Source organism: Actinacidiphila rubida, from assembly GCF_900110255.1.
Classification (GTDB): domain Bacteria; phylum Actinomycetota; class Actinomycetes; order Streptomycetales; family Streptomycetaceae; genus Actinacidiphila; species Actinacidiphila rubida.
The window spans coordinates 170,094-227,764 of the sequence record NZ_FODD01000006.1; the positions used below are offsets into that span (position 1 = coordinate 170,094).

Here is a 57,671-nt window from a genome sequence, read left to right on the forward strand (position 1 = left end):
GTGCGGGTGACCGCGCCGGCCAGCAGCACCTGCGGCCGTTCCGGGTGCTTGCCCCCGGACTCCTCGTCGACGGCGTGGCCGAGCACATACGCGGGCAGCGGCTCGACACCGATCAGCGCGATGTCCGCGGGCTGGGCGGCCAGGCCCGCGGTGACCTCGTCGGTCGTCCAGTGCCAGCCGCGCTTCTCGGCGTGGATGTGCAGGTCGGTGGTGGGCATGACGGCCACCCCGAGGTCGCCGAGCCGGGTCCACTTCTTCGCGAACGACGGCAGCACCAGCTCGTCGGCCGGCAGCTCGGGCGCCACGAGCCCCGGGCGCAGTGTGAACTGCCCCAGCGCGAAGCGGGTGCGGGCCTCCGCGGTGACGAGGTACTGGCGGATCACCTCGTGGTCCGACCCGGTCTCGACGAAGTCGTTGTACCAGAAGGCGGTGGCGAAGCTGCGGTCCGCGCGGGCCGCCTGGAACGGGAGCGTGGCGCGGCCCGCGGCGGCGAGGATGGCCTCCTCGACCAGCTTCAGCGGGTCCGTCCCGGCCGCGTCCGCGTCCCCGTCCCCCGGCTCTTCCGCGTCGGCGCCGGTGTCCGCGCCGTCGACGGCGGACGCGTCGTCAGTGCCGTCCGTGCCGGACGGTTCGGCGCCGTCGGCGCTGCCGGCGGGGTCCGCGTCGGTGGGGCGGGGCGGCGTCTCAGGGGTCTCGGGCACGATCCGGACCCTACTACCCGCCGCTACTCGCGCGTGCGTCGCCCGTCCGCCGCGACGGGCGCCAGGTCGAGCGGCACGGACGCCCTCAGGGTGAAGCCGCCGTCGCCGGCCCGGCCGGTGTCCAGGGTGCCGCCGGCCAGGATCAGCCGCTCGGTCAGCCCGGTCAGGCCGTTGCCGGGCCGCTGGTCCTCCGCCGGGCCGCGGCCGTCGTCGGAGACGGTGAGGGTGACGATGCCGCCCTCGGTGGTCAGCGCGACGACGCACGTGCCGGCGCCGCTGTGCCGCACCACGTTGGTGACGGCCTCGCGCAGCGCCCACGCCAGCGCGCCCTCGGCGTCCGGCGCGAGGCCCGGCGGCGGGCCGTCCGCGTGGACGCGGGCGCCGATGCCCGCCGTGGCCAGGGCCGTGCGGGCGCCGGCCAGCTCCGCGGTCAGCGTCGGCCTGCGGTAGCCGCTGACGGCCTCGCGGACGTCGACCAGGGCCTGCCGGCTGACCTTCTCGATGTCGGCGACCTGCTCGGCCGCGTCGCCGGGCCGGTCCGGCAGCATCCGGCCGGCCAGTTCGCTCTTCAGTGTGATCAGCGAGAGCGAGTGGCCGAGCAGGTCGTGCAGGTCGCGGGCCAGGCGCAGCCGCTCCTCCGTCGCCGCCAGGTGCGCCACCGTCTCCCGCGCCTCCCGCAGCTCCCGCATCGTGCGCACCAGCTGCTTGACGCCGATCATCGCGAACCCGCCCAGCAGCGCCGGGATCAGCAGCGCCGGGTACAGGTCGCCGGGCGAGTCCACGGCCGCGCCGATCGCGGCCAGCACCGCGGTCACGGCGGGCACCGCCCAGCGCGACTCCCGGAACGGCAGCGCGGCCCCGCACGCCACCGCCACGTACACGAACAGGACCAGCCACGGCTTGCCGAGCGTCGCCGACAGCAGCGCGGACAGCGCCGTCTGCGCGATCAGCACGCCGTACATCCACGGCTCGGGCTTCTCGGGCGTGTTGGTGCGCAGGAAGACCAGGGCCAGGTAGGCGACCACGAAGGCGGCCAGTCCCAGCGTGGCGGCCGCCGTGACGAGGGTCCCGTGGCCCCCGTCCGCCAGGTCGCTGACCGGCGCGCCCAGGTAGACCAGCCAGACGCCGACCCACGCGAGCTTGACCAGCGCCTGCCGCCGGGTCTCCGGGACGCGGGCGAGGGCGCCCGAGTCGGCGGCCTCCACCTGCTCGCGCCACGGCGGCCACTTCTCGCCGCTCCGGTCCCGCTGGCTGCTCATGCGACCGATCATGCCTTCCGGGTGTCCTTGCGGTACAGCCACGCCGCGGCGCCGGCGAAGAGCAGGAGGTACACGGCGAGGACGGTGACGTCCTTCGCGTGCGGGGCGTTCCCCAGCTCGATCGAGCGGCCGAGAGCCGCGTACGGTGCCGCGGGCAGGTAGCCGGCCATGGTCTGCAGCCAGTGCGGGAACAGGTAGAGGGGCGTCCACAGGCCACCGAGGATCGCCAGGCCGAAGTAGAAGATCATGGAGATCGGCCGGGCCGCGTCGGCCGTGGCGAGGTAGCCGATGGCGACGCCGAGCGCGGCGAAGACCAGGCTGCCGGCCCAGGTGGCGACGCCGATGCCGGCCCACTGCCAGGCCTTGAGGTGGACGTCCTTCACGGTGGCGCCCAGGATCAGCACGATCAGGATCGACGGGAGGCTGACGGTCGCCGCCGAGGCGATCTTCGCGGTGACGTAGCCGCGGCCGGGCAGCGCGGTCAGCCGCAGCTGCCGCACCCAGCCCTTCTCCCGCTCGCGGGCGATGCGCTCGGCGTTGCCCATCAGGACGGCCGTCATGGCGCCGAACGCGGCCATCGAGGTCATCAGGTAGGCCAGCGCCGACAGTCCGGTGTCGCCCGCCGTGGCGCCGCTCTTGTAGGTCAGGCTGATGCCGAGGAACAGCATCGCCGGGTACAGCACCGAGAAGAACATGAACTTGCGGTTCCGCAGGGTGCGGGTGATCTCCAGCTTGACCAGGGTCTTCATCGGTTCCCCGCCTCCTCGGCGGTCGCTGCGTCGGTGATGGCGAGGAAGGCCTGCTCCAGGCCGAGGCCGGAGACCTCCAGGTTCCGCGGGTACAGGCCGAGGCCGTACACCGCGTGCATGGTGGCGTCCGCGTCGTCGGAGCGGATGCGCACCGTCGGCCCGGTGACGTCGAGGCCGACCAGGTGCGGCAGCGTGCCCAGCAGGTCGGTGTCGACGGCGCCCTCCAAGTCGAAGGTGATCCGCCGGGCGCCGGCCCTGGCCTTGATCTCGGCGGCGGTGCCGTCGGCGATCAGCCGGCCCTGGTGGAGGACGAGGACGCGGTCGGCGATCGCGTCGGCCTCCTCCAGGTAGTGCGTGGCGAACAGCACGGTCCTGCCCTGGTCGACCTGCGCGCGCATGGTCGCCCAGAACGCCTGCCGGGCCGAGACGTCCATGCCGGTGGTGGGCTCGTCGAGCACGATGAGGTCGTTGGCGCCGGCCGTGGCCAGCGCGAACCGCACCCGCTGCTCCTGGCCGCCGGAGAGCTTGTTGACCTTGCGGTCGCCGATCTCGGTGATGCCGGCGGCGGCCATCACGTCAGCGGGCGGGTGGCGCCGCGGGTGCAGGTCGCAGGCCAGTCCGACCAGCTCGCGGACGGTGACCTCCTCCATGAGGCCGCCGGACTGCAGCATCGCGCCGACCCGTCCGGCCGCGATGGCCTGGGTGGGGCTCCGGCCGAAGACCTCGATGCCGCCGCGGTCGGGGTTCTTCAGGCCGAGCAGCAGGTCGAGGGCGGTGGACTTGCCCGCGCCGTTCGGGCCGAGGAGCGCGACGGTCTCGCCCGGGTACAGGGTCAGGCTGAGGTCGGTGACGGCCCTCACGGGGCCGAAGCTCTTGTCGACGCCGGAGAAGGCGACGACGGGCGCCGCGGGAGCGGCGCCGTCTGCGGGGGCGGCGGGACGCGGTGCGGTCCCGGACTTCGCGGCAGGTGCGGTCATGGCATCAGCGTCCCGCAGCGGCCCGTCCGGCGGCAGTGCCGCGGGGCGCGACTTCCGCATGACAGATGTCATGCCCACCGGGTGACGCCGCCTCGGCGCGGGCCGGCACCCGGCAGGTGCGGGGGGTGCGGGCGGTTGCGGGTGCACACACGTCCGCGTCCGGCCCCCTGAGCCGGACGCGGACGTGGATCGGCCCGTACCCGGGGAAATCTGGGGTGTCCGGGTACGGGCCGTTTCCGAAGGAGGCTGGGACTGAGCCCGGGTCAATGGGTGGAGGACTCAGTCCTCCTCAGTCGCCGCCTCCTCGATCGCGACGAGCGCCGGGTCGAGGACGATGTCCTCGCCCCGGGACTCGGTCGTCGGCTCCTCGGGGAAGTGGCAGGCCGTCAGGTGCCCGTCCTTGTTCCCGCCGATCTGCAGCAGCGGCGGCTCCTCCGACGCGCACTTGTCCTGGGCCTTCCAGCACCGGGTGCGGAAGCGGCAGCCGGACGGCGGGTTGATCGGCGACGGGACGTCACCGGCCAGCCGGATCCGCTCGCGGCCGTCGTCGTCCGGGTCGGCCTCGGGCGCCGCGCTGAGCAGCGCGTGCGTGTACGGGTGCCGCGGCCGGTTGTAGATGGAGTCGCGGTCGCCGATCTCGACGATCTTGCCCAGGTACATGACCGCGATGCGCTGCGAGAAGTGCCGCACGATCGCCAGGTCGTGCGCGATGAAGAGGAACGCGATGCCGAGTTCCTTCTGCACCTTCTGCAGCAGGTTGACGACCTGCGCCTGGATCGACACGTCGAGCGCCGAGACGGGCTCGTCCGCGACGATCAGCTTCGGGTCCAGGGACAGGGCGCGGGCCACGCCGATGCGCTGCCGCTGGCCGCCGGAGAACTCGTGCGGGAAGCGGTTGTAGTGCTCGGGGTTGAGACCGACGATCTCCAGGAGCTCGCGCACCCGGCGCTCCCGGCCGCCCGCCGGGTTGACGTCGTTGATCTCCATCGGCGCGGAGATGATCGAGCCGACGGTCTGCCGCGGGTTCAGCGACGCGTACGGGTCCTGGAAGATCATCTGGATCTCGGACCGGATCGGCGCCAGCTGCTTGCGGTTCTGGTGCGTGATGTCCTGGCCGGCGTACTTCACGCTGCCGGCCGTCGGCTCCAGCAGCCGGGTCACCAGGCGGCCGGTGGTCGACTTGCCGCAGCCCGACTCGCCCACCATGCCGAGCGCCTCGCCCGAGTTGATGTGGAAGTCGATGCCGTCGACCGCGCGCACGTCCCCGATCCGGCGCTTGACGAGGAAGCCGCCGTGGATCGGGAAGTACTTCTGCAGGCCGGTGACCTCGAGCAGCCGCTCGCCCGTCTCGGGGCGCGGCGCCGGAACTTTGTCCAGGGTCGTCTGTTCAGTCATTGCTTGTTCCTCGACTCCTGGTCAGCGCAGCCGCGGCTGGATCTGCTCGATGAAGATGTCACGCTTCTGGTCCACCGTCAGGTGGCAGGCCGAACCGCGACCGTCCGGAAGCTGCGGCCGCTCGGTGCGGCAGCGGTCCCCGCCCACGGTCTCCGCGAAGGCGCACCGGGGGTGGAACGGGCAGCCGGGCGGCGGGTTCAGGAGGCTCGGCGGGGAGCCCGGGATCGGCGCCAGCGGCACGTTCACGTCCGCCGACAGCCGCGGGATGGAGCCCAGCAGGCCCCAGGCGTACGGGTGTTCCGGCGTCTTGAGGATGTCCCGTACGGTGCCCCGCTCGACCGCGCGGCCCGCGTACATCACCACCACGTCGTCCGCGGTGTTGGCGATGACGCCCAGGTCGTGGGTGATCAGGATGATCGACGTGCCGGTCTCCTGCTGGAGGTCCTTGAGCAGGTCCAGGATCTGGGCCTGCACGGTGACGTCCAGCGCGGTGGTCGGCTCGTCGGCGATCACCAGCTCGGGGTCGCAGACCAGCGCCATGGCGATCATCGCGCGCTGCCGCATACCGCCGGAGAACTGGTGCGGGTAGTCGTCCACCCGGCTCTGCGGGTGCGGGATGCCGACCCGTCCGAGCATCTCGACGGCGCGCGCCTTCGCCTCCTTCTTGGAGGCGCCGGTGTGCTTCATGTAGGGCTCGGCGATCTGCCGGCCGACCGTGTAGTACGGCGACAGGGCGGTCAGCGAGTCCTGGAAGACCATCGCCATCTTCTTGCCGCGGAGCTTCTCCAGCGTCCGCTCCGAGGCGCCGGTCAGCTCCTGGCCGTCGAGCATGATCTCGCCGGCGATCGTGGTGTTGCGCGGGTTGTGCAGGCCGAGGATCGCCAGGTTGGTGACCGACTTGCCGGAGCCGGACTCGCCCACGATGCCGAGGGTCTTGCCCCGGTCGAGGTCGAACGACAGGCCGTCGACGGCCTTCACGGTGCCGTCCTCGGTGGCGAACTGGACGTACAGGTCGCGCACCGAAAGGAAGTGCTCGGATCCCTGAGGCGTGGGCTGGGCCTCGGGCTTCGTCAGAGTGGTCACGGGCGGGTTCTCCTACCGGGTGGTGCGCTGGTCGCGGCGGGTCTGGGCTGCCGCGCTCATGCGAGCCGGATCCGCGGGTCGATGAGGGCGTAGGCGGCGTCGACGACGATGTTGAAGATGACGATGGCGCTGGCACTGAAGATCATCACGGCCATCTCGAGCGGCAGGTCGAGGCTGAACACCGCGTTGACCGCGAGGTTGCCGAGACCGTGCAGACCGAAGGTGGCCTCGGTGATGATCGCGCCGCCGAAGACGCTGCCGAGGTCGATGCCGAAGATGGTGATGATGGACGCGGCGGCGCCGCGCAGCGCGTACCGGTAGAACACGTACTTGGAGCCCATGCCCTTGGCCCGGGCGGTGCGGATGTGGTCCTCCGCCATCTGCTCGACCATCAGGGAGCGGGTCTGGCGGCTGTAGTTGGACCAGAAGATGACCGACATCACCAGGCAGGGCAGCACGAGCCCGTTGAGGGAGCCGATCGGGTCGGACGTCCACGTCGGATCGTGACCGTGGTCGAGCCAGCCGAGGTTGTCGGCGAACAGCGCGATGGCCAGCGGGCCGATGAAGTAGATCTGGACCGAGTTGCCGAGCAGCGAGATGGAGCTGGCGACGCGGTCGAAGGTCTTGCCCTGCTGCCAGGCCGACAGCATGCCCAGGCCGACGCCGATGACGAGGAACGCCGCGGAGCCGCCGACGGCCAGCGAGAACGTCGTCGGGTAGCGGTCGGAGATCAGCGGCCAGATGGGCTGGTCGTTGGCGAAGGAGAAGCCGAAGCAGGGGGCGGCGCAGTTCTGGCCGTCAGGCATGTTGCGGCCGAAGAAGATGCCGCGGATGTAGTCGAAGTACTGCTGGTAGACCGGCTGGTCCAGGCCCATGCGGTGATGGATCGCCGAGACGAGGTCCTTGTTCGAGCAGTTCTTGCCACAGGCGAGCTGGGCGGGATCTGACGGCAGCACGAAGAACAGGAAGTACGTGACAGCGGTGATCAAGAACAGGATGACTATCGCGCCGAGGACGCGTCGTGTCAGGAAACGGAACATCGGGAGGCTCTTCCGTGGAAGCGCGAGCTGCGGCCGCGCGGTCAGATCCGGGGTCAGCCGGCCCCGGCGGATGCCGGGGCCGGCTGACCATCAAGGACTACTGCTTGACGAAGACGGAGCTGGCGTTGATGGTGCCGATCACCGAGTTGAAGGTGACGCCACCGAGGCCCGAGCCGTACACGTTGAAGTACTTGTCGAACAGGAACGGCACCTGCGCGGTGTCGGTCTGCAGCGAGTACTCCGACAGCTTCTCCCACTCCGCCGCCTGCTGGTTCAGGTCGGTGATCGCCTTGATGCGGTCGATCTCGGAGTTGATGTGCGGGTCGTTGAGGAAGGCGTAGTTGTTCGTGCCGTCCTGCAGGTTACGGCCGTCCATGGTCGGCGGGACCACGGTCGAGGCGTTCGGCCAGTCGGCGCCCCAGCCGGTGCGGTAGATGTCGTACTGGTTGTTGACCTTGCCGACGACCGTGTAGAAGGAGGTCGGGTCGATCGGCTTGCGCACGACCTGGAAGCCCGCCTTCTCCAGCGCGTTCGCGACGGTCAGCGAGATGTTCTGCCACTTCGGCGTGTTGGCGTACGGGAAGACCAGCTTCGGGTGCGGCTGGCCGGCCTCGGCGAGCAGCGCCTTGGCCTTCTCGACGTCACCGGTCGGCTTGGCGAGCTTGCCGAACGGGTCGAACTGCTTCCAGCCGGCGACGGTCGGGCTGATCAGCGTGGTGCCGAGGTCGCCCTGGGCCGCGCCACCGAACGCCTGCTGCACCTGGGCCATCGGGAACGCGTAGGCGATCGCCTGGCGGACCTTCGGGTTGGTGATGCGCTTGGTGTTGATGTCGAGGGTCTCGACGTACGGCTGGTACTCGTTGACCGTCCGCGACTTGTACTGGCCGCCACCCACCAGGGTGCTCATCTGCGACGGGTCGGCCACGCCGGACAGGTCGATGGCGTTCTTGTCGTCGCCGGAGCCGGCCATGATGCGCTGCGTCAGACCCGGCTGCTGGATGCCCAGCTGGAAGTTCCACGAGTCCGGGTACGCGTTGCGGATCGGGTCCGTCTTCGGGTCCCAGTACGGGTTCCGCTTGAAGACCAGGGACTTGCCGGACTTGTACGAGGCGATCATGTACGGGCCGGAGGAGACCGGGTGGTTGTTGTACGCGCCCTTGTCGTCCTTGGACTTCTCGACCGGGGCGGTGACCGGCATGGCCATCGCGTACGGGGCGTCCGCGTGCGCGTCCTTGAAGTGGAAGACGATGGTCTTCTCGTCCGGGGTCGCGAGGATGGTGTCCGGGATCTCCTGGCCGGTGTACGGGCCCTTGTAGAGCTTCCGGTAGTCCGGGCCGTACAGCCAGGACTGGAGGTACTGCGGGCCCTGGGTCTCGAAGTCGGCGTACAGGCGCTCGATGCTGTACTTGATGTCCTTCGACGTGATCGGCGTGCCGTCGTCGAACTTCAGGCCGTCCTTGAGGGTGTACGTCCAGGTCTTGCCGCCGTCCGACATCTTGCCGGTGTCGGTGGCCATGTCGCCGACGAGGATCGTCTTCCCGGTCTTCGGGTCGATCTTGTAGCCGGTGAGCGTACGCGCGTAGAGGACCGAGACCGACAGCTGGTCGCTGACGTACTGCTGACCCGGGTCCAGGTAGTCGAAGCCGGCCTGGTCCATGTCCTGGACCGTGCCGCCCTTGACCGCACCGGCCACGGCCGGGGCCGGGCCGGTGGAGTCGGCCGCGGTGCCGAGGCCGTAGTTCGGGACAGTCGCCTTCGGGCCCCCCGTGTTGCCCTTGCTGCCGCCGCCGTTGCCACCGCCGCCGTTGCCGCTGCTGCACGCGGCGGTCAGCGACAGCGCGCCGGCCGCCACGAGGGCTGCCGCCAAGCGAACCTTGCTGTTTCTCATGAAATCCTGCCTGTCACTGGTGAACTGCCACCGATGCCGACGCCCGTGCCCGCAGGAGACGGGGCCGGTTCGACGACCTGGACAACTGGTGAGTGGTGCTGCTAGCGGACTAGCGAAGGGTCTTCGGGTCGAGAGCGTCCCGGACCGAGTCCCCGAGCAGGTTGAAGGCGACCACGAAGATCACCATCGCGATACCCGGGAAGAACATGAAGGTGATGTCGTTCGAGTAGAACGTCGCACCGGTCTGGAACATCAGGCCCCAGTCCGGGGTCGGCGGGAGCATGCCGACGCCGAGGAAGGACAGGCCCGCCTCCGCGGTGACGAACACCGGGAGCATCAGGGTCGACTGGACCAGGATGGTGCTCCACAGGTTCGGCAGCAGCTCCTTGCGGATGATGCGCCAGGAGGACGCGCCGCTGATCCGGGCCGCCTCCACGAACTCCCGCTCACGGAGGCTGAGGACCTGGGCGCGCACCAGGCGGCCGATGCTCATCCAGCCGAGCAGGAACTGCAGCGCGATCAGTACGAAGGGGCGCACCCACCAGGACTCCTGGTCGCCGACACCCACGAAGAGGGAGATCGCCACCGGGGAGAACGCGATGTAGAACAGCTGCGACGGGAACGACAGCATGAAGTCCGAGAACCGGCCCATGAAGTAGTCGGTCTTGCCGCCGAGGTAGCCCTGCACGAGACCGAACAGCACGCCGGTGACGATCGAGACGATCGTCACCACCGCCGCGATGCCGAGCGAGTTGCGGATGCCGTACAGCAGCAGCGCGAACACGTCGCGGCCCAGCTGGGGTTCGATGCCGAACCAGTGGGTGGAGCTGATGCCGCCGTTGGGCGCGATCGGCAGGCCGTAGCTGTTCAGCAGGCCGTCGTCCTGGCCGTACAGGTCGTAGGCGTTCTGCCCGTAGAGCTTGACGATCAGCGGCGCCAGGACGGCGACGATCAGGAAGCCCGCCACGACGATCGCACAGGCGATGCCGGTCTTGTCTCGCTTGAAGCGGAGCCAGGCCAGTTGGCGCGGCGTCCGACCGGCGAGATCCGGGGTGCCCTTTCCACCCGGTGTGCCGGGTATGCCCTCGGGCTCGAGGGTGAGGCTGCCGCCGTCAGCGGAAGCCTGGCTTGGACTCGTCATTCGTTACATCCCCCGGGACCGAGAGCGTGCGTTGCGACGCCTTGCGTGCGTCGCGGGTTGAGCGGACTTTCGCAATGGAATCAACTTCCAGTCAAGGGGTGACGGGGGGAAGAAAGCTTGTTGTTTGGCATCTTGAGCGAAGGTTTTGCAGATCGTCCTCCGTACGTGCTTGACATCGTTCGACAAGAACGGACACATCGGATATGTCGGCGCAGATCGCGTTTACATGCTGGCAACTTGACTGTCGCGACACCGATATACGGACCGAGCAGTCTGAACAACGTACGGCCGTGCGGGTGCCGTAGGCCGGCCGGGGTGTGTTCGAGGCCCCGGCCGGCCGCCCCCCGCGAAAGCCCGCAGACCCTGCTCAACCCCCTGTTTCCCGCTGCCGATCGGCTGTTCCTCCCCCGGAGGTGCGGGTATATCTGGGGCACGACAGCGGGCCCTGGGGGAAGAAGGCCGATGGGACAGACGATGCAGCCTGGCTGGGGATACGCCGGGCAGGGGGCCGCGGGCGGTGCCGCGGGGGGAACGGCAGGGGGAACGGCGGGCGGGCGGCTCTCACCGGGCGCGCGCGTCACCGGCGTCCTGATCTGCGCCGTTCTGCTGGGCGTGGAGCTCGCCTGGGTGGTCCGCGACGTGCGGGCGGCCGGCGTCCACGACACCGTGTGGATGTGGCTGGCGCTCAGGAACCCCGCGGAGCGCGGGCCGTTCCCGGCGACCGGCGGGCTGGACGTGGTGCTGGTCGCGGCGCTCGCCGGGGCCCTGATCGCCGGCCGCCGCCTCGCGTCCTGCTGGGCGTTCCTGGCCGCCGGACTGTTCGCCCTGGTCTTCCGGGTGCCGGGGCTGTGGGTCTTCACCGCCCGGTGGAGCAAGGGCACGCCGCTGCACGACCGGGCGCTGAGCACCGCGGTCGCCTTCACGGTCGGCGGCGCCGCCCTGGTGCTGGTGGCGCTGCTGGGCCGGCAGCCCGCGGACGCGGCCCCGGCGGGAGCCGCCCCGCGGGACGCGGAGCCGGCACCGCCCGGTGCCGCCGCGGGGATCGTCGCCGGGCTGGCGCTGGTCGCGGTCGCGCTGGAGACGGCGGGCTGGCAGGTCTTCTACCTCCACCAGTACGGCGGCCGGGACTACCCGCCGCACCTGTACAAGCACCTGGTCACCGGCGAGGGCACGCTGTCCTCGCTGCTCGCCCCGCCCTTCGCCTATGCCGCCTGGCTGACCGCCGTCCTGGCCGTCGTGTGCGCGGTCCTGGCGTTCCGGCGGGCGCCGGCCGCCCGGCCGCTGGGCCTGGCCCTGGGTCTGCTGGTGCTGTTCGACGGCGTGATCGACCTGTGCAGCTGGCACGCCGCGCACCTGCTGTTCAAGACCCGCGACGTACCGACGTCGCTGGTCGCCGAGCAGGTCTTCGCGGTCTTCGACATCGCGGCCGGGCTGCTCGTACTGGTGCTGCTGGCGCAGCGCGGCACGGTGCGCCCCGGCACTCCGGCCGGTCCGGCGTGGCCCCCGCGGCAGCCGCCCGCCTGGCAGGCCGCCGGCGGTCAGCGCCCGGCGTGGGGCTCCCCTTATCAGCAGCCCCCGCTGCCACCCGGGTATCAGGTGCCCCACCAGTCCCCGGGCGCGGGCGGGTTCGGCCCGCCGCCGGAATTGCCGCCCAATCTGCCGCCTGGGACACCGCCGCCGCCCGCCGGGCCTCCGGCGACCCCACCGCCGGGCCCGGGGGCGCCGCCGCGCGACTGGCCCTCGGACTCCCGGTAGGTCCTCGCGTGGACGGGTCCGGCCGGGCCGGCACCCGGCCGGACCCGGCACGCTCCCCGCGCGGACCCGGGGCGGAGGGCGGCGGGCGCGCGGCCCGGACTCAGTCCAGGCCGAGTGACCGCTGGAGGAAGTCCACCTGGAGCAGCAGCAGGTTCTCCGCGACCTGCTCCTGCGGGGTCATGTGCGTGACCCCGGACAGCGGCAGCACCTCATGGGGCCGGCCCGCGGCCAGCAGCTCCGTCGACAGCCGCAGTGAGTGGGCGACGAGCACGTTGTCGTCGGCCAGGCCGTGGATGACCATCATCGGCCGGGCGGGCTCCTTGGCGTCCTGGAGGCCCGCGGAGGTCACCACCGCGTTCGCGTCGTATACCTCGGGCCGCTCGTCGGGGTGACCGAGGTAGCGCTCCGTGTAATGCGTGTCGTACAGCCGCAGGTCCGTCACCGGAGCGCCGACCACCGCGGCGTGGAAGACGTCGGGGCGCCGCAGCGCGGCCAGCGCGGCGAGGTAACCGCCGTAGGACCAGCCGCGGATCGCGACCCGGTCCAGGTCCAGCGGAAAGTACCCGGAGAGCGCCTCCAGCGCCTCCACCTGGTCCGCGACGGACACGCCGGCGAAGTCCCCGGCGATCGACTTCTCCCACTCGGGTGAGCGGCCGGGGGTGCCGCGGCCGTCGGCGACGATCACCGCGAAGCCCTGGTCGGCGAACCACTGCGACACCAGGTGGGCGTTGTGCGAGGCGTACACCCGCTGGCCGTGCGGGCCGCCGTACGGGTCGAGCAGCACCGGCAGGAGGCCGTCGGACTCGCGGTAGCCGGTCGGCAGCAGAACGGCCGTCGGGATGCGCCGCTCGCCGGCCTCCAGCAGGCGCGGGCGGGCGGTCAGCGAGGGCGTGTCCGCGAGCGAGGCGATCTCGGCGACGGGCGTGCCGCCCCGCAGCACCCGCGTCAAAGCGCCGGGCCGGTCCAGCGCGACGGAGGTGAGGACGGTCAACTCCCCGGAGCGGACGGCCCCGTGCACGCCCGGTTCGGTGGAGACGCGCTCCGCGCCGGACGCGCCGACCCGGTAGACGTGCACCTCGCCGATCTCGGGTTCCCCGGCGGCCGCGCCGGCCGAGGCCGTCACCAGCACGCCCGGGTCGCCGGGGGCACCGGCGCCGCCGGCGTCCAGCACGGCGCGCACGTGGAGTTCGGGTCCGGTCAGCGTCCGGTCGCCGACCTTCAGCACCCGGACGCCGTCCTCGTCGGTGATCCTGACCAGCGCCCCTTCGGGCGTCCTGACCGGGACGCCGGGGAAAAGATCAAGCCAAATTCGATCTTCCTCGACCGCGAGGGTGCTGGTCGCCCCCGTCGCCGTGTCGACCTCCAGGTAGCGCTGCTCGCGCTGGTCCCGGGCCTGCACCAGCAGCAGCGGCGGCCCGCCGGCCGACCAGTGGACGGCCGCCAGGTAGGGGTAGCGGGCCCGGTCCCACACGACGTCGACACGGTCCGCGCGGCCCGCGGCGTCCGCGCCGTCGCCCTCCTGGGCCCCGTCCCCGAGGCGGAACAGGCTCAGCGACACCTCGGCGTTGGGGGTGCCCGCCGCCGGGTAGGCCACCTCGACGGGGGCCCGGTTCGGGTGCGCGGGCTCGGCGATCCACCAGCGCTGCACGGGCGACTCGTCGACGCGCGCGGCGAGCAGCGCGGTGCTGTCGGGCGACCACCAGTAGCCGCGGCTGCGGCCCATCTCCTCGGCCGCGACGAACTCCGCCAGGCCCCACGTCACCTGGTCCCCGTCCGGCTCGGCAACAACCCGGTCGCCCGATCCGTCCGCCGCCACGACCCGCAGGGCGCCCCGCGCGGCGTAGGCGATGCGACGGCCGTCCGGCGACGGGCGGGGGTCGATCACCGGGCCCGGCACCGCCAGCTCGCGGGCGCCGCCCGCCCCGGGCACCAGCCCGGCGGTGAACAGCCGGCCCGACAGCGCGAAGGCGGCCGTCTCGACCGCCCGGTCCGCGGCGAACGCCACGATGCCCGCGGAGCCCTCCCGGCTGCGCTCGCGGCGTGCCCGCTCCTCGGGCGGCAGTTCCTCGTCCGCGCCGCCCAGCAGCGCGACCGGATCGGCCGCGACGCGCTCCGCCGGGACGTCCGCGGCGGAGCCCCCGGCCGGCACGTCGAGCACCCACAGCAGGTGCTCCGCTCCCCCGCCGCCGTCCGGACTCCCGCTCCCCGCGCGGGCCCTGACGAAGGCCACCCGGCCGGCCCCGCCGGGCTCCGGCGGCGCCACGGCGAAGGCCCGCGGCACCCCGAGGGTGAACCGCTGCGTCCGGGCGTGCTGGCGCGGGAATGAGAGGTACGTCATAGCCGTGACACTAGAGGGTGGCACCGACAATCGCCGTCGCATTTCCGTGCGACGCCCCGCCCCGCTCGCCCGCCCGGCGCTGACCTGCGACCCCCTCCCGGACCCGCGCTCCCGCAGGCCACCGCGTGCTCCGCCGGGAGATGGCCGGATCCCGTCATGCGCCCCCGCGTGCTTCCATGCCCCGACCTATGCGGTCGCACGGAAAGTTATGATCCGTAGCCGTGGGTGGGTAATAAGCATGTGGCAACTGACATGACCCTGCGTACTGGGAGGTGAGCCGTTGTGGCACTCTCGATTTCGGCGGTGCTGCTGCTGCTGATCATCGTCGTCCTGCTGATCCGCCGTTCCGGGCTCAAGACCGGGCACGCGGTGGCGTGCACGCTGCTCGGCTTCTACCTGGCGAGCTCCTCGTGGGCACCGCAGATCAACGACCTCACCACGAACGTCGCGCAGACCATCTCGAACATCAAGTTCTGAGCGCACCCCCCGGCGGGCCGTAGGCTTCCCCCATGAACGACCTTCCCGACCGGCGGCTGCTGTTCGTCCACGCCCATCCGGACGACGAGACGATCAACAACGGCGCCACCATGGCCAAGTACGCGGCCGAGGGGGCGCTCGTCACCCTCGTCACCTGCACCCTGGGTGAGGAGGGTGAGGTGATCCCGCCCGGCCTCGCGCATCTCGCCGCGGACCGGGACGACGCCCTCGGGCCGCACCGCATCGGTGAACTGTCCTCCGCGATGGACGAGTTGGGGGTCACCGACCACCGCTTCCTCGGCGGCCCGGGCCGCTACCGCGACTCCGGGATGATGGGCACCCCGCAGAACGACGTTCCCGGCTGCTTCTGGCAGGCCGACCTGGACGAGGCCGCAGGCCACCTCGCGGACGTCGTCATGGAGGTCCGCCCGCAGGTGCTGGTCACCTACGACGGCAACGGCGGCTACGGGCACCCCGACCACATCCAGGCGCACCGCGTCGCGATGCGCGGCGCGCAGCTCGCCGACCGGCGCGGCCACCGGATCGAGCGCATCTACGAGATCTGCTACCCGCGCTCGGTCGTCCAGGCGGGCTTCGACCGCCTCGCCGCGGCCGGCCGGGACTTCCCGTTCGAGGGCGTGGCGAGCGTCGACGACGTGCCCGGCGTGGTCGCCGACGAGTTCGTGACGGTGGCGGTGGACGGAGCGGCGTACGCGGACGCCAAGACCGCGGCGATGCGCGCGCACGCCAGCCAGATCGCCGTGGACGGCCCGTTCTTCGCGCTCTCCAACGACCTGGGCCAGCCGTTCTTCGCCGTCGAGTACTACCGCCAGGTGGCCGGCGCCCCGCCCGCGGCCGACGGCGCCGGGCGCGCCGGCGACCTGTTCGGGAGCCGGGCGTGACGGCCGGGCCGGGCCGGATCGGCCTCTACGTACTGCTGGGCGTCCTCGGGGCGTTCGTCGCGCTGGCCGGGGGGCTGGTCCAGGACGGCTGGTTCCCCGGCGGCCTGGTGCTGGCGCTCGCCGGGTGCGTGGCGCTCTTCTACGGCGGCCTGAAGGCCACCGGCACGCGGCTGGGCGCCGTGGTGCCGGCCGCGGTCTGGGTGCTGTGCGTGCTCCTGCTGAGCACCAGCCGGCCCGAAGGTGACTTCCTGTTCGCCGCCGGTGTCGGTCCGTACCTCTACCTGCTCGGGGGCGCACTGTCCGCCCTGGTCTGTGCCACGGTGCCCCAACTGCCCCCTTCCGGCGCCAACCGGGCCTGACTTGGCAGGCGGGGGGGCGCTCGTGGTTGGGTGACTCCGAGCGTTCCACCGCACCAGGGTTGCCGTTCCCGGCAGATCGGTATGGTGGTGCGCGCCGGCGAGCCGCCCGCGGACAGACCGCGAGAGGCGGCGTAGCTAACCGGGAGAGCCTGCTTTGAGTCGTGAAACAGACAGTTCGTCCTCGGGTCCCCAGGGCCGCGGCGGCGCCGCGTACCCGTCGGGCACCCCGCCGTACGGCGCCCGCCCGTTTCCGTCGCTGCACCCCCAGGAGCGCCCCCGCCCCGCAGGCACTCCGGGCACCGGCGACTCGCCCGAGCCGGCGGCGCCGGAGGCCCCGGACGGCGCTCAGCCGGGCCCGGACGAGCCGAGGACCGAGACGACGCTGACCACCCGGATCCGGATCAACATCCCCGGTTCGCGGCCGATCCCGCCGGTCGTCGTGCGCACCCCCGTCGAGGAGGGCACGCAGGTGCCGGAGGCTGCCCCGGGTGTCCCGGCCGCTCCGGGCGCCGACGGTGGCGCGGGCGAGGACCCGCAGGCCGCCGCGGCCGCCCCGGCCGAGCCCGAGGCGGAGCCGGAGAAGGCCAGCGACTGGTTCGCGCCCCGTAAGCCGGTGGCCGCACCGCCCGCCGAGCAGGGGCCGTCGTTCGGCGACGGGCCGCAGGCGCCCGCGCCGCCGTCCCCCGCGCCGGGTGCCGACGCCGACCCGTTCGGCACCGGCACGTTCACGGCCGACGACTTCTTCCGCCCTTCGCGTCCCGACACCGACACCGGTTCGCACGCGCTCGGCGCCCCGGCGCCGGACCCGTTCGGCGACCCCGACACGGGCTCGCACCCGTTCGGCGGCCCCGGCGTCCCGCCCGCCTCCGACGGCTTCGGCGGCCCCGACACGGGGTCGTTCCGCCTCGGCGCCCCCGGTGGCCCGGCGGCGCCCGACGCGTTCAGCGACCCCGACACCGGCTCGGGCCCGCGCCCCTTCGGCATGCCCGACCCGTTCACGGACCCCGACACCGGCTCCGGTCCGCGCCCGTTCGGCGTCCCGGGCACCCCGCCCGGCGCGTTCAGCGACCCGGACACCGGCTCGACTCCCGGCTTCCTGCCGCCCCCGGTCGGCACGGGCGGCCCGGCGGGCCCGGGTCCGCTGCCCCGCCGCGGCACGCATGACAAGCCGGCGGGGGGCGCCCCCGCGCCGTTCGGCACCGACGACTTCCCGCCCGGCGTGCCGCGTCCGGTCGACCCGCTGGCCGGGCCGAACGGGCCTGGCGGCCCGCGCGACGCGGCGGCCTTCGCACCGCCCGCCGGCCCGACCTCGGGCCCGGGCACCGGCGCCATGCAGGTGCCGCCGTTCGCGACCAGCGGGCCGGGCGGCCCCGGCGGGCCGAACGCGGCCGGCGGTCTCGGCAAGCCCGGTGGCCCGGGCGGCAACGGCCCCGCCGGTCCCGCCGGTTTCCGCCCGCCCGTCCCGGGCGGCGGGGCGGGCCGCCCCGGCCCTGGCGGCGTCCCGGGCGGTCCCGGGGACCGCCTCTCCGGCGACACCCTGGTCAGCGGCATCCCGGCCGTGCCCGCGGGCGACATCCGCGGGCCGCGTCCGCAGGGGCCCGGTCAGGGTCCGGCCGGCGCGCCCGCGTCCCCGCAGCCTTCGGCCCCGGCCAAGGCGGCGAAGACGGGCAGGACGGCCAAGAAGGGGGGCCGTTCCAAGCTCGTGCTCGCGGGTGTCGGCGTCGGCGCCGTGGTCGTCCTCGCGTACGGCGCGGGCCTGTTGATGAACCACGCCGACGTCCCCCGGGGCACCACCGTGCTCGGCGTGGACATCGGCAACATGACCAAGGACGAGGCGGTGCAGACGCTGAACAAGGCGCTCGGCGACCGCACCACCGCGCCGCTGACCCTCACGATCGGCGGCAGGAAGCAGACGCTGAAGCCGTCCGTGGCCGGGCTGACCGTCGACACCGACGCCACCGTGCGCGGGGTCGCGCACACCGACTACAACCCGGTGTCGGTGATCGGCTCGCTGGTCGGCGGCAGCACCACCGTCGACCCCGTGATCCTGGTCGACAACGACAAGCTGAAGGCGGCCCTGCAGGGCATCGCGGGCCGGAACAGCAGCGGCAGCGACGGCATGGTCCGGTTCGCCGGCCACAAGGCGATCGCGGTCCCCGGCAAGCCCGGCTCCTCCTTCGACGTGAACGCCGCGGCCACCCAGGTCGCCGCCGCCTACCGGACCCGGGCCGAGACCGGCGCGGACCAGCCGGTGGCGCTCACCGTCACCACGGTCCCGCCGAAGGTGACCCAGGCCGCGCTGGACCAGGCGGTCAACGGGTTCGGCAGGACGGCGATGGCCGGCCAGGTGGTCGTGCGGGCCGACGGGACGCACAAGATCCCGTTCAACAAGTCGCTGCCGACGTTCCTGACGATGACCCCGGACGCGCAGGGCAAGCTCGCCCCGCACGTCGACCTGGCGGTGCTCAAGTCGCTGTACGGCGCGACGTTCAACGGCGTGCTGCTGCAGCGCGCGGACGGCAGCAAGACCGCCGTCACCCCGCAGGACGTCGCGACGGCCCTGGTGAAGGCGCTGTCGTCGAGCGACGCCGCGGGCCGGATCGTCACGCTGCCCAACGTCGCGAAGTAGCGCGGGGCCGTACCGGAGGCGCGCGGGCCGGGGGGGTCAGCCCTCCCGGTTCCGCGCCCTGGCGGACACCAGTTCCTGCAACTGGGCGCAGACCCGGCGGATCTCGTCGTGGGTGGCCTCGCGTTCGGTGATGACCGCCGACAGCAGCAGGGCCGTCAGCGCCGTCACACCGTTGAACGCCTGCAGCGTCACCATGTTCGACACCAGTCCGTGGTCGGCGAACGGGCCCGTGCGGCGGGTGGTGGCGAGGATGGCCAGCGTGGACACGGCCAGGGCGCAGGGTGCCGCGCCCGGCAGCTGGAACCGGAACGCGGCCCAGATCAGCACGGGCGAGACGAGGAACAGCAGCGAGGCGGTCGTGCCGTTGGTCGCCAGGTAGCCGATGCCGAGGGTGGCCGCGGTCAGCGCCGCCGCCTCGCCCCAGCGGGCGGCCCCCCAGGGGGCGCGGACCGGGCCGGGCAGCCACCGCCGCCGCAGCGCCGCGTAGGCCACGAGCAGGAACGGCGTGACGACCAGCACGCCCATGGCGTCGCCGGTCCACCACACGGACCAGGCCGTCCAGAAGCCGTTCTGGTCCAGGGCGCCGGACACCAGCAGGGCCGTGGTGCCCGTGGTCGCGCTGATGACCATCGCCACCAGCGCGCCGAGGAAGATCAGGGCGAGGGCGTCCCTGAGCCGGTCCATGGCGGTGTGGAAGCCGGCCCGGCGCAGCAGCAGGTAGGCCGCGACCGGCGCCAGGGTGTTGCCTGCGGTGATGGCCAGCACGGTGCCGAACGACGGGCCGAGGGTGATGTTCACCGCGAACGCGCCGAGCGCGATGCCGGGCCAGACGCGCAGTCCCAGGACGAGCAGCGCGGTCAGCGCCAGCCCGGTCGGCGGCCACAGCGGGGTGACCTGCCCGCGGACCAGCTGCTCCAGCAGGCCGAGCCGCGCCGTCCCGTAGTACGCCGCGGCCAGCAGCACGACCTGCAGGAGCCAGGTGTGGTCCATGGCGGCGAGCCCGTCCGGCACCGGGCCGCGCACGCCGGGGACGTGGCTGCCGGGGCGCTCAGGGCCTGGGTCCCGCATGAAGCCGAACATACCGGCCCGGAACGGCATCTTCCGGCGTCAGGCGGCCCGCCGCGCGGGCCCGTCGTAGCGGGCGACGAGCACGGCGGCGTCGTCCTCGTGTCCGGTGCGCTCGGCCGCGGCGATCACACGGCCGGCCAGGACGTCGGGCTCGTCCAGGAACCCGCCGCGAACCATCGCGGCCACCCTGTCCAGGCCGCTGCCGACGGGGCAGGCGGGACCTTCCACGACGCCGTCGGTCAGCAGCACCAGGGAGCCGGCGACCGTCACCACGCGGTGCGTGACCGGGTACCGCTCGCCCGCGAGCACGCCCAGCGGCGGGCCGCCGCGGTCCTGGGCGATGCCCCAGTTGCCGTCCTCGCACGCCCACACCATCGGGATGTGCCCGGCGCGGGCCAGGTCGAGGCAGCCGGTGGCGGGGTCGAAGCGCAGGAAGCAGCAGGTGGCGAAGAGGCCGCCGCCCATCGAGACCAGGAGGTCGTTGGCGTGGCGGAGGATCTCGCCGGGGTCGCTGGTGGCGCCGGCCAGTGCGCGCAGTCCCACCCGGATCTGGCCCATGAAGGCGGCGGCCTCCACGTCGTGGCCCTGGACGTCGCCGATGGCCAGGCCCACGGTGCCGTCGCCCATGGTGAACGCGTCGTACCAGTCGCCGCCGACGTCCAGGCCGCGCTGGGAGGGGGCGTACCGGACGGCCAGGCGCAGCCGGTCGAGCCGCGGGAGCTCGGGGGGCAGCATGTGGCGCTGGAGGGCGACGGCGAGTTCGACGCGGGTCCGCTCCACCTTCATCTGCTCCGCGGCCTCGTCGACCAGCGAGCCGAGGGTGGAGAGGAGGTCCTGCGTGCTGTCCGGGAGCCGGGGGGCGTCGTCCCGCGCGGGATGCTCCCACTGCTGCCGCAGGGCTAGCCGTTCCCGCTGCTCGCGGCGCTGCTGGCGTTCGCGCATGACAGCCCCCGGTGGATGGGCGCCTGATTCTGCCGGTTCCTCCGCTTATCCTGCCTTATCACCTTAGCCCCGGCGCCGGACCGCCTGCCAGGGCCGAACGGCCTCTCGGCCCGGGACGGCCGCCCCCGGCGCGGGACCCCGCGCGGGCCGCCCGGGCCCGCGCGCCCGTCACTCCCCCGGCGGGTTCTCCATCTCCTCGGCGAAGTGGCACGCCGACTCGTGCTCGGCGGGGCCGCCGGTGCCGCGGAAGACCTCCGGGACGGCCAGCAGCGGCTCCTCCACGGCGCACCGCTCCTGGGCCTTCCAGCAGCGGGTGCGGAACCGGCAGCCGGACGGCGGGTTCGCCGGCGACGGCACGTCGCCGGCGAGGATGATCCGCTCGCGCTCCTCGCGCGCCTCCGGGTTGGGCACCGGCACGGCGGAGAGCAGGGCCTGCGTGTACGGGTGGGTGGGGTGCTCGTAGATCGCCGCGTCGGCGCCGATCTCGACGATCCTGCCGAGGTACATCACGCCGACCCGGTCGGAGATGTGCCGGACGATCGACAGGTCGTGCGCGATGAACATGTAGGAGAGCTGGAACTCGTCCTGCAGCCGCTCCATCAGGTTGACCACCTGCGCCTGCACCGAGACGTCGAGCGCGGACACCGGCTCGTCCGCGACGATGATCTCCGGGCGCAGCGCCAGGCCGCGGGCGATGCCGATGCGCTGGCGCTGGCCGCCGGAGAACTGGTGCGGGTACCGGTTGATGTACTCGGGGTTGAGGCCGACGACGTCCAGCAGCTCCTGCACGCGCCGCCGCCGGTCGCCCTTCGGCGCGACGTCCGGGTGGATGTCGAAGGGCTCGCCGATGATGTCGCCCACGGTCATCCGCGGGTTCAGCGAGGTGTAGGGGTCCTGGAACACCATCTGGATGTTGCGGCGCACGGCCTTGAGCGCCCGGCCGGACAGCTTGGTGATGTCCTGGCCCTTGTACTTGATCGTGCCCGCCGTGGGCTCCTCCAGGTTCATCACCAGCTTGGCGACGGTCGACTTGCCGCAGCCGGACTCGCCGACGATGCCCAGCGTCTCGCCGGGGTACAGGTCGAAGTCCACGCCGTCGACGGCCTTGACCGCGCCGATCTGCTTCTTGAACAGGATGCCCTGGGTGAGGGGGAAGTGCTTGACCAGTCCGCGGACTTCGAGGATCGGCTCGCGGGTGGTGGCCGGGGCCGCCGCCGGTTCACGCGTTGTCGGCTGACTCACCGAGGGTCTCCTTCCAGAAGTGGCAGGCGCTGGCCCGGGTGTCGCTCACCCGGTACAGCGGAGGCTCGTCGGTGCGGCACACGGCCTGTGCCAGGGGGCAGCGCGGGTTGAAGGCGCAACCCGGCGGGATGTGCAGCAGGTTGGGCGGCAGGCCCTTGATCGCGTACAGCTCCTGGCCCTTCTGGTCGACGCGCGGGATCGAGTCGAGCAGGCCCCGGGTGTAGGGGTGGGCGGGGGCGGCGTAGATGTCGTGGACGGGCGAGGTCTCCACGATCCGGCCGGCGTACATCACGGCGATCTTGTCCGCGACGTCGGCGACCACGCCGAGGTCGTGGGTGATGAGGATCAGGCCCATGTTGTACTCGCGCTGCAGTTCCGCGAGCAGCTCCATGACCTGGGCCTGCACCGTCACGTCCAGCGCGGTGGTGGGCTCGTCGGCGATGATCAGCTCGGGCTCCAGCGCCATCGCCATGGCGATCATCACGCGCTGCCGCATACCGCCGGAGAACTGGTGCGGGTACTGCCGGATGCGTTCCCTGGCGGCCGGGATGCGGACCCGTTCCATCAGCTCGATCGCCTTGGCCCTGGCGGCCTTGCGGGACATCCCGCGGTGCACCGTGAACATCTCGCCGAGCTGCTCGCCCACGTTCAGCACCGGGTTGAGCGAGGACAGGGCGTCCTGGAAGATCATCGCCATCCGCGCTCCGCGCACCTTGCGGCGCTCCTCGGCGCCCAGCGTCAGCAGGTTGCGGCCCTGGAACACCACTTCGCCCTCGGTGATGAAGCCGGGCGGGGAGTCCAGGATGCCCATGATGGCCTGCGCGGTGACGGACTTGCCGGAGCCGGACTCGCCCAGCACCGCCAGCGTCTCCCCGGCGTCGACGGAGTAGTTGACGCCGTTCACCGCCTTGGCGACGCCGTCGCGGGTGCGGAACTCCACGTGCAGGTTCCGGACGTCCAGCAGCGGGCCCTCGGCCTCGCCGACGGGTTCCGGGGTCAACTCGGCACTGGTGGCCATCGCGTGCTCCTCAGCGCAGCTTGGGGTCGAGGGCGTCGCGCACCGCGTCGCCGAGCATGATGAAGGCCAGCACGGTCAGGCTCAGCGCGCCGGCCGGCCACAGCAGCATGTGCGGGGCGTTGCGGATCTGGCTGGAGGCGTCGGAGATGTCGATGCCCCAGGAGACCGTGGGCGGTTTGAGGCCCACGCCCAGATAGGACAGCGTGGCCTCCAGGGCGATGTAGGTGCCGAGCGCGATGGTGCCGACGACGATGACGGGGGCGACGGCGTTCGGCGCGATGTGCCGCAGCAGCATGCGGGAGTTGCCGGCGCCCAGGGCCCGCGCGGCCTGCACGTAGTCGTTCTGCCGGGCGGTGATCACCGAACCGCGGGCGATACGGGCGATCTGCGGCCAGCCCAGCAGCACCATGAAGCCGATGACCGGCCACACCGAGCTGTTGGTGACCACGGAGAGGAACACCAGGCCGCCGAGGACGACGGGGATGCCGAAGAAGATGTCGCTGATCCGCGACAGCACCGCGTCCCACCAGCCGACGAAGAACCCGGCCAGGCCGCCGAGGATGCTGCCGAGGATCACCACGCCGAGGGTCGCGCACACGCCGACGGTCACCGAGGCGCGGGCGCCGTACACGACGCGGGTGTAGACGTCGCGGCCCTGGCTGTCGAAACCGAACGGGTGGCCCGCCTCGGGTCCGGCCTGCGCCTTGGCGAGGTTGGCCGCGAGCGGGTCCTGGGTGGCGATGGTCCCCGGCCACAGCGAGATGAAGACCAGGAACAGGATGATCAGCGCGGAGATGATGAAGATCGGGTTGCGCCTCAGGTCGCGCCAGGCGTCGGACCACAGGCTGCGCGGTTTGCCGGCCGGCCCCCCGGGCTCCTGCGCGTGACTCGGTCCCTTCTCCAGGGTCTCCGCGTCGGCGTTGGCCAGGTCGAAGCCGCCGCCGTAGCCACCGGCCGGGGCGATCGGGCCCTGGCTGGGGTCGATGGGTTCCAGCGGATCGTGTCCGTGCGGATCGTGTCCGTCAGGCATACCGAATCCTCGGGTCCAGGACCGCGTAGAGCAGGTCGACGAGCAGGTTCGCGATCAGGAAGACCAGCACCAGGATGGTGACGAAGCCGACGACCGTCGGCGCGTTGTTGCGCAGGATGCCCTGGTAGAGGTTGTAGCCGACGCCGTGGATGTTGAAGATCCGCTCGGTGACGATGGCGCCGCCCATGAGCGCGCCGATGTCGGTGCCGATGAAGGTGACGACCGGGATCAGCGAGTTGCGCAGCAGGTGCCGGATGATGACCCGGCGGCGCGGCAGGCCCTTGGCGACGGCGGTGCGCACGTAGTCGCCGCGGGTGTTCTCGGCGATGGACGTGCGGGTGAGCCGGGTGACGTAGGCCAGCGAGACCAGGGCGAGCACCAGTCCCGGCAGGATGAGTTCGTTGAACGGCGCGCTGGGCGACACCGAGGGCGCGGTCCATTTGAGCTGGACGCCGAAGATGTACTGCAGCACGTAACCGGTGACGAACGTGGGCACCGAGATCACCACGAGGGTCAGCAGCAGCACGCCGGTGTCGACCGGCTTGCCGCGCTTCATACCGGTGAGCACGCCCAGCGTGATGCCGATGATGATCTCGAAGATGATGGCGACGATGGTCAGCCGGATGGTCACCGGGAAGGCGTCGCCCATCAGCTGCAGGACCGACTGGCCGTTGAACGCCGTGCCGAAGTCGCCCTTGAACAGGTTGCCCATGTAGTGGATGTACTGGGCGGGCAGCGAGTGGTCGAGGTACAGGTCGTGCCGGATCTGTGCGGCGGTCGCCGGATCGGGCGCCCGGTCACCGAAGAGCGCGGCCACGGGGTCGCCGAGCGCGTACACCATGAAGAAGATCAGGAACGTGCTGCCGATGAAGACGGGGATCATCTGCAGCAGCCGCCGGATCACATAGCGTCCCATGGGGCCTCCCGGAAAGGCGGGCGGAGGCCGCACCGGGCGATCCGGTGCGGCCTCCGCTCGGCGTCACTTGACGTTGATCTCGTTGTAGACGGGGACGCTGAAGGGGTTGAGGAACACGTTGCTGACGTTCGACGAGTAGCCCGCGCTGCCGTTCTGGTACCAGAGCGGGATCGCCGGCATGTCGATGACCAGCTGCTTCTCCGCGTCCTGGAACTTGGAGACGGACTCCGAGCTGCTGCTGGCCGCGTTGGCCTGGTTGACCAGGTTGTCGAAGTTCGCGTTGCTGTAGTGCGAGTCGTTCGACGAGGCGTTGGTGTAGTACTGCGGCTGCAGGAAGTCCTGGATCAGCGGGTAGTCCATCTGCCAGCCGGCCCGGAACGGGTCGTTCTGCTGCTTGTTGGTGATCTTGTTCCGGAAGTCGGCGAAGGTGCCGACCGGGGCGCCGACGCACGCCGTGTTGTTGCCCAGCGCGTTGTTGATGCTGTTGCACACCGCGTCCACCCACTCCTTGTGGGAGCCGGTGTCGGCGTTGTACGAGATGGTGATGTGGCCGCCGGGCAGGCCGCCGGCCTGCGCGATGACCTGCTTGGCCTTGCTCGGGTTGTACGTGCACTCCTGGCCGCACAGGCCCTGCTTGAAGCCGCCCGCGTCGCCGAGCACCGGCGAGGTCCAGTCGCTGGCGGGGGTGCGGGTGTTCTGGAAGATCTGCTGGGTGATCTGCTGGCGGTTGATCGCCATCGACAGGCCCTGCCGGATCTTCGCGGAGTTCGGCGTGTTCCAGCGCGAGCTGTAGAGCGGGAACGCGATCGTCTGGATGATGCCGGCCGGCACGTTGATGTACCGGCTGCCCAGGTCGTTCTTCACGTTCTTCAGCTGCGAGGCCGGGATGTCGTCGACGAGGTCGAGGTTGCCGGCCTGCAGGTCGGTGTACGCCGTGTTGTTGTCGGTGTAGACCCGCAGGTCCACGCCCTTGTTCGAGGCGGCGTCCGAGCCCTTGTAGCCGTCCCACTTCACCAGGTTCATACCGGTGCCCTTGGTGTACGACGAGATCTCGTACGGGCCGTTGCCGATGGGCTTCGCCAGCCAGGCGGAGTGGTTGGTGAAGAACGACTGGGGCAGCGGGTAGAACGCGGAGTAGCCCAGGGTGTCGGGGAACAGCGCGAACTTCGAGCTGAGCTTCACGGTGAACTCGGTGTCCGAGACCTTGTGCAGGCCGGACAGCTTGTCCGTGACGGCCGAGGCGCCGGTGGCGTCCGGGTGGACCTGCGCGTAGCCGGCGATGGGGGCGAAGAACGAGGCGTTGAGCTGGGCGTTCTTCAGGGCGGCGCCGTAGTTCCAGGCGTTGATGAACGAGTCCGCGTTGACCGGCTCACCGTTGCTGAAGGTCCAGCCCGACTTGAGCTTGATGTCGAAGGTCTGCGAGTCCGTCGAGGTGATCGACTGCGCGATCCAGTTCTCGGCCGCGGCGGTCTTCGGGTTGTACTTCTTCAGGCCCCGGAAGATCATGTCCAGCACCTTGCCGCCCTGCACCTCGTTGGTGTCGGCCGGCTCCAGGGGGTTCTGCGGGTCACCCCACGACGCACGCACGATGCCGTTGGTGCTGCCGCCGCCGCCACTGCTTCCGCCGCCGCAGGCGCCGGCCGCGAGGGCGACCACCACCGCTCCTGCAGCCCACTTCACCCGCGTGGCTCCGCGCATCGTGTGCCTCCTCCATGGTCACAAATGAGACTTCATGACCCATGACACAGCAATTGCGGCAAAGCCGCACTCATTCACCCACGTGTCGCGCCCTCCAATGTGTTGGCCACGAATCGACGGGCCGTCACCCGTTCACCCGTACGACGGCAGGAGATGACCAGTACGCGTCAAACATGCGGGTGCGGGCTCCGCACGGTCCGGGCGTGGCCCCCGGTTCCGGGGGCAGACGCACGAAGGCGCCCCGGTCCTTCCCTCCCGGACCGGGACGCCTCTCGCCGCGGGCGACGCGCGCCCACTTCCTCAGCAGCCGTCAGGCCGCCCACTTCACTGCGCGTCAGGCCGCCCACCTCATCGCGCGGCCTTCCTCCTCTCCCCCAGCCTTCGGCCGGGGGCGCCCCCACTTCCGCGGACGGCCTCGTTCCTCGGCCGGCCACTTCAGGAGCTCGCGCGTCAGGCCACCCACTTCATCGCGCGGCCTTCCTCCTCACTCCTTCCGCGGACGGCCTCGTTCCTCGGCCGGCCACTTCAGGAGCTCGCGCGTCAGGCCGCGGCCGTGCCGTCCTCGGCGAAGTGGCACGCCGACTCGTGCGCGGCCGGGGTGTCCCGGTCGGCGAAGACCGACGGGACGGCCAGCAGCGGCACCTCCTTGGCGCAGATGTCCTGCGCCTTCCAGCAGCGGGTGCGGAACCGGCAGCCGGACGGCGGGTTCGCCGGCGACGGCACGTCGCCGGTCAGGATGATCCGCTCGCGCTTCTCCCGGGCCTCGGGGTCCGGCACCGGCACCGCGGACAGCAGCGCCTGGGTGTAGGGGTGCGTGGGGTGCTCGTAGATCTCGGCGTCGGTGCCGATCTCCGCCATCTTGCCCAGGTACATCACGCCGACCCGGTCGGAGATGTGCCGCACGATCGACAGGTCGTGCGCGATGAAGATGTACGACAGGCCGAACTCGTCCTGCAGCTTCTCCATCAGGTTGACGACCTGCGCCTGCACCGAGACGTCCAGCGCGGACACCGGCTCGTCGCAGATGATCACCTCGGGGTTCAGCGCCAGGCCGCGGGCGATGCCGATGCGCTGGCGCTGGCCGCCGGAGAACTGGTGCGGGTACCGGTTGATGTACTCCGGGTTGAGGCCGACGACGTCCAGCAGGTCCTGGACGCGCTTGCGCCGGTCGCCCTTCGGGGCCACCTCGGGGTGGATGTCGAAGGGCTCGCCGATGATGTCGCCGACCGTCATCCGCGGGTTCAGCGAGGTGTACGGGTCCTGGAATACCATCTGGATGTTGCGGCGCACGGCCTTGAGCGCGCGGCCGGACAGCCTGGTGATGTCCTGGCCCTTGTAGAACACCTCGCCCGAGGTGGCCTGCTCCAGGTTCATCAGCAGCTTGGCGACGGTCGACTTGCCGCAGCCGGACTCGCCGACGATGCCCAGCGTCTCGCCCGGGTACAGGTCGAAGGAGATGCCGTCGACGGCCTTGACCGCGCCGATCTGCTTCTTGAACAGGATGCCCTGGGTGAGGGGGAAGTGCTTGACCAGGTTGCGCACCTGCAGGATCGGCTCACTCACCGAGGGTCTCCTTCCAGAAGTGGCAGGCACTGCCGCGACCGGGCCCGGCCGGGTGGAGCACCGGCACCTCGGTACGGCAGATGTCCTGCGCCATCGGGCAGCGCGGGTTGAAGGCGCAGCCGGACGGGACGTGCAGCAGGTTGGGCGGCAGGCCCTTGATCGCGTACAGCTCCTGGCCCTTGCGGTCCAGCCGCGGGATCGACTGGAGCAGGCCCTTGGTGTACGGGTGGGCCGGGGCGCTGTAGATCTCGTGCACCGGCGCGGTCTCCACGATCCGCCCCGCGTACATCACGGCGATCTTGTCCGCGACGTCGGCGACCACGCCGAGGTCGTGGGTGATCAGGATCAGGCCCATGTTGTACTCGCGCTGCAGCTCGGCCAGCAGGTCCATGACCTGGGCCTGCACCGTCACGTCGAGCGCCGTGGTGGGCTCGTCGGCGATGATCAGCTCGGGCTCCAGGGCCAGCGCCATCGCGATCATGATGCGCTGGCGCATGCCGCCGGAGAACTGGTGCGGGTAGTCGTTGACCCGCTCGGCCGCGGCCGGGATGCGCACCCGGTCCATCAGCTCGATCGCCTTGGCCTTGGCCGCCTTGCGGGACAGGCCCTGGTGGACCCGGAACATCTCGCCGAGCTGGTAGCCGACGGACAGCACCGGGTTGAGCGACGACAGCGCGTCCTGGAAGATCATCGCGATCTTCCGCCCGCGGATCCTGCGGCGCTGCTCGCCGGACATGGCGAGCATGTCCTGGCCCTGGAAGAGGATCTCGCCCTTGGGGATGCGGCCGGGGGGCATGTCGAGGATGCCCATGATGGCCTGCGCGGTGACGGACTTGCCGGAGCCGGACTCGCCCAGCACCGCCAGCGTCTCACCGGCGTTGACGGAGTAGTTCACTCCGTTGACGGCCTTGGCGACGCCGTCGCGGGTGTGGAACTCCACGTGCAGGTCCCGCACTTCGAGCAGCGGGGTGGTCTGCGCGGCGCCGGGGGCGGCCGCGGTCTCATCGATGACAGTCAACGTACGCCCTCCTAGCGCAGCTTGGGGTCGAGGGCGTCGCGGACCGCGTCGCCGAGCATGATGAACGCCAGCACCGTGACGCTCAGCGCGCCGGCGGGCCACAGCAGCATGTGCGGCGCGTTGCGGATCTGGTTGGACGCCTGCGAGATGTCGATGCCCCAGGAGACCGCCGGCGGCTTGAGGCCGACGCCGAGGAACGACAGGGTCGCCTCCAGCGAGATGTACGTGCCGAGCGCGATGGTCGCCACGACGATGATCGGGGCGAGGGCGTTGGGCAGGATGTGCCGCAGCAGCATCCGGGTGTTGCCCGCGCCGAGCGCTCTGGCCGCCTGCACGTAGTCCTGCTGCTTGGCGGTGATCACCGCGCCGCGCGCGATACGCGCGATCTGCGGCCAGCCGAGCAGCACCATGAACAGCGTGACGGTGCCCACCGAACCGCCCTTGACGACGGACAGGAACACCACGCCGCCGAGCAGGATCGGGATGCCGAAGAAGATGTTGCTGACCATGGAGATCAGCGAGTCCCAGAAGCCGCCGAAGAAGCCGGCCAGGCCGCCCAGCAGCGAGCCGAGCAGGGTGGCGCCCAGCGTCGTAAGGATGCCGACCGCGACCGAGTCGCGGGCGCCGTACACCGTGCGGGTGTAGACGTCGCAGCCCTGGGTGTCGAAGCCGAAGGGGTGGCCGCCGGTCGGGCCCATCTGCGACTTGGCCAGGTCGCACGCGAGCGGGTTGCCGCTGGCGATGACGCTCGGCCAGATCGCGATGACGATCAGGAAGAGGATGAGCAGGCCCGATATGTAGAACATCGGCTTGCGGCTCAGGTCGCGCCACGCGTCGCCGGCCAGGCTGCGGGTCTTCTCGCGCTGCCCGGCGGGAACGGTGGCCGCGGTCGCCGCGTCGGGCACGGCGGTGCCGGTCGCGGTCGTGGCGTCGGTCAGGTCAGGCATACCGGATCCTCGGGTCCAGGACCGCGTAGAGCAGGTCGACGAGCAGGTTCGCGGCGAGGAAGATCAGCACCAGGATGGTCACGAAGCCGACCACCGTGGGCGGGTTCTGCCGCAGGATGCCCTGGTAGAGCTGGTAGCCGACACCGTGGATGTTGAAGATCCGCTCGGTGACGACCGCGCCGGCCATCAGGCCGCCGATGTCGGTGCCGAGGAAGGTGACCACGGGTATCAGCGAGTTGCGCAGCAGGTGGACGGTCACCACGCGGCGCCGGGGCAGGCCCTTGGCGACGGCGGTGCGCAGGTAGTCCGCGCGCGAGTTCTCGGCCACCGAGGTGCGGGTCAGCCGGGCGACGTAGGCCAGCGAGACGCCGGCCAGCACGATGCCCGGCAGGATCAGGTCGCCCAGCGGGGCGCCGTCGCCGACCGCCGGGTTGGCCAGGCCCCACTTCAGGCCCACGAAGTACTGCAGCAGGTAGCCGGTGACGAACGTGGGGATGGCGACCACCAGCAGGGTGAACGCCAGCACGCTGCTGTCGGCGAACCGGCCGCGGCGCAGGCCGGCCAGCAGGCCGAGGCCGATGCCGACGACCGCCTCGATGGCGAACGCCACCAGGGTCAGCCGCAGGGTGACCGGAAACGCCTGGCCCATCAGCTCGGTGACCGGCTGACCGGTCGCCGCCTTGCCGAAGTTCCCGGTGAAGATCTGACCCATGTAGTGCAGGTACTGCACGGGCAGCGGGTGGTCCAGGTACAGGTCGTGCCTGATCTGCGCGGCCGTTGCGGGGTCCGGCGCTCGGTCTCCGAACATGGCGGCCACCGGGTCGCCGAGTGCGTAGACCATGACGAAGATCAAAAAGGTGGTTCCGATGAAGACCGGAACCATCTGGAGCAGTCGCCTGATGACGTAGCGCCCCATCTGCCCTCCAGGGATCGGGCGGACGCCGGCCGGGGCTTGTGGCCCCGGCCGGCATCCGCACCGCGAGCGGTTGCTGTCAGTTCCCCCCAGAACGCCCGCCCGGGGTAGGGGCGGGCGCCTGCCGCATCAGGTCAGCCGTTGTTGACCGTGATGTCGGTGTAGACGGGGTAGCTGAAGGCGTTCTCCGTCACGTTGGACACGCGCGACGACCAGCCGGCCTCGCCGTTCTGGTACCAGAGCGGGATGACGGGCATGTCCTTGAAGAGCAGCTTCTCGGCCTGCTGGTACAGCGTGGTGGCCTTGGCGGTGTCGGGCTCCGCGTTGGCCTGCTTGATCAGGGCGTCGAACTGCGGGTTGCTGTAGTGCGAGTCGTTCGAGCTGCCGTCGCTCGCGTAGAGCGGCGTCAGGAAGTCGTCGATCAGCGGGTAGTCCATCTGCCAGCCGGAGCGGAACGGCTGGGTCATCTGGCCCTTGGTGATCTGGTTGCGGAAGTCCGCGAAGGTGCCGGTCGGGGCGCCCACGCAGGCCTTGTCGTTGCCCAGCACGTTGTTGATGCTGTTGCACACCGCGTCCACCCACTGCTTGTGGGAGCCGGAGTCCGCGTTGTAGCCGATCGTCATGTGGCCGCCGGGTATACCGCCGCCCTCCTGGATCAGCTGCTTGGCCTTGGCCGGGTTGAACGTGGTGGCGTCACCGGCGATGTCCGAGCTGTAGCCGCCGGACGCGCCCAGCACCGGGGAGGTGAGGTCGTTGGCCGGGGTACGGGTGCTCTGGAAGATCTTCTGGGTGATGGTGTTGCGGTCGATCGCCATCGACAGGCCGAGGCGGACCTTGTCCATGCCCGGGGCGTTCCACGCCTTCTGGTTCAGCGGGAACGAGATCGTCTGGATGATGCCGGCCGGCTGGTTGAGGTAGCGGCCGCCCAGGTCGGACTTGGCGTGGCTGAGCTGCTCGGCCGGGATGTCGTCGAGGACATCCAGGTTGCCCGCCTGCAGGTCGGCGTACGCGGTGTTGCTGTCGGTGTAGACCTTCAGCAGCACGCCCTTGTTCTTGGGCTTGCTCGGACCGGTGTAGTACGGGTTCGGGACCAGCTTCATGCTGGTGCCCTTGCTGTACGACACGACCTTGTACGGGCCGTCGCCGACCGGCTTGTCCAGGTAGCCGGCGTGGTCGGTGAAGAACGACTTCGGCAGCGGCGCGAACGCCTTGTAGCCGAGGCGGTCCGGCCACGTGGAGAACTTCTGGGTCAGCTTGACCGTGAAGGTGTGGTCGTCGACGACCTTCAGACCGGACATGGTCTTGGCGGTCGGGGCAGCGCCCTCCTTCGCGGGGTGCACGGCGTCGTAGCCGTCGATGTCCGCGAAGAAGTAGGCGTTCAGCTGCTTGTTGGTGACCAGGGCGCCGTAGTTCCACGCGTCCACGAAGGAGCTGGCGGTGACCGGCGTGCCGTCCGAGAACTTCAGGTTCGGCTTCAGCTTGATCGTGAAGTTCTGCTGGTCGGTGGTGGTGATGGAGTCCGCGGCCTCGAGGTTGGCCTTCCCCGTCTTGGGGTCGTACTCCTTGAGGTTCATGAAGATCATGTCCAGGACCTTGCCGCCCTGGACCTCGTTGGTGTTCGCCGGCTCGAGCGGGTTCTGCGGGTCGCCCCACCAGGCCCGGACGATGCCGTCGTTGGAACCGCCCGCACTGTCCGAGCCGGAACCGCAGGCGGTCGCTGCCAGGGCGACGACTGCCGCACCTGCGACCCACATGGCGCTCTTGGCACCGCGCATGGGTATGCCTCCTCAGGAGTCACTGTCACTACGTGAAAGAGAAGGCCGGACGGCGGCTGACACCCCTGACAGCCACTGCGGCCTTCTCTGCTCGTGAGTCGGCGCTCCCATCAGCGCAAGACCCATTGACCCGAGCTCAACTTCGTCCACTATCGGGCACGTTTGATGACGGTTGACACCGTCAAGGGTCTCGATGGGGTCACGATCGCGTCCGGAATCCGGACATTCCGGAACGTACGCAGACAGGAATCAATCGGACAGAGTGAGCAGTATCACTCTGCTTTCCGGTGAACAGTGTCCGAATAACGGACACCCTTCGCGTGGAGGGCAACCCAGAAGGGGCGCGTGGAACCGCGCGCTCAGCCCACCACCGGCCGGTGGTGGGCTGAGCGCGCGGTTCCCCGCGCCCCTCAACGCGCGCTACGCGTGCTTGGCGCGGGAGGCGGCGCGGCCGCGCTCCTTCTGGTCGAGGACGACCTTGCGGATGCGCACCGTCTCCGGCGTCACCTCGATGCACTCGTCGTCGCGGCAGAACTCCAGGGACTGCTCCAGCGACAGCTTGCGCGGCGGCACCACGTTCTCGGTGTTGTCCGCGGACGCGGCGCGCATGTTGGTGAGCTTCTTCTCCTTGGTGATGTTCACGTCCATGTCGTCGGTGCGCGAGTTCTCACCGATGATCATGCCCTCGTACACCTCGGTGGTCGGCTCGACGAAGATGACGCCGCGCTCCTGGAGGTTGATCATCGCGAACGGCGTGACCACACCGGACCGGTCGGCCACGAGCGATCCGTTGTTGCGGGTGCGCAGCTCGCCGAACCAGGGCTCGTGGCCCTCGAAGATCGAGTGCGCGATGCCGGTGCCGCGGGTCTGGGTGAGGAACTCGGTGCGGAACCCGATCAGGCCGCGCGAGGGCACGATCCACTCCATGCGGATCCAGCCGGAGCCGTGGTTGGTCATGGTCTCCATGCGGCCCTTGCGGGCGGCCATCAGCTGGGTGATGGCACCGAGGTGCTCCTCCGGCGAGTCGATGGTCATCCGCTCGATCGGCTCGTGCACCTTGCCGTTGACGTCCTTGGTGACCACCTCGGGCTTGCCGACGGTGAGCTCGAAGCCCTCCCGGCGCATGGTCTCCACCAGGATGGCCAGCGCCAGCTCGCCGCGGCCCTGGACCTCCCACGCGTCCGGGCGCTCGGTCGGCAGCACGCGCAGCGAGACGTTGCCGATCAGCTCCCGGTCGAGGCGGTCCTTGACCTGGCGGGCGGTGACCTTGTGGCCCTTGCCGCCCTTGCCGACCAGCGGCGAGGTGTTGGTGCCGATCGTCATGGAGATCGCCGGCTCGTCCACCGTGATCAGCGGCAGCGCGATCGGGTTCTCCGGGTCGGCGAGCGTCTCGCCGATCATGATGTCGGGGATGCCCGCGACCGCGCAGATGTCGCCGGGGCCGGCGCTCTCGGCGGGCTTGCGGGTCAGCGCCTCGGTCATCATCAGCTCGGTGATGCGGACGTTGGCCATGCTGCCGTCACGCTTGATCCACGCGACGGTCTGGCCCTTCTTCAGGTAGCCCTGCTCGACGCGCAGCAGCGCGATACGGCCGAGGAAGTTGTCGGCGTCGAGGTTGGTGACGTGCGCCTGCAGCGGCGCGGCCTCGTCGAACGTCGGGGCCGGGACGTGCGCGAGCAGCGTGGAGAAGAACGGCTCCAGGCTGGTGGAGTCGGCCGGCACGGTGCCGTTCTCCGGCTTGGTCAGCGAGGCGATGCCGTCACGGGCGCAGGCGTAGACGATCGGGAACTCGATCTGGTCCTCGTCGGCGTCCAGGTCCAGGAACAGGTCGTACGTCTCGTTGACGACCTCGTCGATCCGGGAGTCCGGGCGGTCCGTCTTGTTGATGCACAGGATCACCGGCAGCCGGGCGGACAGCGCCTTGCGCAGCACGAACCGGGTCTGCGGCAGCGGGCCCTCGGAGGCGTCCACCAGCAGCACGACCGCGTCCACCATGGACAGCCCGCGCTCGACCTCGCCACCGAAGTCGGCGTGGCCGGGGGTGTCGATGATGTTGATGGTGATCGGGTCGCCGCCGTCCTTCGGGTGGTACTTCACGGCGGTGTTCTTGGCGAGAATGGTGATGCCCTTCTCGCGCTCCAGGTCGTTGGAGTCCATCATCCGGTCGTCCAGATGCTGGTGCGCGGCGAAGGCGCCCGCCTGCTTGAGCATGGCGTCGACGAGGGTCGTCTTGCCGTGGTCGACGTGGGCGACGATGGCGACGTTACGGATATCGTGGCGCGTGGACATGCTGCGGCGCTTCTCCCGGATTCGAGGATGACGGCGCGCCGTCAGTGAGGCGCACCCGTCCGCCGGGCAAGGTCACGCCGCGGCCTCACCCCATGGTACGGGGCCGCGCGGCGCGGGGCCGCCCGACCGGGGTCCCGGCCTCCGGCGGAAGGGATGATTCCGCTGGTGGGACGGGGGTTCCGGGTGCAAGGATCGCCCCTCGTGTCCATGCCACAGAGTTCCGGTGAGCAGCAGCTCGCCCTCCCGCCCGCCCCGCAGCAGGGCGCGCCCGCCCCCCGCCGCTCCCCCGCGCGCCTGGTCGCCGTGGTCGTGGGGGTCGTCTTCGGCCTCCTCTCGGCCTCGCACCGGCTGCCGGTGGTGGCCGGCGGCGGCACCTTCGCACTGTTCCTCGTCGGCTTCCTCCTGGCGCTGGGCGTGGGCAACGCGTTGTTCGCCGCCGTGGCCCGCCCGGCGGGGCTCGCCGTGGTGTGGGCGGCGTTCGGCGGCGGGCGGTGGGCGGGCTCGGCGCTCGTCCGCGGCCGGCTCGTGAGTGTCCGCTGGCTGCCGCTGATCCCGTTCGTCGCCTGCCTGGTCATCGTGGACCGGCCGGGACTGCGGCGGCGCCTGTGGTGCTGGACGGCCGTCGCCGTCGTCGGCGAGCTCGCGGCGGGCGGGGTGCTCGCCGCGGTCGGGAGCCCGCCCGTGGCGGCCCTGGGCTGGGGCGTCGTGGCGATGACCGCGCTGGCGTCCTTCGCCAACCCGCTCACGCCCGGCTCCCGCGCCTGGCTGCTGCTGCGCATGCCGTTCCGCCCGGAGGCGCTGACCGAGCTGGTGCACGAGCCGGCGCTGGCGGACGTGGCCGCGGCGCTGAGCGCGGGCCGGGTGCGGGCCGCCCGGGCGGCTCTGGACGCGGCCGTGCGGCCGGACAGCCCGCGGCACCTCTGGGCGAGGGCCGCGGTGGCGTCGGCCGAGGGCCGGCACGCGGAGGCCGCGGACCTCGCGCACACGATGTACCAGGAGAGCGGCCTGGAACAGGTGCGGACGGTCGCGCTGTCGCTCTACGCGCGGGCGCTGGCCGACGGGGCGGCGGCCGGCGTCTGGACCCGCGAGCAGATCCTGCCCGGGTTCACCGCGACGCTCGCCGGGCTGCGGGCCACGCGCCCGGCGGTGGTGCGCTACACCGATCTCGGTGCGATCGAGGCGATGCTGCTGCGCGACGACCCCGTGCGCGCGGCCCGGCTGGCGCGGTTCGCCGCCGCGATGGCGCCCGACGCGCTCGCCCGCGCCCACGCCCTGCGCACCCTGGCCGCCGCCCTCACCTGGACCGGCGACAGTGCCCCGGCCGGCAAGGCCCTCGCCCGCGCCACCGCCCTCTCCCCCCGCTGAGCGCCCCCAAGGGCGCGCGAGGAACGGCCCGACCGTTCGCCGGGAACGCGCCCGGTCGGGCGGGACGTGCCCCGAAGGGGCACGAGGCCCCCCCGCCTTCGGCCGGGAGGTGCCCCAGCGCGAGCAACCGGCCGGTGGTCCGGATCGGACCGATCCGCCCCTTCGGGGCGGTGGGCGGAGTGCGGCGCGGCTGTGGCTTGTCGCGCGGTTCCCCGCGCCCCTGATGGTTGCCGTCCGCCCACAAGTAGCGCCCCCAAGGGGGCGCGGGCCGGATGGTCGCCCCCCCGCCCGCACGGGGCGAATCCCGCACGGGGGGGGCGAACCGCGGCCCGGAGGGCTACTTGCGGAAGCCGATGTTCTGGTAGGCGGGGGTCTGGAAGCCGAACGCGCCGGCGTTGGCGACGGAGGCGCGCAGTGCCACCACCTCGGGGCGCTGGTAGAGGGGGATGGAGCCGGCGGCGGCCCAGATGCGGGCGTCGGCCTCGGCCGTCAGGGAGCGGGCCTGCGAGGCGTCCAGTTCCGAGCCGGCCCGGCTGAGCAGCTGGTCGATCTGGTCGGTGCCGACCCGGCTGTAGTTCTGGGCCACCGACAGGGAGCCGTCGGGCGCCGGCACCGGCTTGGCGAAGATCGGCGTGTCGTCCGTGGCGGGGTAGGCGCTGCCCGGCCACGAGTACAGCGCGAGATCGAAGTCGCCGGCGGCGATGTGGTCCTGGAAGTAGCCCGCGTCGGCGACCTTGTTGATCTCCGTGCGGACCCCGATCACCGACAGCATGCGGGCGATCCGCCCGCCGACGTCGTCGAGCATCGGCGAGTCGGAGGGCAGCACCATCCGCAGGCTCAGCTGCTTGCCGTTCCTGGCGACCGCCCGGGTGGGCTCGACCACGGTGAGCGTGCCGGAGGCCGCGGTCCGCCCCGGTCCGGCCTGCTTCTCGCCGGTCTTGGCGGCCGACCGCTGCCAGCCGGCGTCGGCCAGCAGCGCCTGCGCCTGCTGGAGGTCGGTCTTGCCCAGCGCCGAGCTGTGGTCGGCGTAACCCTCCTGGGAGGGCAGCACCAGGTGGTTGCCGAGCGGATCCGCGGGCAGCCCCAGCGGCTTGAGCACCGCGGTGGCGATCTCCTTGCGGTCGATGGCCCGGGCCACCGCGTGCCGCACCCGCTCGTCGGTGAGCGCGCCGGACGAGCCGTTGATGGCCAGCTGCGCGTACGCCGCGTCGGGCGCCTTGCGCACCCCGACCCCGTGGATCCTGGTCACCGAGCCGAGCGCGCCCGGGTCGATCTCGGCGACGTCGAGCTTTCCGGCGGACAGCTGCGCGGCCCGCTGGGCGCGCGGCACGGCGGTGAGGACCAGCGCGTCGAGCTTGGCCCGGTCGCCCCACCAGGAGGGGTTGCGGGCCAGGGTGACGGTGCCTGCCTTGGCGTCCATGGCCTTGACCTGGAAGGGTCCGGCGACCGCCGGCAGCCTGGTGCGGGCGGAGTCGTTGAACGCGTCGGCGCTGCCGGTCACCGAGGCCGGGTACAGCGGGCTGAACAGCGACCGCCAGTCGGCGTAGGGGGTGGCGAAGGTGACCTTGACCTGGTGGACGTCGGAACCCTGGGCGATGCCGGCGATCCGGTCGTAGCCCGCGTTGCGGGCCGTCCAGTACGCGGCGTTCTTGCCGCCCAGGGCCTTCCACTGGGAGGTGAAGTCGGCGGCGCTGACCGCTTTGCCGTCGCTCCACTTCGCCTTGGGGTTCAGGTCGTAGGTGACGACCTGCCGCGGGTCGGTGGCCGAGACCGTCGCACCGGTGACGAAGTCGCGGTCGAGCTGCGGGGTGCCGTGCCCGTCCAGCCGGAACACCTGCGGCAGCGTGGCCGCGGCGATCACGGCGGTGCCGCCGTCCGCGTCGGACTGGTAGGCGTTGAGGGTGCGCGGCATCGCGTCGACGGCCCAGCGCATGGTGCCGCCGTCGCGCACCCCGGCGCGGGCGACGGTCGCCACGTCGGTGCCCGCGGTGCCGGCCGCGTGGGTGCCCGACGACGTGCAGGCCGCGGTGAGCGTGAGCGCGCCCCCCGCGGTGAGCGAGAGGGCGATGCGCACGGCCCGGCGCCGGGGGGTGGGAGCGGTCGGGTACGTCCTGCGGTTCATGGGGGGACACCTCCGCGGGCCCGGCGGCTCGTAGAGGGCTACGCGCGCCGGCCGGGACATCCTCATCTGGTCAGAATCTGGTCAGACATGCCTTTTGTCGGTCAATACACCGCGCTCATGGCACCCCACCACCGCCGCCACCCGGCGACGACCCGCCGGAAGTCGGCCGGATGTGCGGCCGGGACCACCCGTCCGGCGGACGATGACCCGGCCCTGCTACCACGTCCGGTGGGAATCCGTGCACGCGTCTTCACACGGTGCGGTGTGACGCGCAACACTCCTTCCGCGACAGCGAAGCGTCACCCACCGCACGGCGGCAGATGGTGAGGGCAGTTCCATGTCCCTGCACGACGACCTGACTTCGGTCCAGCGACGACTTGACGACCTGATGCGCTGCGTCGCGCGCCTGGACGAGCACGCCGGCGACACCCTCGACATGCGCCGGGTCCGCGCCGACGCCGGCCACCTGCGGGAGAGCCTCGCGCTGCTGCGCGACTCCGCGCCGGCCGCCGCGGGCGCCCGCACCGTCGAGATGGTCACCGTGTCCGACGACCCGTACGACCGCATGCTCTGGGTGGACGCCGAGGACGAGGGGCTGGGCTCGCCGCACCGGCACGCGCCCTGATCCCCGGCCGGCCGGATCACCCGGATCCGGGTCCCGCCGCGCTCGCCCCGCCCCCGTGCACCGACGAGCACCGCGCGTCCGACCACGTGCGGTGCCGACGTGCTCCCATCCCCGTCCGTTCGGAGTCACCCTTTGGCCACCGGAACCACACCCACACCACCAGTCTCGGAACCTCGCGGTGTCCGCTCGCCCGGACGCGCCGCGATCACGGCCCCGCACCTGCGGACCGACCGGTGGTGGGTGCCGCCGCTGGTCACCGCCGTCGGACTGGCACTGTTCGTCACCTACGCGACCTGGCGGGCGTTCGCGAACAGCCACTACTACGCCGCCCCCTACGTCTCGCCCTTCTACTCGCCGTGCCTGGCCTCGAACTGCCAGGACATGAAGGGCGGCGCCGACTGGCCCCTGTTCGGCTCGTGGTGGGGCCTGTCCCCCGCGCTGCTGGTGCTGGTCTTCCCGCTCGGCTTCCGGCTGACCTGCTACTACTACCGCAAGGCCTACTACCGGGGGATCTGGTCGTCCCCGCCGGCCTGTGCGGTGGCCGAGCCGCACGCGAAGTACACCGGCGAGACCCGCTTCCCGCTGATCCTGCAGAACTCGCACCGCTACTTCTTCTACCTGGCACTGGTCGTGGCCGGCATCCTCACCTACGACGCCGTGCTGGGCTTCCGCGACGAGCACGGCAACTGGGGCCACATGGGCCTGGGCACCCTGGTGCTGCTCGCGAACATCGCGCTGATCTGGGCGTACACCGTGTCCTGCCACTCCTGCCGGCACGTCATCGGCGGGAAGCTCCGGCACTTCTCCAGGCACCCGGTGCGCTACCGGCTGTGGGGCTGGGTCGGCACGCTGACCGCCCGCCACATGCTGCTCGCCTGGTCCTCGCTGATCAGCGTGGGTGTCGCGGACTTCTACGTGTACCTGGTGTCCAGCGGCGCCTTCGACGATCCGAGGTTCTTCTGAGATGACGAATGTGGAACGGCACGCGTACGACGTCGTCGTGGTCGGCGCGGGCGGGGCGGGGCTGCGGGCCGCCATCGAGGCGCGGGAACGCGGCATGCGGACGGCGGTGATCTGCAAGTCGCTGTTCGGCAAGGCGCACACCGTGATGGCCGAGGGCGGCATCGCGGCCAGCATGGGCAACGCCAACGGACACGACAACTGGCAGGTGCACTTCCGCGACACCATGCGCGGCGGCAAGTTCCTCAACCACTGGCGGATGGCCGAACTGCACGCCAAGGAGGCGCCGGACCGGGTGTGGGAGCTGGAGACCTGGGGCGCGCTGTTCGACCGCACCAAGGACGGCCGGATCTCGCAGCGCAACTTCGGCGGCCACGAGTACCCGCGGCTGGCGCACGTCGGCGACCGCACCGGCCTGGAGCTGATCCGCACCCTCCAGCAGAAGATCGTCTCGCTGCAGCAGGAGGACCACGCCGAGACCGGCGACTACGAGGGCCGGCTGAAGGTCTTCCAGGAGTGCACGGTCACCCGCGTCCTCAAGGACGGCGACCGGGTGGCCGGCGTCTTCGGCTACGTCCGCGAGTCCGGCCGGCTGTTCGTGATCGACGCGCCCGCGGTCGTGCTGGCCACCGGCGGCATCGGCAAGTCGTTCAAGGTGACCTCCAACTCCTGGGAGTACACCGGCGACGGGCACGCGCTGGCGCTGCTGGCCGGGGCGCCGCTGATCAACATGGAGTTCATCCAGTTCCACCCGACCGGCATGGTCTGGCCCCCGTCGGTGAAGGGCATCCTCGTCACCGAGTCGGTGCGCGGCGACGGAGGGGTGCTGCGCAACAGCGAGGGCAAGCGGTTCATGTTCGGCTACGTCCCGGACGTCTTCAAGGAGAAGTACGCGCAGAGCGAGGAGGAGGCCGACGGCTGGTACGCCGACCCGGAGACCCACCGCCGTCCGCCCGAGCTGCTGCCCCGTGACGAGGTGGCGCGCGCGATCAACAGCGAGGTGAAGGCCGGACGCGGCTCCCCGCACGGCGGGGTGTTCCTCGACGTGTCGACCCGGTTGTCGCCGGAGGAGATCAAGCGCCGGCTGCCGTCGATGCACCACCAGTTCAAGGAGCTGGCCGACGTCGACATCACCGCTGAGCCCATGGAGGTCGGCCCGACCTGCCACTACATGATGGGCGGGGTCGACGTGGAGCCGGACACCGCGGCCGCCCGCGGCGTCCCCGGGCTGTTCGCGGCCGGCGAGGTGGCCGGCGGCATGCACGGCTCCAACCGGCTCGGCGGCAACTCGCTGTCCGACCTGCTCGTCTTCGGGCGCCGCGCGGGCCTGTTCGCCGCCGAGTACGCAGCCGGACTGCCCGCACCGGAACGGCCCGCGGCCGGCGAGGAGCAGATCGACGAGGCGGCCGCGGAGGCGCTGCGGCCGTTCGGCGCGGAGGCCGGGGACGGGGGCCCGGACGCCGGGGACGGCGGATCCGGCGCCGCCGTGGAGAACCCCTACACCCTGCACCAGGAACTGCAGCAGGTGATGAACGACCTGGTCGGCATCATCCGCCGCGGCCCGGAGATGGAGCGGGCGCTCCAGCACCTGGCGGAGCTGCGCGTGCGCTCCCGGCGGGCCCTCGTGGAGGGCCACCGGCAGTTCAACCCGGGCTGGCACCTGGCCCTCGACCTGCGGAACATGCTGCTGGTCAGCGAGTGCGTGGCGCTCGCGGCGCTGGAGCGCACCGAGAGCCGCGGCGGCCACACCCGCGACGACCACCCGGGCATGGACCGCACCTGGCGCAAGGTCAACCTGGTGTGCGAGCTGGCCGGGAAGGACGAAGCCGGGCACGGCACGGCCGCCGCGACAGCCCCGACAGCCGCCGGGGACGCGGCAGCCGGACCGGGCACGGCGCGTGCCGAAGACGCGGCAGGCCCCGACGGTGCGGCCGGTATGTCCGGTGCGTCTGGTCCTGTCTCCACCGGCACGGCGGCCTCGGTCTCGCTCCGGCGCCGCCCGATGGACCCGATCCGCCCCGACCTGCTCGACCTGTTCGAACGGGACGAGCTGCTGAAATACCTGACGGACGAGGAGCTCGACGCGTGAGCAGTTACACAGCGCACTTCAAGGTGTGGCGCGGCGACGCGGACGGCGGCGGACTGGCGGACTACCAGGTGGAGGTGAACGACGGCGAGGTGGTGCTGGACATCATCCACCGGCTGCAGGCCACCCAGGCCGCGGACCTGGCGGTGCGCTGGAACTGCAAGGCCGGCAAGTGCGGCTCGTGCAGTGCCGAGGTCAACGGCCGGCCCCGGCTGATGTGCATGACGCGGATGTCGGTGTTCAGCCGCGAGGAGACCGTGACCGTCACTCCGATGCGCACCTTCCCGGTGATCAGGGACCTGGTCACCGACGTGTCGTTCAACTACACCAAGGCCCGCGAGGTGCCGGCGTTCGTCCCGCCCCAGGGGGTGGCCGCCGGGGAGTACCGGATGGCGCAGCAGGACGTGGAGCGCTCGCAGGAGTTCCGCAAGTGCATCGAGTGCTTCCTCTGCCAGAACACCTGCCACGTGGTGCGCGACCACGACGAGAACAAGCCCGCGTTCTCCGGGCCGCGGTTCCTGATGCGCGTGGCCGAGCTGGACATGCATCCGCTGGACGCGGCCGCGGAGGCCGGGCTGGACCGCGCGGCCTCGGCTCAGGACGAGCACGGCCTGGGCTACTGCAACATCACCAAGTGCTGCACGGAGGTGTGCCCGGAGGGCATCCACATCACCGACAACGCCCTCATCCCGCTGAAGGAGAGGGCGGTGGACCGCAAGTACGACCCGCTCGTCTGGCTGGGGTCCAAGATCCGCCGCCGGGGGCAGTAGCCGGGGGCGGGCCCCGGACTCCGGAGTCGCGCCACGGGCGAACCGCACATAGCCTCCGAAAAGGAGCCACCCGGAGGGGCGTGGCGCGGCAGCGGGAGGCGGCGCGGTGCGGACGAGACGTCAGGCTTTCCCCGCCGTGCTCGCGGCCTGCGCAGCCCTGGCCCTGAGCACCGCGGCACCCGCCCGGGCGGCCGGCCGCCCGGGCGACTCGCCCGTCCCGCTCGCCCGGACGGGCCAGGTCACCGACCGCGTCGGCGCGCTCGGCGACCGCGCGCCGGAGGTGCGGGCCGCCCTCCAGCGGCTGTACTCCACGCAGCGCCTCCAGCTGTTCGTGGCCTACGTCAGCACGTTCTCCGGGCGCACCCCGCAGGACTGGGCGAACGCCACCGCCGTCAAGAACGGCCTGGGCCGCAAGGACCTGCTGCTCGCGGTGGCCACCCACGACCGGCAGTACGCGGTCTCCGCCGACCAGGACTCGGGTCTGACGCAGGCCCAGCTCAACGAGGTCAGCGACCGGGCGATCGAACCGGCGCTGCGCGAGAACGACTGGGCGGGCGCCGCGATCGGCGCCTCCGACGGCTACGACGCGGTGCTCACCGGCCGGCCGGTGACCCCGCCGGCCATCTCCCCCGGCGCCGCCGACCCCGGCGGCGGCCCGGACAGCGGCGCCGGCAACGGTGCCGCCGCGCTGTGGATCCCGGTGGCCGCGGTGGCCGCCGCCGCGTTCCTGGGCCTGTGGGCACTCCGCAGGCGCCGCGCCCCGGCCGGCGGGCCGTCCGGCGGCCGTCCCGCACCGGCCTGGCGGGCCCCCTCGGCCGGCCGGGCCGCCAAGCAGCCCACACCCCTCACCCCGCTCCCCGAACTCGACGCCCAGGCACGCCAGTTGCTGGTGGCCACCGACGACGCGGTGCGCACCAGCCAGGAGGACGTGGGGTTCGCCGCCGCGCAGTTCGGCGACGACGCCGCCAAGCCGTTCGGCGAGGCCGTCGACTACGCCAGGGGCGAGCTGACCGCCGCGTTCCGGCTCCGGCAGAAGCTCGACGACGCGTTCCCCGAGGACGACGACACCCGCCGGCAGATGCTGGACGAGATCCTGTCCCGCTGCACCCAGGCCAACCGCCGGCTGGACGCGGAGTCCGAGGCGTTCGACCGGCTGCGGGCCATGGAGGCCAACGCCCCCCAGGTGCTGGAGCAGGCCGAGCGGACGCTGGCCGCGCTGCCCGCCCGGATCGCCGCCGCCGAGGCGGCTCTCGCGCCGCTGGCGCAGCGCTACGCCGACTCCGCGCTGGAGCCCGTCGCCGGGCACCCCACGGAGGCCAGGGACCGGCTGGAGTTCGCCAGGACCAGCCTGGACGAGGCGCGCGGCGCCGTCGGCACCGACCACGGCCGCGCCGCGGTGTTCGTCCGGGCCGCCGAGGGCGCGCTCGACCAGGCCGCCATGCTCGCCGACTCGGTGACCCGCAGGGAGCAGGAGCTGCACGCCGCGGACACCCAGCTGCGCGACGCGCTCGCCGAGACCGACGCGGACCTGGCCGAGGCCCGCGGGCTGCTCGGCGGCTCCGCCCCCGGCACGGCCGCCGACCTGCAGGGCAGGATCGCCCGCGCCGAGCAGGTCGTGGCCGACGTGCAGCAGGAGCTGACGGCCGGACGGTACGACCCCATCGCCGCGCTGCGCCGGGTCGAGGAGGCCGACGCGGCCCTGGACGAGTCCCTGGCCGGGGCCCGGGAGCGGGAGGACACCGGGCAGCGGGCCCGCGCGCTGCTGGACCAGGCGCTGCTCGGCGCCCGCAGCGAGGTCGCCGCGGCCCGCGACGTCGTCACCACCCACCGCGGGGCGATCGGCAGCCAGGCCCGCACCCGGCTCGCCGAGGCCGAACGCCGCCTGCACCTGGCCGGTTCGTCCGCCGTCACCGACCCGGCGGCGGCACTGGAGCACGCGCAGGCGGCGGACCGGCTGGCCCGCGAGTCGCAGGAGTACGCCCGGCAGGACGTCAGCGGCTTCGGGGACCTCGGCGGGTACGGGGGCTTCGGCGGCGGCCGGCGCACCGCCGGCCTCGGCGGCATGGGCGGCGCGGTGCTCGGCGGCATCCTGCTGGGCGGCGTGCTCGGCGGTGGCGGCGGCGGCTTCGGTGGCGGGGGAGGCGGGTTCGGAGGGTTCGGCGGCGGGCCGGGCAGCTTCGGCGGCGGCCAGACCCGCGGCCGGATGGGCGGCGGTGGCAGGTTCTAGACGGCGGCTTCCGGACGTCCCAGGCGGCGTTTCGGGCACACACCAGGAGCAGGGAGAAGCGATGACCAAGCAGACCATCCTCGGCCGGGTGGCACAGCTCGCCAGGGCGAACGTCAACGCGCTCCTGGACCAGGCCGAGGACCCGCAGAAGATGATCGACCAGCTGATCAGGGACTACACCAGCAACATCGGCGAGGCCGAGAACGCGGTGGCCGGCACCATCGGCAACCTGCGGCTGCTGGAGCAGGACCACGCCGAGGACGTGGCCGCCGCGGCCGAGTGGGGCGGCAAGGCCGCCGCCGCCAGCCGCAAGGCGGACGAGCTGCGCGGGGCCGGCAACGCGGAGGCCGACCGGTTCGACAACCTCGCCAGGATCGCGCTGGGCCGCCAGCTCCAGTCGGAGAAGGAGGCCAGGGCCGCGGAGCCGATCATCGCCTCGCAGAACGAGATGGTCGACAAGCTGAAGACCGGCCTGGACCAGATGAAGGCCAAGCTGGCGCAGCTCCAGGCCAAGCGCGACGAGCTGGTGGCCCGTTCGCGGTCCGCGGAGGCCCAGAACACCATGCTGGACGCGGTCAAGAGCATCGACGTCCTCGACCCGACCAGCGAGTTGGGCCGCTTCGAGGACAAGGTCCGCCGTGAGGAGGCCCGCGCCAAGGGCAAGGAGGAGCTGGCCGCGTCGTCCCTGGACGGGCAGTTCGAGTCCCTCGACGCCCTCGGCGACGCCGCCGAGATCGACGCCCGCCTCGCCCGCCTGAAGGCCACCAGCCCGGCATGACCCCCCCCCGGTCGGGCCGCTCACGAACAGGCCGGCGACCAGGTCAGTACATGCTGAGCAGGTCCTCGACGGAGGGGCCGGCGGAGTCGGATCCGGGTCCGCGCAGGGCCAGTTCGAACCAGACGGTCTTGCCGCGGTGGGTGCGCCGGCTGCCCCAGCTCTGGCTGAGCATGGCGACCAGTTGCAGGCCGCGGCCGCCCTCGTCGGTGTCCCGGGCGCGGCGGCGCCGCGGCTGCATCAGCGCGTTGTCCCACACCTCGCACACCAGCGTGCGGTCCAGCAGCAGGCGCAGCCTGATGTCCCCGTAGCCGTGCCGCAGCGCGTTGGTGACCAGCTCGCTGACCAGGAGTTCGGTGGTGTCGACCAGGTCGTCCAGGCCCCAGGCGACGAGCTGCTCGCGGGCCAGCTCGCGGGCCCGCGCGACCGAGGTGGCCTGCGGTTCCAGCGTCCAGTCGCCGACGCTGTCGGCGGACAGGCCGCGGATACGGGCCATCAGCAGCGCGATGTCGTCCTCGCCGTGCGCGGTGTCGAGGGTCGCCAGCACGTGGTCGCAGACGTCCTCCAGCGGCCGCGGCGGTCCCGCCAGCGACGCGCGGAAGGCGTCCAGGCCCTCGTCCAGCGAGTGGCTGCGGGACTCCACCAGGCCGTCGGTGTAGAGCGCGAGCAGCGCCCCGTCGGTGAGCTGGACCTCGATCTCCTCGAACGGCTCGCCGCCGACGCCCAGCGGTACGCCGCGCGGCAGTTCGAGCAGCATCGGGCTCTCCCCCGGCTCCACCACGACCGGCGGCATGTGGCCGGCGTTGGCGATGGTGCAGCGCCGGGTGACCGCGTCGTAGACGACGTAGATGCACGTGGCGAGGTACACCTCGGCCAGGTCGGCGTCCCCGGGGTTCTTGGCGCGTCGGGTCCTGCCCTGCCGGGGCGCGCCGAGGCCGCCCACGACCTCGTCCAACGCGGCCAGCACTTCGGCGGGTTCGAGGTCGAGCATGGCCAGGGTGCGGACCGCGGTGCGCAGTTCGCCCATGGCGACGGCGGCCCGCAGCCCGCGGCCCATCACGTCGCCGACGACCAGCGCGGTGCGGTGGCCGGGCAGTTCGATGACGTCGAACCAGTCGCCGCCGACCTCGGTCTCCATGCTGCCGGGCAGGTACCGGCACGCGATGTCGAGGCCGGCCGCCTCCGGGTCGTCCGGCGGCAGCAGGCTGCGCTGGAGGATCAGCGCGCGCTCGTGCTCCCTGCGGTACAGCCGCGCGTTGTCCAGGAAGATCGCGGCCCGCGCGGCGAGTTCCTCGGCGAGCATGCGGTCGCGTTCGGTGAACGGCTCGCTGCCCTTGGCGCGGGAGAACTGCACGAGGCCCAGCACGGTGTCGCGGGCCACCATCGGCACGACGAGCGTGGACTGCACCAGGGTGCCGCCCAGGTCGTTGGCGCCCTCGCCGTCGAGGACCTGCGGCTGGGCGGTGCGCAGCGCGCGAGCGCTGGCCGAGCCGAACCGGTAGCGGTGCACGGCGCCGACCGAGACCGGGCCGTCGCCCGAGTTCTCGTCGTCGTCGCCGGCCATCACCACGGGGGCGTCGGACACCGCGCTGGCGAACGCGACGCGGCGCACCTCGCCGCTGCCGTCACTGGTGCCGGTCAGGTCCTCCGCACCGGACAGCAGCACCTGGTACAGGTCGACGGACGCCAGGTCGCAGAAGTGCGGGACGGCGACGTCGAGCAGTTCGCGGGCGGTGGTCTCCAGGTCGAGCGAGGTGCCGATGCGCGAGCCGGCCTCGTTGAGCAGCGCCAGGTTGCGCCGGGCGTGCGCGGCCTCGCGTTCCGCGCGCTGGCGCCCGGTGACGTCCATGGCCAGGCCGGCCACGCCGATCGGCCGCCCGGCGTTGCCGCCGCTGTGCAGCCGGTACAGGGACATCGACCACCGGCGGCGGGCCGGGTCGCCGGGCACGGTGCCGACCAGCGGCATGTCCAGCACGGGCTCGCCGGTCTCCAGCACTTGGCGCAGCGCGGCGTTCAGCCGGTCGGCCTCGACGCGGGACAGGAAGTCGTGCGGGCCGCGGCCGCGGTGCTCCTCGGCGGGACGCCCGAACACCTCCGCGAAACGGTCGTTGACGCGGATCAGCTGCAGGCGGGTGTCGAACAGCACGAAGCCCATCGGGGACTGCCCGAAGACCGCCTGCGAGGCGGCGACATCGGTCTCGATCTGCCGCAGCGTGGCCACGTCCAGCGCGATGCACAACGCGCCGTCGTCGGCCGGCATCACGTACACCTCGGCCAGGCCGCTGCCGCCGGCGGCGTCCTTGTAGGGCACCACGCCGTTCCACTCGCGGCCGTCGAGGATCTGGGCGAGCCGCTCGTGGGCGCGCACCTGGACGTCGGGCGGGGCGAAGGCGCTGATCGGGTCCCGGCCCAGGGCCTCCGCCGCGCTGACGCCGAAGAACTCCTCGGCGCGCTTGCTCCAGTGGTCGATGCGGCCGGCCCGGTCGAGCGAGAACGACGCGACGCGTATGTAGTCGTACATCGAGCCGGGCGGGCTCGACTGCCAGACCCCGGCGCGTGCCGCCGGGTCCGCGTCGTCTCCGGGGGGAACCGCCCCTGCTGGCATGTCGCTCACTCGCCCGACCCCTCCAGCTCAGCACACATGGACCGGTTGGAGCCGAGTATTCAGCATGCGGACCGTCCAGCACACGGTCTTGTCGATCACAGCATCATCTCGGCTCCCGGGACGCGGGGGCGGACCCCGGAACACCACGGTGGCCATGTGGTCGGGCGCGTCGCCCGGTCCCCGCACGGACGGCCTCGTCCCACGGCCGCCCACTCCGGGAACTCGCACGTCAGCCCTCCGCACCTTTCACTTCCGCCCTGTCGGCATACCCGGCACAGTGCCGTCGAACCATACGTCACCATGTGGCGCGGCGCACCCGGTCGCCGCCCGCCCCGCGCCCCCGCGCTCCCACGCCACCCCGCGCGCCACCCGGGCGCGTCGTGCGACCCGTCGCACGGCCGGCCGGGCGGGCCCTGACACCCCGGGCGCACGGCCGGGCGGACCGGCGGCGGGCGGGCGGCGGCGGGCGAGCGGCCGCTACGGCAGGGCCAGTTCGAACCAGACGGTCTTGCCCAGCGGGCCGTGCCGGGTGCCCCAGCGCCGGGACGTCCGGGCCACCAGCTGCAGCCCGCGGCCGCCCTCGTCGGTGTCGGCGGCGGTGCGCTCCTGCGGCGGGTCGGGCAGCGGGTCGGAGACCTCCACCAGCAGCGAGGTGCCGCGGACCATGCGCACCCCGATCGGGCCGTGCGCGTAGCGCAGCGAGTTGGTGACCAGCTCGCTGACCAGCAGCACCGTCACGTCGGACAGCGTCACCAGGTCCCAGTGCACCAGGGTGTCGCGGACCCGGCGGCGCGCGAGGCGCACCGCGCTGGCCTCGGCCGGGAACGTCCAGCCGGCGGTCGACCCGGCCGGGAGGCCGCCGAGGCGGGCCATCAGCAGCGCCACGTCGTCCGGTTCGCGGCCCGGCTCCATGATCGCCAGCAGGTCGTCGCAGGCGTCCTCCAGCGAGTGCAGTGGGCGGCTGAGGGTGCGGCGCAGCCGCTCCAGGCCGTCGGTGATGTCGTGTCCGCGGGCCTCCACCAGGCCGTCGGTGTACAGCACCAGCACCGCCCCGTCGGGCACCTCGAACTCGGCGGACTCGAAGCGCACGCCGCCCACGCCCAGCGGGACGCCGGTGGGCAGTTGCAGCAGCCGGGCGGTGTACGCGGCCGGGTCGTCGTCCCGCGGCGCCGGCTCGACCAGCACCGGCGGGACGTGCCCGGCCTGTGCGAGGGTGCAGCGCCGGGTGGACGGGTCGTAGACGGCGTAGACGGCGGTGGCCATCCAGCCCTCGACCGACCCGCTGGCCAGGTCGTCGCCCAACTCGTTGACCCGGCGCAGCAGTTCGTCCGGCGGCATGTCCAGCCCCGCCAGGGTGCGCACCGCGGTCCGCAGCCGCCCCATCGTGGCCGCGGCGCCCAGGCCGTGGCCCATCACGTCGCCGACCACGAAGGCGAGCCGCCCGCCGGCCAGCGGGATGACGTCGAACCAGTCGCCGCCGACCTCCGCGCCGCTGCTGCCCGGCACGTAGCGGAAGGCGATGGCCACACCGGGCGGTTCGGGCACGGTCTGCGGCAGCAGGCTGCGCTGGAGCGTCAGCGCGCCCTCCCGCTCGCGCACGTACAGCCGCGCGTTGTCCAGTGCGGCGCCCGCCCGGTCGGCGAGCTCGCCGGCCAGCGCCAGGTCGTCGTGGTCGAACGGCTCGCGCCTCCGGGTCCGGCTGACCACCAGCAGGCCCAGCACCACCCCGTGGGCCCGCAGCGGCAGCGCCAGCAGCGAGGTGACACCGAGCTCGACCGCGGCGTCGATCTTCGGGTCGTCGGGGAAGGTGGTCTGCCGCAGTTCCTCCTCGGAGGACACCAGCCGGGGTTCGCCGGTCAGCAGCACCGTGCCGAACACCGACTCCTTGGTGAAGGAGATCAGCTGGCCGCGGCGCAGCATCCGGGACGCCGCGGGGCTCCAGTGGGCCGCGGCCACACCGAGCTGCCGCATCGGGGTGCTCTCGCTGTACGGCACGCTGGGCAGCGCCCCGCCCTCGGCGGACTCGGCGTGCAGGATCACGCCCGCGTAGTCGCTGAACCCCGGCACCAGGGCCGCGGCGAGGGTCTCGGAGGCCCGGTGGACGTCGAGCACGCCGGCGATCCGCGAGCCGAGCTCGTTGAGCAGCGCCAGGCGCTGCCGGACCCGCTCGGCCTTGGCGGCGGCGTGCACCCGCTCGGTGACGTCCATGATGGTGGCGCTGACGCCCAGCACCCGCCCGGCCCGGTCCACCAGCCGGTGGTACGACACCGAGCGGTGGCCGCGGTGGCGGGGTGCCATCGACACCAGGTCGATCACCGGCCGGCCCGTCTCCAGCACCTCGCGCTGCAGTTTCGTCAGCTCACCGGCGACGGCCGGGTCCAGCACCTCGGCGACGGTGCGGCCGAGGTGCGCGGAGGCCGGCATGCCGTTCATGTCGGCCAGCGCCTCGTTGACCCGGACGTAGCGCAGGTCGCGGTCGAAGATGGCGACGCCCAGCGGAGAGGAGTCGAACAGCGCGTCCAGCGCGGCGAGATCCTGTTCCAGCGTGATGAGCCGGCTGGTCTCCACCATGGAGGCGAGCACGAACGGCCGGCCGTCCCCGTCGACCAGCAGGCTGGCCCGGGTCTCCACCTGCACGGTGTGGCCGTCGCGGTGGCGCAGCGACAGGATGCCGTCCCAGCGGCCGGTGCGCAGCAGCTCGGCGAGCATCTTCTCGGCGCGGCCGGGCTCGGGGATGCTGCGCAGGCGCGGCGGCCCGCCGGACCGGGTGTCCACCGCCTCGGCCGGGCCGAACAGCCCCCCGACCCGCCGCCCCACGATGTGCTCCCCCGCCCAGCCCAGCACTTCCTCGGCCAGCGGGCTCCACAGCAGCACCCGGCCGCTGGTGTCCAGCATCACGACGGCGACGCGCAGGGTGTCCAGCAGCGTGCCCCCCGGCCGCTCCGCGGGCGGCGGCGGCGCATGGTCGGGGGAGGCGTCGCCGGTGTCGCTCATGCCACTGCCACCCCCGACCGGGTCCGGGCCGGACGTCGCCACCCGGCCACACGAAGGGTTTATCCCCTCTTACCCGATAATGCCCGTTTCTTGCGGGTCGGGCCGGTGGAGCGGCTCAGCCGGCGGAGCCGTCCCGGCGGGCCCCGGCACCCGGAGGGGTGACGGCGGCGAGCAGCGCCTCGACGGCGGGGCGGTCGGCGGGGACCCAGCCGAGGGCGGGGGCCTCGGCCGGGGTGACCCAGCACAGGAGGTCGTGGTCCTGGAGAGGGCGGGGAGTGCCGTCGAGGATCACGGCGGTCCAGACGCGCAGCACGAGGTCCGCGGTCAGCGGCCACTCGCCGGGCAGGCGCTCCAGCGGGCGGACGGCGACACCCAGTTCCTCCCGCAACTCGCGCACCAGCGCGTCCTCGGCGCGTTCCCCCGGCTCGACCTTCCCGCCGGGCAGCTCCCAGCGCCCGGCCAGTTCGGGCGGCGCGGTGCGGCGCGCGGCCAGCAACCGCCCCGCCTCGTCGAACACGGCGCCCGCGACCACCACGCGGGGTCGGCTCACGCCGGGGCCGCCGTGGGGGAGATCCGCTCGACCACGTAGACCTGCCGTTCCCCGGCCACCAGCGTCTTCGCCACCCGCTCGGCCTCCGCCCGGGTGGCGTACCGGCCCACGCGGTAGCGGTTGCCACCCTCGTCCTGGCGTATCAGCGCCCACACCAGCTCCGTCGTCACGACGGTCCCCCCTCGAGCGCGCGCAGGTGCGCGACGTTGTCCCTGTCCTCCTGGTCCTGGCTGGGGGCGCCCGCGAACCAGGCGTCCAGGATCTCCTGGAGCACCGGTCCCGACAGCGTGCGCAGGCTCAGCGCCAGCGCGTTCGCGTCGTTCCACCTGCGCGCGCCGTCGGCGGTCGGGGCGTCCGCGCACAGCGCTGCGCGGACTCCGGGCACCTTGTTGGCGGCGATGGACGCGCCCGTCCCCGTCCAGCAGCAGACGACGGCGTGGTCGGCGCCGCCCTCAGCCACCGCGCGCGCCGCGGCCCCGGCACTCCAGGCCCAGTCGGCCCGGTCGTCGCCGGCGCCCAGAGCCCCGAAGGGCACGACGGTGTGCCCGCGGCGCCGCAGTTCGTCGACGAGCTGGCGGGCCACCGGTTCATCCGTGTCCGAGGAAACGGCGATGCGCATATGCCCGACCCTACGCCCGAGGTTCACAGCGCGGGTACGGATTACCACGAAGAGGTACTGATCCGGCCAGCTGATCGTCCGACCGTTGACACTCCGTCAACAGGCGGCGGAACGGATCACCTTACGGGCAGGTGGTACACCGCCCGGTAGCGCTCGGCCGGGATGACCACGTCGGCGGTCTCCACCGGGCGGCCGGACGCGAAGTAGGTGCGCCGGATCTCGATGACGATGTGCCCCGGCACCCCGCCGAGCGCGGCCGTCTCCTCGGCCAGGCCGGGGCGGGCCCCGACCTCCTCGGCCATGTGGTCGACCAGGACGTCGATCGCCGCCATCCGCGGGACCACGCCCTGCCCGGCGACCGGGCCCTCCTCGGGCAGCAGCACGGGGGTGCGCGAGGTCAGCGCGAGCGGCTCCCACGAGGTGGTGAGCATCGACGGCTCGCCCTCGGTGCGGAAGACGTACTGGGTGCGCATCACGCGCTCGCCGGGGACGATGGCCAGCCGCTCGGCGATGTCCGGGCCGGCGATGTCCTGCACGCTGCGCGACTCCCAGCTGCCCTTGCTGCCCTCGTCCGCCTGCTCCTGACGGTACGTCGTGGGCGGGCCGGACGGCCGGTAGCCGCTGCGCACGATCCGGCGGGGGCGGGGCCGCTCGCGGACGTACGTGCCGGAGCCGGAGCGGCCCTCGACGAAGCCCTCGGCCATCAGGACCTTGCGGGCCTCCAGGGCGACGGTGTCCGAGACGCCGTACTCCGTTCTGATCCGGGCCTGCGAGGGCAGCCGGGCGTGCGGCGGGAGCGTGCCGTCGAGGATCTTGCGCCGCAGGTCCTCGGCGACGCGGAGGTAGGCGGGCTGCTCACCGAAGGCCACGTGCCCCTCCCAGGGGTTGACTGTCCGCAACAGCTTGGCAACCCTCGGTACTCGACCGCAAGCCTTCCCCTGAACGTCACGTTCCGGATGCACCCCGCCGCCGGGCCCGCGGATCGCCCCACGGGCCGGGTCCCGCGGCCCGGTCCGGCGGAACGGCCCGCCGGACCGGGCCGCACGGCCCGGATCACCGCCGTCCCGTCAGACGCCGACGCCCGAACTGTCGCCGCCGGTCCTGGCCGAACCCGTCACCCTGCCGTCCATGCTGCCGAAGAAGCAGGTCACCGCCCGGTCGCCGCGGTCCCAGCCCTCGCGCGGCGGCAGGTAGTAGTAGATGTCCAGGCCGTCGGGGAGCGTCGCGTCGCCCAGGTACGCGTCGGACTCCGAGGCGCACTTCTCGTCGGCGACCGTGGCGATCCGGTCCTCGCCCGGGTAGTCGGGGCCCAGGCTCGGGTCGACCGTGAACACCGCGTACGCCTCGGCGTCGTGCTCGTCGCCGCAGGGCACCACGTCGACGGAGGTGGAGCGGGTGCCGGCGTCGCCGTAGTCCGACAGCGAGGTGCCGACGGTGTTGAAGCACTGGCCGGCCCGCAGGTCCTGGACCTTGGTGTTGCCGTCGTCGAGCGCGCCGATCACCGCGAGGGTGACGGTCAGCGCCATCACCACGGTCCCGATGGCGTTGATGATGATGCCGGCGATCGCCATGCCGCGGCCGCGCTGCCCGGTGCGCCGGATCTGCCGCAGGCTGATGACGCCGAAGACGATGCCGAGGAACGGCACGCACCACGCGGTCAGCGAGACCACTAGCGCGGCGATCGCCAGGCCGTTGGTGCCCTGCTCGACGGGGTGGTACCAGCCGCCCTGCCCGGGGTAGCCGTACGGGCCGCCGACCGGGCCGTACGGGTTGCCGCCGGGGTACGGCCCCGCGCCGTACGGCTGCTGGCCGTACGGGTGCGGCCCCTGCGGCTGACCCCAGCCGGGCGCACCGCCGAACGGCGGCTGCTGCCCGGGGTGCGGGAAGGGCGGCAGCGGGGCGCCGGGCGCGGGCGGCACCGGCGGCGGGGCGTCGGTCCCGCCGGGTACGGGCGGCACCGGCGGCGGGGCGTCGGATCCGAACGCTCCGGGAGGGGCGGGCTGCGCGGTCGCGGGAGCGTCGGCGCCGGTGGCGGCTTCGTCCGTGGTGGCGGCCGCGTCGAACGGCGCGGCCGCGGGCGCCGGAACGGCGTCGGCGTACGAGGGGCCGTCGGCCTGGGTGGGGACCGCGCCGGGCGGCGGCGCGTCCTCGGGCGACGGTGTCGGCGGAGGGGGCGGGGGTATGTCCACCCGGGGAGTGTACGGTCCGCCGCGGCGGTCGCCGCCCGGCCCCGTACGGCCGTCCCAGCAGCCTCTCAGGCACCACTTGGCGACCGGTCGGCACGGGTTGCGCCATTCCCCTTGACCCCTATTGGTCTAGGCCAATAGCGTCCGGCCATGCGTCGTCGAATCCTCGGCCGTTTGGCCGCGACGGCCGCCACCCTCTCGGTGGTCGCCGTCCTGCCCGCCCTCGCGGGCGGCAGCTCCGCGCAAGCCCACGACGGTTCCGGCCCCGCGGCCGGCTCGTCGTACCGAAGCGTCGGTTACTTCACCCAGTGGGGCATCTACGGACGCAACTACCAGGTGAAGAACGTCGAGACGTCCGGCACCGCCGCCAAGCTCACCCACCTCAACTACGCGTTCGCCAACGTCGGCGCCGACGGGACCTGCTTCGAGGGCAACGTCGCCGGCCAGGCGGACGCGTGGGCCGACTACCAGCACCCGGTCGACGCGGCCACCTCGGTGGACGGCACCGCCGACACCGCGGACCAGCCGCTCGCCGGCAACTTCAACCAGCTCCGGGAACTGAAGGCCGCCCACCCCGGCCTGAAGGTCATGATCTCGATCGGCGGCTGGAGCTGGTCCACCCACCTGTCCGACGCGGCCAGGACCCCCGCCTCCCGCAAGGCGCTCGTCGCCTCGTGCCTGGACCTGTTCATCAAGGGCAACCTGCCGCTGCTCGACGGCAAGGGCGGCCCGGGCTCCGCGGCCGGCCTGTTCGACGGCGTCGACATCGACTGGGAGTGGCCGGGCTCCGCCGGCGACACCTCCACCGTCTACCGGCCCGAGGACAAGCAGGACTTCACCGCGCTGGCCGCGGAGTTCCGCCACCAGCTCGACGCCTACGGGCGCACCACCCACAAGCACTACGACCTGTCCGCGTTCCTGCCCGCCGCCCCGGCGAAGATGGACGCCGGCTTCGAGGCCCGGAAGATCTTCCACTACCTCGACTTCGGCACCGTCCAGGGCTACGACTTCCACGGCCCGTACGAGGCGACGACCAACCAGCAGTCGGCGCTGCGCGCGCCGGCCGCCACCCCGGTCGCCCACGACTTCAGCGACACCCAGGCGATCGGCGACTGGCTGCGCCGCGGCGCGCCGGCCCGCCAGCTCGTACTCGGCGTCCCGTTCTACGGCCAGGGCTGGACCGGCGTGCCCGACGGCGGCACGGCGGGCCTGTTCCAGCCGTCGACCGGGCCGGCGCCGGCCACCTGGCAGGCCGGCAACGAGGACTACCACGCCCTCAAGGTCCTCGCCCAGTCCGGCACGTACACCGTCCACCGCGACACCAGGGACGGCTTCGCCTGGCTCTACGACGGCACCAACTTCTGGACCTACGACGACCCGCAGGTCATCGCCCAGAAGACGGCGTTCATCCGGGCCGCGCACCTCGGCGGCGCCATGGTCTGGTCGCTCGACGGCGACACGTCCGACGGTGAGCTGATGACGGCGATCCACGACGGCCTGACCCCGCACCACCACTGACGGCAGGCCACCGACGGTGCCCGGGCTCCCCTCCCTGCCGGGAGTCCGGGCACCGCACACTACGTCCGGTCGCCACCCTCCACCACCTGCCGGCACGCCGCCGCGTAGGCCCGCACCAGCGGCCCGGCCGCGTCCCGCCGCCAGGCCAGCGCGAACCGGCTCGGGCTGATGCCCCGCACCGGGCGCGTGACGACACCGCCCAGGCTCACCAGCGGCGCGTTGCCCGCGGCGAGCAGCACCACGCCCAGGCCCGCGGTCAGCGCCTCGTACGTCTCCTCGGTGCTCGCCACCTCCGCGCCGATCCGCGGCGGGCGCCCGCCGCGGGCGTCCAGCGCCAGCCAGTAGTCCCGCAGCGGGCCCGCGGCGGCCGGCAGCGCCAGGAACGGCTCGGCGGCCAGCTCGGCGAAGTCGACGGCGTCCCGGCCGGCCAGCGGGTGCCGCTCGGGCAGCGCCACCAGCCGCGGCTCCTCGGCGACCACCAGGTGCGCGTAGCGGTCCTCGCCGGGCAGCGGCAGCCAGACGAACGCCACGTCGCTCGTGCCGTCCGCCAGACCCGCCGACGGGTCCTCCCAGCCGACCTGCCGCAGCCGCAGCACCGCCTCCGGGCAGGCCGCGGTGAAGCGGGAGCGGACCGCGGGCAGCAGGCCGCCGCGCCCCGGGCTGGTGCTCATCCCCACCACGAGCGTGCTGCGCTGCGCGGCCTTCGCCTCCTCGACCGCCCCCCGCGCCGCGTCCCACGCCTCCAGCACCCGCCGCGCGTGCGGCAGCAGCGCCGTCCCCGCCGCCGTCAGCGCCACACCGTGGCGGTCCCTGACGAACAGCGGCGTGCCCAACTGCCGTTCCAGGGCCCGGATCTGCTTGCTCAGCGCGGGCTGCGACACGTACAGCCGCTCGGCCGCCCTGGTGAAGTGCAGCTCCTCGGCGACGACCGTGAAGTACCGCAGGTCCCGCCCGTGAACGTCCATGACCATCGGCTATCACGACAGGTCTTGGACGGGCAACCGGGACCGGCGCGAGGCTGGAGGCACCGCGGGCGGGAAGCCCGCACAAGTCCGCACCACTGTCGCGAGCGGGATGAACGGGAGACGTCATGAACAAGGTCTGGCTGGTCACCGGAGCCAACAGCGGCTTCGGCCGGGCGATCACCGAGGCCGCGG

General features: G+C 72.4%; 46 protein-coding genes (2 of these 46 cut by a window edge). 14 read left to right on the forward strand and 32 right to left on the reverse strand.

Annotated elements, in window-relative coordinates:
* The 9 genes from BMW99_RS08135 to BMW99_RS08175 all read right to left on the reverse strand — a co-directional run.
* Positions 1-701 carry the 5' portion of a hypothetical protein gene (locus tag BMW99_RS08135; protein ID WP_075016509.1) on the reverse strand. The gene continues 292 nt to the left of window position 1, outside the view, so 701 of the gene's 993 nt are visible here — the first part of the coding sequence; it begins with the start codon at positions 699-701; its stop codon lies beyond the left edge, outside the window.
* Positions 702-724: 23 nt separating this feature from the next.
* Positions 725-1,960: a sensor histidine kinase gene (locus BMW99_RS08140; RefSeq protein WP_079175988.1), complete on the reverse strand. Its 1,236-nt coding sequence runs from the start codon at positions 1,958-1,960 to the stop codon at positions 725-727.
* Positions 1,961-1,968: 8 nt separating this feature from the next.
* Complete coding sequence (locus BMW99_RS08145) at positions 1,969-2,709, reverse strand: ABC transporter permease (RefSeq protein ID WP_069463082.1); 741 nt, start codon at positions 2,707-2,709, stop codon at positions 1,969-1,971.
* Positions 2,706-3,686, reverse strand: coding sequence for an ABC transporter ATP-binding protein (locus BMW99_RS08150; RefSeq protein WP_069463084.1), 981 nt, complete (start codon positions 3,684-3,686; stop codon positions 2,706-2,708). Before BMW99_RS08150 ends, BMW99_RS08145 begins: the two co-directional genes overlap by 4 nt.
* A 279-nt stretch (positions 3,687-3,965) precedes the next feature.
* Positions 3,966-5,081, reverse strand: a complete 1,116-nt coding sequence (locus BMW99_RS08155; RefSeq protein WP_069463081.1) for an ABC transporter ATP-binding protein — start codon at positions 5,079-5,081, stop codon at positions 3,966-3,968.
* A gap of 21 nt (positions 5,082-5,102) precedes the next feature.
* On the reverse strand, positions 5,103-6,164 hold the full coding sequence (locus BMW99_RS08160; RefSeq protein ID WP_069463080.1) for an ABC transporter ATP-binding protein: 1,062 nt from the start codon (positions 6,162-6,164) through the stop codon (positions 5,103-5,105).
* A gap of 56 nt (positions 6,165-6,220) precedes the next feature.
* Positions 6,221-7,204 carry an ABC transporter permease gene (locus tag BMW99_RS08165; protein WP_069463079.1) on the reverse strand — a complete coding sequence of 328 codons (984 nt, stop codon included), beginning with the start codon at positions 7,202-7,204 and terminating at the stop codon, positions 6,221-6,223.
* A 97-nt stretch (positions 7,205-7,301) separates the two neighbouring features.
* On the reverse strand, positions 7,302-9,092 hold the full coding sequence (locus BMW99_RS08170; protein WP_069463078.1) for an ABC transporter substrate-binding protein: 1,791 nt from the start codon (positions 9,090-9,092) through the stop codon (positions 7,302-7,304).
* 109 nt (positions 9,093-9,201) lie between these two features.
* Positions 9,202-10,233 (reverse strand): ABC transporter permease, encoded by a 1,032-nt coding sequence (locus tag BMW99_RS08175; RefSeq protein ID WP_069463077.1) that lies wholly within the window; start codon positions 10,231-10,233, stop codon positions 9,202-9,204.
* 462 nt (positions 10,234-10,695) lie between these two features.
* Between BMW99_RS08175 and BMW99_RS08180 the strand changes: the two genes are divergently transcribed.
* Complete coding sequence (locus BMW99_RS08180; protein ID WP_075016510.1) at positions 10,696-11,988, forward strand: hypothetical protein; 1,293 nt, start codon at positions 10,696-10,698, stop codon at positions 11,986-11,988.
* Positions 11,989-12,088: 100 nt separating this feature from the next.
* On the opposite strand, the gene BMW99_RS08185 is transcribed toward BMW99_RS08180, so the two are convergent.
* Complete coding sequence (locus BMW99_RS08185; protein WP_069466556.1) at positions 12,089-14,326, reverse strand: S9 family peptidase; 2,238 nt, start codon at positions 14,324-14,326, stop codon at positions 12,089-12,091.
* 282 nt (positions 14,327-14,608) lie between these two features.
* On the opposite strand from BMW99_RS08185, the gene BMW99_RS08190 reads away from it, so the two are divergent.
* The 4 genes from BMW99_RS08190 to BMW99_RS08205 all read left to right on the forward strand — a co-directional run bounded on the left by BMW99_RS08190 (position 14,609) and on the right by BMW99_RS08205 (position 18,693).
* Complete coding sequence (locus tag BMW99_RS08190) at positions 14,609-14,803, forward strand: hypothetical protein (RefSeq protein WP_069466555.1); 195 nt, start codon at positions 14,609-14,611, stop codon at positions 14,801-14,803.
* Between the two features lie 32 nt (positions 14,804-14,835).
* Complete coding sequence (gene mshB / locus BMW99_RS08195) at positions 14,836-15,705, forward strand: N-acetyl-1-D-myo-inositol-2-amino-2-deoxy-alpha-D-glucopyranoside deacetylase (RefSeq protein WP_069466554.1); 870 nt, start codon at positions 14,836-14,838, stop codon at positions 15,703-15,705.
* A complete protein-coding gene (locus tag BMW99_RS08200) occupies positions 15,702-16,064 on the forward strand; it encodes a DUF6113 family protein (protein ID WP_069466553.1) in 363 nt (120 codons plus the stop codon). Before mshB ends, BMW99_RS08200 begins: the two co-directional genes overlap by 4 nt.
* A gap of 154 nt (positions 16,065-16,218) precedes the next feature.
* A complete protein-coding gene (locus BMW99_RS08205; protein ID WP_075016511.1) occupies positions 16,219-18,693 on the forward strand; it encodes a VanW family protein in 2,475 nt (824 codons plus the stop codon).
* 36 nt (positions 18,694-18,729) lie between these two features.
* Here BMW99_RS08205 and BMW99_RS08210 read toward each other — a convergent pair whose 3' ends face one another.
* The 13 genes from BMW99_RS08210 to typA form a co-directional block, all read right to left on the reverse strand.
* A complete protein-coding gene (locus tag BMW99_RS08210; protein WP_069463944.1) occupies positions 18,730-19,683 on the reverse strand; it encodes an MASE1 domain-containing protein in 954 nt (317 codons plus the stop codon).
* A gap of 117 nt (positions 19,684-19,800) precedes the next feature.
* Positions 19,801-20,703 (reverse strand): PP2C family protein-serine/threonine phosphatase, encoded by a 903-nt coding sequence (locus BMW99_RS08215; protein WP_079138469.1) that lies wholly within the window; start codon positions 20,701-20,703, stop codon positions 19,801-19,803.
* 168 nt (positions 20,704-20,871) lie between these two features.
* Positions 20,872-21,945 carry an ABC transporter ATP-binding protein gene (locus BMW99_RS08220; RefSeq protein WP_069463933.1) on the reverse strand — a complete coding sequence of 358 codons (1,074 nt, stop codon included), beginning with the start codon at positions 21,943-21,945 and terminating at the stop codon, positions 20,872-20,874.
* Positions 21,923-22,963, reverse strand: a complete 1,041-nt coding sequence (locus BMW99_RS08225) for an ABC transporter ATP-binding protein (protein ID WP_069463934.1) — start codon at positions 22,961-22,963, stop codon at positions 21,923-21,925. Before BMW99_RS08225 ends, BMW99_RS08220 begins: the two co-directional genes overlap by 23 nt.
* A gap of 10 nt (positions 22,964-22,973) precedes the next feature.
* Positions 22,974-23,993 (reverse strand): ABC transporter permease, encoded by a 1,020-nt coding sequence (locus tag BMW99_RS08230; RefSeq protein ID WP_069463935.1) that lies wholly within the window; start codon positions 23,991-23,993, stop codon positions 22,974-22,976.
* A complete protein-coding gene (locus tag BMW99_RS08235; RefSeq protein WP_069463936.1) occupies positions 23,986-24,909 on the reverse strand; it encodes an ABC transporter permease in 924 nt (307 codons plus the stop codon). The genes BMW99_RS08230 and BMW99_RS08235 overlap by 8 nt, the downstream gene beginning before the upstream one ends.
* Positions 24,910-24,972: 63 nt before the next feature.
* Positions 24,973-26,607, reverse strand: coding sequence for a peptide ABC transporter substrate-binding protein (locus tag BMW99_RS08240; protein ID WP_069463937.1), 1,635 nt, complete (start codon positions 26,605-26,607; stop codon positions 24,973-24,975).
* A 540-nt stretch (positions 26,608-27,147) separates the two neighbouring features.
* Positions 27,148-28,200: an ABC transporter ATP-binding protein gene (locus tag BMW99_RS08245; protein WP_069463938.1), complete on the reverse strand. Its 1,053-nt coding sequence runs from the start codon at positions 28,198-28,200 to the stop codon at positions 27,148-27,150.
* Positions 28,163-29,188 (reverse strand): ABC transporter ATP-binding protein, encoded by a 1,026-nt coding sequence (locus BMW99_RS08250; RefSeq protein WP_069463939.1) that lies wholly within the window; start codon positions 29,186-29,188, stop codon positions 28,163-28,165. Before BMW99_RS08250 ends, BMW99_RS08245 begins: the two co-directional genes overlap by 38 nt.
* A gap of 11 nt (positions 29,189-29,199) precedes the next feature.
* Positions 29,200-30,135 (reverse strand): ABC transporter permease, encoded by a 936-nt coding sequence (locus BMW99_RS08255; protein WP_069463940.1) that lies wholly within the window; start codon positions 30,133-30,135, stop codon positions 29,200-29,202.
* The gene (locus tag BMW99_RS08260) at positions 30,128-31,051 is read right to left on the reverse strand and encodes an ABC transporter permease (protein WP_069463941.1); all 924 of its coding nucleotides are present in this window, start codon (positions 31,049-31,051) and stop codon (positions 30,128-30,130) included. Before BMW99_RS08260 ends, BMW99_RS08255 begins: the two co-directional genes overlap by 8 nt.
* A 131-nt stretch (positions 31,052-31,182) precedes the next feature.
* Positions 31,183-32,823, reverse strand: a complete 1,641-nt coding sequence (locus BMW99_RS08265; RefSeq protein WP_069463942.1) for a peptide ABC transporter substrate-binding protein — start codon at positions 32,821-32,823, stop codon at positions 31,183-31,185.
* 420 nt (positions 32,824-33,243) lie between these two features.
* A complete protein-coding gene (typA, locus tag BMW99_RS08270; RefSeq protein WP_069463943.1) occupies positions 33,244-35,112 on the reverse strand; it encodes a translational GTPase TypA in 1,869 nt (622 codons plus the stop codon).
* Positions 35,113-35,313: 201 nt separating this feature from the next.
* Here typA and BMW99_RS42640 point away from each other — a divergent pair, with 201 nt between their 5' ends.
* Positions 35,314-36,477: a hypothetical protein gene (locus BMW99_RS42640; RefSeq protein WP_075016512.1), complete on the forward strand. Its 1,164-nt coding sequence runs from the start codon at positions 35,314-35,316 to the stop codon at positions 36,475-36,477.
* Positions 36,478-36,814: 337 nt separating this feature from the next.
* Here the strand turns inward: BMW99_RS42640 and BMW99_RS08280 are convergent, their stop codons facing one another.
* On the reverse strand, positions 36,815-38,599 hold the full coding sequence (locus BMW99_RS08280; protein WP_069463239.1) for an ABC transporter family substrate-binding protein: 1,785 nt from the start codon (positions 38,597-38,599) through the stop codon (positions 36,815-36,817).
* Between the two features lie 337 nt (positions 38,600-38,936).
* Here BMW99_RS08280 and BMW99_RS08285 point away from each other — a divergent pair, with 337 nt between their 5' ends.
* From BMW99_RS08285 to BMW99_RS08310, 6 genes are all read left to right on the forward strand, one after another.
* Positions 38,937-39,224 carry a hypothetical protein gene (locus BMW99_RS08285; protein WP_069463238.1) on the forward strand — a complete coding sequence of 96 codons (288 nt, stop codon included), beginning with the start codon at positions 38,937-38,939 and terminating at the stop codon, positions 39,222-39,224.
* A 132-nt stretch (positions 39,225-39,356) separates the two neighbouring features.
* The gene (locus tag BMW99_RS08290) at positions 39,357-40,187 is read left to right on the forward strand and encodes a hypothetical protein (RefSeq protein WP_069463237.1); all 831 of its coding nucleotides are present in this window, start codon (positions 39,357-39,359) and stop codon (positions 40,185-40,187) included.
* A 1-nt stretch (position 40,188) separates the two neighbouring features.
* On the forward strand, positions 40,189-42,273 hold the full coding sequence (locus BMW99_RS08295; protein ID WP_069463236.1) for a fumarate reductase/succinate dehydrogenase flavoprotein subunit: 2,085 nt from the start codon (positions 40,189-40,191) through the stop codon (positions 42,271-42,273).
* Positions 42,270-43,040, forward strand: a complete 771-nt coding sequence (locus tag BMW99_RS08300) for a succinate dehydrogenase/fumarate reductase iron-sulfur subunit (protein ID WP_069463235.1) — start codon at positions 42,270-42,272, stop codon at positions 43,038-43,040. Before BMW99_RS08295 ends, BMW99_RS08300 begins: the two co-directional genes overlap by 4 nt.
* 106 nt (positions 43,041-43,146) lie before the next feature.
* Positions 43,147-45,267, forward strand: a complete 2,121-nt coding sequence (locus BMW99_RS08305; protein WP_075016513.1) for a TPM domain-containing protein — start codon at positions 43,147-43,149, stop codon at positions 45,265-45,267.
* A 61-nt stretch (positions 45,268-45,328) separates the two neighbouring features.
* Positions 45,329-46,045 (forward strand): PspA/IM30 family protein, encoded by a 717-nt coding sequence (locus BMW99_RS08310; protein ID WP_069466626.1) that lies wholly within the window; start codon positions 45,329-45,331, stop codon positions 46,043-46,045.
* Between the two features lie 43 nt (positions 46,046-46,088).
* On the opposite strand, the gene BMW99_RS08315 is transcribed toward BMW99_RS08310, so the two are convergent.
* The 7 genes from BMW99_RS08315 to BMW99_RS08340 form a co-directional block, all read right to left on the reverse strand.
* The gene (locus tag BMW99_RS08315; RefSeq protein WP_075016557.1) at positions 46,089-48,647 is read right to left on the reverse strand and encodes a SpoIIE family protein phosphatase; all 2,559 of its coding nucleotides are present in this window, start codon (positions 48,645-48,647) and stop codon (positions 46,089-46,091) included.
* Positions 48,648-49,124: 477 nt separating this feature from the next.
* Complete coding sequence (locus BMW99_RS08320) at positions 49,125-51,641, reverse strand: SpoIIE family protein phosphatase (RefSeq protein WP_075016514.1); 2,517 nt, start codon at positions 51,639-51,641, stop codon at positions 49,125-49,127.
* 115 nt (positions 51,642-51,756) lie between these two features.
* Entirely contained in the window at positions 51,757-52,191 is a 435-nt protein-coding gene (locus BMW99_RS08325; protein WP_075016515.1) for a (deoxy)nucleoside triphosphate pyrophosphohydrolase, read from the reverse strand.
* Positions 52,188-52,361 (reverse strand): SPOR domain-containing protein, encoded by a 174-nt coding sequence (locus BMW99_RS40655; protein WP_143080520.1) that lies wholly within the window; start codon positions 52,359-52,361, stop codon positions 52,188-52,190. Before BMW99_RS40655 ends, BMW99_RS08325 begins: the two co-directional genes overlap by 4 nt.
* Positions 52,358-52,810 (reverse strand): RpiB/LacA/LacB family sugar-phosphate isomerase, encoded by a 453-nt coding sequence (locus tag BMW99_RS08330; protein ID WP_069466596.1) that lies wholly within the window; start codon positions 52,808-52,810, stop codon positions 52,358-52,360. The genes BMW99_RS40655 and BMW99_RS08330 overlap by 4 nt, the downstream gene beginning before the upstream one ends.
* Positions 52,811-52,926: 116 nt before the next feature.
* A complete protein-coding gene (locus tag BMW99_RS08335; RefSeq protein WP_069466595.1) occupies positions 52,927-53,679 on the reverse strand; it encodes a GntR family transcriptional regulator in 753 nt (250 codons plus the stop codon).
* 198 nt (positions 53,680-53,877) lie between these two features.
* Positions 53,878-54,999: a DUF4190 domain-containing protein gene (locus BMW99_RS08340; protein ID WP_075016516.1), complete on the reverse strand. Its 1,122-nt coding sequence runs from the start codon at positions 54,997-54,999 to the stop codon at positions 53,878-53,880.
* A 147-nt stretch (positions 55,000-55,146) separates the two neighbouring features.
* Between BMW99_RS08340 and BMW99_RS08345 the strand changes: the two genes are divergently transcribed.
* A complete protein-coding gene (locus tag BMW99_RS08345) occupies positions 55,147-56,514 on the forward strand; it encodes a glycoside hydrolase family 18 protein (RefSeq protein ID WP_069466714.1) in 1,368 nt (455 codons plus the stop codon).
* A 59-nt stretch (positions 56,515-56,573) separates the two neighbouring features.
* Here BMW99_RS08345 and BMW99_RS08350 read toward each other — a convergent pair whose 3' ends face one another.
* Positions 56,574-57,485 (reverse strand): LysR family transcriptional regulator, encoded by a 912-nt coding sequence (locus tag BMW99_RS08350; protein ID WP_075016517.1) that lies wholly within the window; start codon positions 57,483-57,485, stop codon positions 56,574-56,576.
* A 119-nt stretch (positions 57,486-57,604) separates the two neighbouring features.
* Between BMW99_RS08350 and BMW99_RS08355 the strand changes: the two genes are divergently transcribed.
* Positions 57,605-57,671: the 5' portion of an oxidoreductase gene (locus BMW99_RS08355; protein WP_069463487.1), read on the forward strand. 764 nt of this gene lie beyond the right edge of the window; the window shows 67 of its 831 coding nt (coding positions 1-67); it begins with the start codon at positions 57,605-57,607; its stop codon lies beyond the right edge, outside the window.

Excerpts from the sequence above, each read along its gene's own strand:
- BMW99_RS08175 (WP_069463077.1), bottom strand. The coding sequence starts at position 10,233 with ATGACGAGTCCAAGCCAGGCTTCCGCTGACGGCGGCAGCCTCACCCTC.
- BMW99_RS08310 (WP_069466626.1), top strand. The coding sequence starts at position 45,329 with ATGACCAAGCAGACCATCCTCGGCCGGGTGGCACAGCTCGCCAGGGCG.
- BMW99_RS08215 (WP_079138469.1), bottom strand. The coding sequence starts at position 20,703 with ATGCGCGAACGCCAGCAGCGCCGCGAGCAGCGGGAACGGCTAGCCCTG.
- BMW99_RS08260 (WP_069463941.1), bottom strand. The coding sequence starts at position 31,051 with ATGGGGCGCTACGTCATCAGGCGACTGCTCCAGATGGTTCCGGTCTTC.
- BMW99_RS08240 (WP_069463937.1), bottom strand. The coding sequence starts at position 26,607 with ATGCGCGGAGCCACGCGGGTGAAGTGGGCTGCAGGAGCGGTGGTGGTC.
- BMW99_RS08140 (WP_079175988.1), bottom strand. The coding sequence starts at position 1,960 with ATGAGCAGCCAGCGGGACCGGAGCGGCGAGAAGTGGCCGCCGTGGCGC.
- BMW99_RS08180 (WP_075016510.1), top strand. The coding sequence starts at position 10,696 with ATGGGACAGACGATGCAGCCTGGCTGGGGATACGCCGGGCAGGGGGCC.
- BMW99_RS08280 (WP_069463239.1), bottom strand. The coding sequence starts at position 38,599 with ATGAACCGCAGGACGTACCCGACCGCTCCCACCCCCCGGCGCCGGGCC.
- BMW99_RS08230 (WP_069463935.1), bottom strand. The coding sequence starts at position 23,993 with ATGCCTGACGGACACGATCCGCACGGACACGATCCGCTGGAACCCATC.
- BMW99_RS08265 (WP_069463942.1), bottom strand. The coding sequence starts at position 32,823 with ATGCGCGGTGCCAAGAGCGCCATGTGGGTCGCAGGTGCGGCAGTCGTC.
- BMW99_RS08255 (WP_069463940.1), bottom strand. The coding sequence starts at position 30,135 with ATGCCTGACCTGACCGACGCCACGACCGCGACCGGCACCGCCGTGCCC.
- BMW99_RS08315 (WP_075016557.1), bottom strand. The coding sequence starts at position 48,647 with ATGCCAGCAGGGGCGGTTCCCCCCGGAGACGACGCGGACCCGGCGGCA.
- BMW99_RS08185 (WP_069466556.1), bottom strand. The coding sequence starts at position 14,326 with ATGACGTACCTCTCATTCCCGCGCCAGCACGCCCGGACGCAGCGGTTC.
- BMW99_RS08225 (WP_069463934.1), bottom strand. The coding sequence starts at position 22,963 with ATGGCCACCAGTGCCGAGTTGACCCCGGAACCCGTCGGCGAGGCCGAG.
- BMW99_RS08145 (WP_069463082.1), bottom strand. The coding sequence starts at position 2,709 with ATGAAGACCCTGGTCAAGCTGGAGATCACCCGCACCCTGCGGAACCGC.
- BMW99_RS08295 (WP_069463236.1), top strand. The coding sequence starts at position 40,189 with ATGACGAATGTGGAACGGCACGCGTACGACGTCGTCGTGGTCGGCGCG.
- BMW99_RS08210 (WP_069463944.1), bottom strand. The coding sequence starts at position 19,683 with ATGGACCACACCTGGCTCCTGCAGGTCGTGCTGCTGGCCGCGGCGTAC.
- typA (WP_069463943.1), bottom strand. The coding sequence starts at position 35,112 with ATGTCCACGCGCCACGATATCCGTAACGTCGCCATCGTCGCCCACGTC.
- mshB (WP_069466554.1), top strand. The coding sequence starts at position 14,836 with ATGAACGACCTTCCCGACCGGCGGCTGCTGTTCGTCCACGCCCATCCG.
- BMW99_RS08155 (WP_069463081.1), bottom strand. The coding sequence starts at position 5,081 with ATGACTGAACAGACGACCCTGGACAAAGTTCCGGCGCCGCGCCCCGAG.
- BMW99_RS08170 (WP_069463078.1), bottom strand. The coding sequence starts at position 9,092 with ATGAGAAACAGCAAGGTTCGCTTGGCGGCAGCCCTCGTGGCGGCCGGC.
- BMW99_RS08150 (WP_069463084.1), bottom strand. The coding sequence starts at position 3,686 with ATGACCGCACCTGCCGCGAAGTCCGGGACCGCACCGCGTCCCGCCGCC.
- BMW99_RS08320 (WP_075016514.1), bottom strand. The coding sequence starts at position 51,641 with ATGAGCGACACCGGCGACGCCTCCCCCGACCATGCGCCGCCGCCGCCC.
- BMW99_RS08330 (WP_069466596.1), bottom strand. The coding sequence starts at position 52,810 with ATGCGCATCGCCGTTTCCTCGGACACGGATGAACCGGTGGCCCGCCAG.
- BMW99_RS08165 (WP_069463079.1), bottom strand. The coding sequence starts at position 7,204 with ATGTTCCGTTTCCTGACACGACGCGTCCTCGGCGCGATAGTCATCCTG.
- BMW99_RS08345 (WP_069466714.1), top strand. The coding sequence starts at position 55,147 with ATGCGTCGTCGAATCCTCGGCCGTTTGGCCGCGACGGCCGCCACCCTC.
- BMW99_RS08235 (WP_069463936.1), bottom strand. The coding sequence starts at position 24,909 with ATGGGACGCTATGTGATCCGGCGGCTGCTGCAGATGATCCCCGTCTTC.
- BMW99_RS08350 (WP_075016517.1), bottom strand. The coding sequence starts at position 57,485 with ATGGTCATGGACGTTCACGGGCGGGACCTGCGGTACTTCACGGTCGTC.
- BMW99_RS08285 (WP_069463238.1), top strand. The coding sequence starts at position 38,937 with ATGTCCCTGCACGACGACCTGACTTCGGTCCAGCGACGACTTGACGAC.